Source organism: Kitasatospora xanthocidica (assembly GCF_014656195.1).
Lineage (GTDB): Bacteria > Actinomycetota > Actinomycetes > Streptomycetales > Streptomycetaceae > Kitasatospora > Kitasatospora xanthocidica.
In genome coordinates, this window is sequence record NZ_BNBY01000002.1 from 560,478 (window position 1) to 616,167 (window position 55,690).

53 protein-coding genes are annotated in these 55,690 nt (G+C 74.0%); 19 read left to right on the top strand and 34 right to left on the bottom strand.

Annotation, left to right across the window (positions count from 1 at the left end; all coding sequences use genetic code 11):
- The first annotated feature begins 392 nt into the window (after window positions 1–392).
- Complete coding sequence (locus tag IE332_RS05805) at window positions 393–1,883, top strand: FAD-dependent monooxygenase (RefSeq protein WP_189913981.1); 1,491 nt, start codon at window positions 393–395, stop codon at window positions 1,881–1,883.
- A gap of 161 nt (window positions 1,884–2,044) precedes the next feature.
- Here the strand turns inward: IE332_RS05805 and IE332_RS05810 are convergent, their stop codons facing one another.
- From IE332_RS05810 to IE332_RS05825, 4 genes are all read right to left on the bottom strand, one after another.
- Window positions 2,045–3,253 carry a cytochrome P450 gene (locus IE332_RS05810; RefSeq protein ID WP_189913982.1) on the bottom strand — a complete coding sequence of 403 codons (1,209 nt, stop codon included), beginning with the start codon at window positions 3,251–3,253 and terminating at the stop codon, window positions 2,045–2,047.
- Between the two features lie 130 nt (window positions 3,254–3,383).
- Entirely contained in the window at window positions 3,384–4,040 is a 657-nt protein-coding gene (locus tag IE332_RS05815; RefSeq protein WP_189913983.1) for an HAD family hydrolase, read from the bottom strand.
- Window positions 4,041–4,139: 99 nt separating this feature from the next.
- On the bottom strand, window positions 4,140–5,156 hold the full coding sequence (locus IE332_RS05820; protein ID WP_229928320.1) for a ScbA/BarX family gamma-butyrolactone biosynthesis protein: 1,017 nt from the start codon (window positions 5,154–5,156) through the stop codon (window positions 4,140–4,142).
- 343 nt (window positions 5,157–5,499) lie between these two features.
- Window positions 5,500–7,305, bottom strand: coding sequence for an alpha/beta fold hydrolase (locus tag IE332_RS05825; RefSeq protein ID WP_189913984.1), 1,806 nt, complete (start codon window positions 7,303–7,305; stop codon window positions 5,500–5,502).
- 280 nt (window positions 7,306–7,585) lie between these two features.
- Between IE332_RS05825 and IE332_RS05830 the strand changes: the two genes are divergently transcribed.
- Window positions 7,586–8,113 carry a peptidylprolyl isomerase gene (locus IE332_RS05830; RefSeq protein WP_189914126.1) on the top strand — a complete coding sequence of 176 codons (528 nt, stop codon included), beginning with the start codon at window positions 7,586–7,588 and terminating at the stop codon, window positions 8,111–8,113.
- An 88-nt stretch (window positions 8,114–8,201) separates the two neighbouring features.
- On the opposite strand, the gene IE332_RS05835 is transcribed toward IE332_RS05830, so the two are convergent.
- On the bottom strand, window positions 8,202–8,906 hold the full coding sequence (locus tag IE332_RS05835; protein WP_229928321.1) for a hypothetical protein: 705 nt from the start codon (window positions 8,904–8,906) through the stop codon (window positions 8,202–8,204).
- 204 nt (window positions 8,907–9,110) lie between these two features.
- Here IE332_RS05835 and IE332_RS05840 point away from each other — a divergent pair, with 204 nt between their 5' ends.
- Window positions 9,111–10,067: a phosphatidylinositol-specific phospholipase C gene (locus tag IE332_RS05840; protein ID WP_189913986.1), complete on the top strand. Its 957-nt coding sequence runs from the start codon at window positions 9,111–9,113 to the stop codon at window positions 10,065–10,067.
- Between the two features lie 289 nt (window positions 10,068–10,356).
- Entirely contained in the window at window positions 10,357–11,571 is a 1,215-nt protein-coding gene (locus IE332_RS05845; RefSeq protein ID WP_229928322.1) for an alpha/beta hydrolase family protein, read from the top strand.
- Between the two features lie 142 nt (window positions 11,572–11,713).
- Here the strand turns inward: IE332_RS05845 and IE332_RS05850 are convergent, their stop codons facing one another.
- Window positions 11,714–12,217 (bottom strand): MarR family transcriptional regulator, encoded by a 504-nt coding sequence (locus tag IE332_RS05850; protein ID WP_189913988.1) that lies wholly within the window; start codon window positions 12,215–12,217, stop codon window positions 11,714–11,716.
- Between the two features lie 95 nt (window positions 12,218–12,312).
- Here IE332_RS05850 and IE332_RS05855 point away from each other — a divergent pair, with 95 nt between their 5' ends.
- Window positions 12,313–12,702, top strand: a complete 390-nt coding sequence (locus tag IE332_RS05855; RefSeq protein ID WP_229928323.1) for an HGxxPAAW family protein — start codon at window positions 12,313–12,315, stop codon at window positions 12,700–12,702.
- A 6-nt stretch (window positions 12,703–12,708) separates the two neighbouring features.
- Here the strand turns inward: IE332_RS05855 and IE332_RS05860 are convergent, their stop codons facing one another.
- On the bottom strand, window positions 12,709–13,083 hold the full coding sequence (locus IE332_RS05860; RefSeq protein WP_268256530.1) for a winged helix-turn-helix transcriptional regulator: 375 nt from the start codon (window positions 13,081–13,083) through the stop codon (window positions 12,709–12,711).
- Between the two features lie 48 nt (window positions 13,084–13,131).
- On the opposite strand from IE332_RS05860, the gene IE332_RS05865 reads away from it, so the two are divergent.
- Window positions 13,132–13,530: a YybH family protein gene (locus tag IE332_RS05865; RefSeq protein ID WP_189913989.1), complete on the top strand. Its 399-nt coding sequence runs from the start codon at window positions 13,132–13,134 to the stop codon at window positions 13,528–13,530.
- A 34-nt stretch (window positions 13,531–13,564) separates the two neighbouring features.
- On the opposite strand, the gene IE332_RS05870 is transcribed toward IE332_RS05865, so the two are convergent.
- From IE332_RS05870 to IE332_RS05885, 4 genes are all read right to left on the bottom strand, one after another.
- Window positions 13,565–14,431: a hypothetical protein gene (locus IE332_RS05870; RefSeq protein WP_189913990.1), complete on the bottom strand. Its 867-nt coding sequence runs from the start codon at window positions 14,429–14,431 to the stop codon at window positions 13,565–13,567.
- 107 nt (window positions 14,432–14,538) lie between these two features.
- On the bottom strand, window positions 14,539–15,219 hold the full coding sequence (locus IE332_RS05875; protein WP_189913991.1) for a hypothetical protein: 681 nt from the start codon (window positions 15,217–15,219) through the stop codon (window positions 14,539–14,541).
- Between the two features lie 335 nt (window positions 15,220–15,554).
- A complete protein-coding gene (locus IE332_RS05880; protein WP_189913992.1) occupies window positions 15,555–16,112 on the bottom strand; it encodes a PadR family transcriptional regulator in 558 nt (185 codons plus the stop codon).
- 214 nt (window positions 16,113–16,326) lie between these two features.
- Window positions 16,327–18,369 (bottom strand): NADPH-dependent 2,4-dienoyl-CoA reductase, encoded by a 2,043-nt coding sequence (locus tag IE332_RS05885; RefSeq protein ID WP_189913993.1) that lies wholly within the window; start codon window positions 18,367–18,369, stop codon window positions 16,327–16,329.
- 341 nt (window positions 18,370–18,710) lie between these two features.
- Between IE332_RS05885 and IE332_RS05890 the strand changes: the two genes are divergently transcribed.
- Window positions 18,711–19,979: an FAD binding domain-containing protein gene (locus IE332_RS05890; RefSeq protein ID WP_189913994.1), complete on the top strand. Its 1,269-nt coding sequence runs from the start codon at window positions 18,711–18,713 to the stop codon at window positions 19,977–19,979.
- 98 nt (window positions 19,980–20,077) lie between these two features.
- Here IE332_RS05890 and IE332_RS05895 read toward each other — a convergent pair whose 3' ends face one another.
- Together IE332_RS05895 and IE332_RS05900 are read right to left on the bottom strand one after the other, a co-directional pair.
- The gene (locus IE332_RS05895; protein ID WP_189913995.1) at window positions 20,078–20,653 is read right to left on the bottom strand and encodes a TerD family protein; all 576 of its coding nucleotides are present in this window, start codon (window positions 20,651–20,653) and stop codon (window positions 20,078–20,080) included.
- A gap of 171 nt (window positions 20,654–20,824) precedes the next feature.
- Complete coding sequence (locus IE332_RS05900) at window positions 20,825–21,220, bottom strand: hypothetical protein (RefSeq protein WP_189913996.1); 396 nt, start codon at window positions 21,218–21,220, stop codon at window positions 20,825–20,827.
- Between the two features lie 277 nt (window positions 21,221–21,497).
- Between IE332_RS05900 and IE332_RS05905 the strand changes: the two genes are divergently transcribed.
- Together IE332_RS05905 and IE332_RS05910 are read left to right on the top strand one after the other, a co-directional pair.
- Window positions 21,498–21,791, top strand: a complete 294-nt coding sequence (locus tag IE332_RS05905; RefSeq protein WP_189913997.1) for a hypothetical protein — start codon at window positions 21,498–21,500, stop codon at window positions 21,789–21,791.
- A 116-nt stretch (window positions 21,792–21,907) separates the two neighbouring features.
- Entirely contained in the window at window positions 21,908–22,444 is a 537-nt protein-coding gene (locus IE332_RS05910; protein WP_229928324.1) for a hypothetical protein, read from the top strand.
- Here the strand turns inward: IE332_RS05910 and IE332_RS05915 are convergent.
- Both IE332_RS05915 and IE332_RS05920 read right to left on the bottom strand, forming a co-directional pair.
- A complete protein-coding gene (locus IE332_RS05915; RefSeq protein ID WP_189913998.1) occupies window positions 22,432–24,066 on the bottom strand; it encodes a glycerol-3-phosphate dehydrogenase/oxidase in 1,635 nt (544 codons plus the stop codon). The two genes, IE332_RS05910 and IE332_RS05915, sit on opposite strands and share 13 nt — an antisense overlap.
- The gene (locus IE332_RS05920) at window positions 24,063–24,680 is read right to left on the bottom strand and encodes a TetR/AcrR family transcriptional regulator (protein ID WP_189913999.1); all 618 of its coding nucleotides are present in this window, start codon (window positions 24,678–24,680) and stop codon (window positions 24,063–24,065) included. Before IE332_RS05920 ends, IE332_RS05915 begins: the two co-directional genes overlap by 4 nt.
- 74 nt (window positions 24,681–24,754) lie before the next feature.
- Between IE332_RS05920 and IE332_RS05925 the strand changes: the two genes are divergently transcribed.
- From IE332_RS05925 to IE332_RS05935, 3 genes are all read left to right on the top strand, one after another.
- Window positions 24,755–26,323: an FAD-binding oxidoreductase gene (locus IE332_RS05925; RefSeq protein ID WP_189914000.1), complete on the top strand. Its 1,569-nt coding sequence runs from the start codon at window positions 24,755–24,757 to the stop codon at window positions 26,321–26,323.
- Window positions 26,324–26,499: 176 nt separating this feature from the next.
- Window positions 26,500–27,426 carry a diacylglycerol kinase gene (locus IE332_RS05930; protein ID WP_189914001.1) on the top strand — a complete coding sequence of 309 codons (927 nt, stop codon included), beginning with the start codon at window positions 26,500–26,502 and terminating at the stop codon, window positions 27,424–27,426.
- Window positions 27,427–27,731: 305 nt separating this feature from the next.
- Window positions 27,732–28,241, top strand: coding sequence for a DUF3995 domain-containing protein (locus tag IE332_RS05935; RefSeq protein ID WP_189914002.1), 510 nt, complete (start codon window positions 27,732–27,734; stop codon window positions 28,239–28,241).
- 55 nt (window positions 28,242–28,296) lie between these two features.
- Here the strand turns inward: IE332_RS05935 and IE332_RS05940 are convergent, their stop codons facing one another.
- The 4 genes from IE332_RS05940 to IE332_RS05955 all read right to left on the bottom strand — a co-directional run bounded on the left by IE332_RS05940 (window position 28,297) and on the right by IE332_RS05955 (window position 30,966).
- Complete coding sequence (locus IE332_RS05940; RefSeq protein ID WP_189914003.1) at window positions 28,297–28,590, bottom strand: hypothetical protein; 294 nt, start codon at window positions 28,588–28,590, stop codon at window positions 28,297–28,299.
- A gap of 139 nt (window positions 28,591–28,729) precedes the next feature.
- A complete protein-coding gene (locus tag IE332_RS05945; protein ID WP_189914004.1) occupies window positions 28,730–29,650 on the bottom strand; it encodes a DUF6891 domain-containing protein in 921 nt (306 codons plus the stop codon).
- A 120-nt stretch (window positions 29,651–29,770) separates the two neighbouring features.
- Window positions 29,771–30,379 carry a hypothetical protein gene (locus IE332_RS05950; RefSeq protein ID WP_189914005.1) on the bottom strand — a complete coding sequence of 203 codons (609 nt, stop codon included), beginning with the start codon at window positions 30,377–30,379 and terminating at the stop codon, window positions 29,771–29,773.
- Between the two features lie 44 nt (window positions 30,380–30,423).
- A complete protein-coding gene (locus IE332_RS05955; RefSeq protein ID WP_189914129.1) occupies window positions 30,424–30,966 on the bottom strand; it encodes a GNAT family N-acetyltransferase in 543 nt (180 codons plus the stop codon).
- A gap of 425 nt (window positions 30,967–31,391) precedes the next feature.
- On the opposite strand from IE332_RS05955, the gene IE332_RS05960 reads away from it, so the two are divergent.
- Complete coding sequence (locus tag IE332_RS05960) at window positions 31,392–32,543, top strand: Cmx/CmrA family chloramphenicol efflux MFS transporter (RefSeq protein ID WP_189914006.1); 1,152 nt, start codon at window positions 31,392–31,394, stop codon at window positions 32,541–32,543.
- Between the two features lie 90 nt (window positions 32,544–32,633).
- Here the strand turns inward: IE332_RS05960 and IE332_RS05965 are convergent, their stop codons facing one another.
- Window positions 32,634–33,593, bottom strand: coding sequence for an NADP-dependent oxidoreductase (locus IE332_RS05965; protein WP_189914007.1), 960 nt, complete (start codon window positions 33,591–33,593; stop codon window positions 32,634–32,636).
- 167 nt (window positions 33,594–33,760) lie between these two features.
- Here IE332_RS05965 and IE332_RS05970 point away from each other — a divergent pair, with 167 nt between their 5' ends.
- Both IE332_RS05970 and IE332_RS05975 read left to right on the top strand, forming a co-directional pair.
- Entirely contained in the window at window positions 33,761–34,351 is a 591-nt protein-coding gene (locus tag IE332_RS05970; protein ID WP_189914008.1) for a TetR/AcrR family transcriptional regulator, read from the top strand.
- Between the two features lie 164 nt (window positions 34,352–34,515).
- Window positions 34,516–34,953, top strand: coding sequence for a hypothetical protein (locus tag IE332_RS05975; protein WP_189914009.1), 438 nt, complete (start codon window positions 34,516–34,518; stop codon window positions 34,951–34,953).
- Here the strand turns inward: IE332_RS05975 and IE332_RS05980 are convergent.
- Window positions 34,932–35,687, bottom strand: coding sequence for a helix-turn-helix domain-containing protein (locus IE332_RS05980; protein ID WP_189914010.1), 756 nt, complete (start codon window positions 35,685–35,687; stop codon window positions 34,932–34,934). The two genes, IE332_RS05975 and IE332_RS05980, sit on opposite strands and share 22 nt — an antisense overlap.
- Before the next feature lie 86 nt (window positions 35,688–35,773).
- Here IE332_RS05980 and IE332_RS05985 point away from each other — a divergent pair, with 86 nt between their 5' ends.
- Window positions 35,774–36,712, top strand: coding sequence for an LLM class flavin-dependent oxidoreductase (locus IE332_RS05985; protein WP_189914011.1), 939 nt, complete (start codon window positions 35,774–35,776; stop codon window positions 36,710–36,712).
- A 75-nt stretch (window positions 36,713–36,787) separates the two neighbouring features.
- Here the strand turns inward: IE332_RS05985 and IE332_RS05990 are convergent, their stop codons facing one another.
- The 8 genes from IE332_RS05990 to IE332_RS06020 all read right to left on the bottom strand — a co-directional run bounded on the left by IE332_RS05990 (window position 36,788) and on the right by IE332_RS06020 (window position 47,382).
- On the bottom strand, window positions 36,788–38,146 hold the full coding sequence (locus IE332_RS05990; RefSeq protein WP_189914012.1) for a DUF2252 domain-containing protein: 1,359 nt from the start codon (window positions 38,144–38,146) through the stop codon (window positions 36,788–36,790).
- A gap of 200 nt (window positions 38,147–38,346) precedes the next feature.
- Window positions 38,347–39,942 (bottom strand): multicopper oxidase family protein, encoded by a 1,596-nt coding sequence (locus tag IE332_RS05995; RefSeq protein ID WP_229928325.1) that lies wholly within the window; start codon window positions 39,940–39,942, stop codon window positions 38,347–38,349.
- On the bottom strand, window positions 39,939–40,412 hold the full coding sequence (locus tag IE332_RS40665) for a hypothetical protein (protein WP_229928326.1): 474 nt from the start codon (window positions 40,410–40,412) through the stop codon (window positions 39,939–39,941). The genes IE332_RS05995 and IE332_RS40665 overlap by 4 nt, the downstream gene beginning before the upstream one ends.
- Window positions 40,413–40,801: 389 nt before the next feature.
- On the bottom strand, window positions 40,802–43,384 hold the full coding sequence (locus IE332_RS06000) for an FtsX-like permease family protein (RefSeq protein WP_189914014.1): 2,583 nt from the start codon (window positions 43,382–43,384) through the stop codon (window positions 40,802–40,804).
- Window positions 43,381–44,298, bottom strand: coding sequence for an ABC transporter ATP-binding protein (locus IE332_RS06005; RefSeq protein WP_189914015.1), 918 nt, complete (start codon window positions 44,296–44,298; stop codon window positions 43,381–43,383). The genes IE332_RS06000 and IE332_RS06005 overlap by 4 nt, the downstream gene beginning before the upstream one ends.
- A gap of 111 nt (window positions 44,299–44,409) precedes the next feature.
- Window positions 44,410–45,198, bottom strand: a complete 789-nt coding sequence (locus tag IE332_RS06010; protein WP_189914016.1) for an aminotransferase class IV — start codon at window positions 45,196–45,198, stop codon at window positions 44,410–44,412.
- Window positions 45,191–46,261: a GNAT family N-acetyltransferase gene (locus IE332_RS06015; RefSeq protein ID WP_189914017.1), complete on the bottom strand. Its 1,071-nt coding sequence runs from the start codon at window positions 46,259–46,261 to the stop codon at window positions 45,191–45,193. Before IE332_RS06015 ends, IE332_RS06010 begins: the two co-directional genes overlap by 8 nt.
- Window positions 46,262–46,446: 185 nt before the next feature.
- The gene (locus IE332_RS06020) at window positions 46,447–47,382 is read right to left on the bottom strand and encodes a DMT family transporter (protein WP_229928327.1); all 936 of its coding nucleotides are present in this window, start codon (window positions 47,380–47,382) and stop codon (window positions 46,447–46,449) included.
- 132 nt (window positions 47,383–47,514) lie between these two features.
- On the opposite strand from IE332_RS06020, the gene IE332_RS06025 reads away from it, so the two are divergent.
- The 3 genes from IE332_RS06025 to IE332_RS06035 all read left to right on the top strand — a co-directional run bounded on the left by IE332_RS06025 (window position 47,515) and on the right by IE332_RS06035 (window position 51,169).
- Window positions 47,515–48,489 carry a LysR family transcriptional regulator gene (locus IE332_RS06025; RefSeq protein ID WP_189914019.1) on the top strand — a complete coding sequence of 325 codons (975 nt, stop codon included), beginning with the start codon at window positions 47,515–47,517 and terminating at the stop codon, window positions 48,487–48,489.
- A gap of 129 nt (window positions 48,490–48,618) precedes the next feature.
- On the top strand, window positions 48,619–50,166 hold the full coding sequence (locus IE332_RS06030) for an MFS transporter (RefSeq protein WP_229928328.1): 1,548 nt from the start codon (window positions 48,619–48,621) through the stop codon (window positions 50,164–50,166).
- On the top strand, window positions 50,156–51,169 hold the full coding sequence (locus tag IE332_RS06035; protein WP_189914020.1) for an Lrp/AsnC family transcriptional regulator: 1,014 nt from the start codon (window positions 50,156–50,158) through the stop codon (window positions 51,167–51,169). Before IE332_RS06030 ends, IE332_RS06035 begins: the two co-directional genes overlap by 11 nt.
- A 57-nt stretch (window positions 51,170–51,226) precedes the next feature.
- Here IE332_RS06035 and IE332_RS06040 read toward each other — a convergent pair whose 3' ends face one another.
- The 5 genes from IE332_RS06040 to IE332_RS06060 form a co-directional block, all read right to left on the bottom strand.
- Entirely contained in the window at window positions 51,227–51,727 is a 501-nt protein-coding gene (locus tag IE332_RS06040; protein WP_229928329.1) for a S26 family signal peptidase, read from the bottom strand.
- Between the two features lie 96 nt (window positions 51,728–51,823).
- Complete coding sequence (locus tag IE332_RS06045; protein ID WP_189914021.1) at window positions 51,824–53,860, bottom strand: ABC transporter ATP-binding protein; 2,037 nt, start codon at window positions 53,858–53,860, stop codon at window positions 51,824–51,826.
- Entirely contained in the window at window positions 53,857–54,426 is a 570-nt protein-coding gene (locus IE332_RS40670) for a TlpA family protein disulfide reductase (RefSeq protein WP_229928330.1), read from the bottom strand. The genes IE332_RS06045 and IE332_RS40670 overlap by 4 nt, the downstream gene beginning before the upstream one ends.
- A gap of 167 nt (window positions 54,427–54,593) precedes the next feature.
- The gene (locus IE332_RS06055; RefSeq protein ID WP_189914022.1) at window positions 54,594–55,118 is read right to left on the bottom strand and encodes a MauE/DoxX family redox-associated membrane protein; all 525 of its coding nucleotides are present in this window, start codon (window positions 55,116–55,118) and stop codon (window positions 54,594–54,596) included.
- 182 nt (window positions 55,119–55,300) lie between these two features.
- On the bottom strand, window positions 55,301–55,501 hold the full coding sequence (locus tag IE332_RS06060; RefSeq protein WP_229928331.1) for a hypothetical protein: 201 nt from the start codon (window positions 55,499–55,501) through the stop codon (window positions 55,301–55,303).
- Window positions 55,502–55,690 lie beyond the last annotated feature (189 nt).

Sequence of the window (55,690 nt, forward strand, 5' to 3'; positions counted from 1 at the left end):
CCCCCACCACCCCGCACCACCCGAAGCCGGGCCCGGCGCCGCGACCCCCGAGCGGCGCCGGGCCCTCACCCATGCGCCGCCCGCCATGAGCGCCGCTCATGGCGGGCCGGGGCCATGAGGGGAGCTCATGTGGCCCGGTTATGAGCCTCGCTCATGTGGCGGCAGGTATGAGCCTCACTCATGGGGACCGGCCATGAGCCCCGCTCATGGGAGCCACTCATGAGGGCCGCTCATGAGGCGCCAGGCATGAGGCGCCAGGCATGAGCCCCGCTCATGTCGTCGCCCTCCGATGAGCGTCGCTCATCCGGTCAGCCAATGAGCCCCGCTCATGCGACCGCCCATGAGCCCCGCTCATGGCCCCGCGATTCCCACCCGGAAAGGACCCCGCACCAATGGACCCCGCCACCACCACCCGAGCCCAAGTCCTCGTCGTCGGGGGCGGCCCCGTGGGCATGCTCGTCGCCGCCGAGCTGGGCCACCACGGCATCACGACCGTCGTCCTGGAGAGCAACCCGGAGACCGTCGACCAGCCCAAGGCCGGCACCCTGCACGCCCGTACCGTCCAGGGCCTGGCCCGCCGTGGTCACCTGCGCGCCCAGCAGGCCACCGGCAACGGCCTCGCCCGGCCGAACGCGGAGGCCTTCCACTTCGCGGGCCTGCCCGGCCTGGTCATCACCGCCCCCGGCACCGAGCCAACACCCATCTACGGCCGCTCCCAGGCGGACCTGGAGCGGGACTTCGAGGCCCGGGCCCGCGCCCGCGGCGTCACGGTCCTGCGCGGCCACACCGTCACCGACCTCGTCCAGGGCCCCGACACCGTCGAGGTGACCGCCGAGGGCCCGGACGGCGTACGGCGGTTCACGGCCGAGTACGTGGTCGGCGCGGACGGCGCCCGCAGCGCCGTCCGCGATCTGCTCGGCTTCGCGTCCGAGACCCACCCGGCGACCGTCTCCGCCCTGCTCGGCCTGGTCCGCCTCACCGACCCCTACCGGGTGCCCTCCGGCTGGAACCGCACTCCGCGCGGCTGGACCATCGCGGGCGTGAACCCGTACGGGCACAGCCGGTTCTTCACCATCGACTTCCGCGGCCCGCACCGCGACCGGCACGCCCCGCTCACCCTCGGCGAGTTGCGCGGCGAGGCCGAGCGCATCCTCGGCCACCCGGTGCCGATGACGGACCCGGTGTTCTTCTCCAAGTTCAACGACTTCTCCCGGGTGGTGTGCGACTACCGCAAGGGCCGGGTCTTCCTGGCCGGTGACGCCGCCCACGTGCACTTCCCGGTCGGCGGCCAGGGCCTCAACCTCGGCCTCCAGGACGCGCTCAACCTCACCTGGAAGCTCGCCCACACCCTGGCCGGCACGGCGGGCAAGGACCTGCTGGACACCTACGGCGAGGAGCGCCGCCCGGTCGCCCGCCGGGTGGTCGACAACACCCGAGCCCAACTCGCGCTGATGCGCCCCGATCCGGGTCTGGACCCGCTGCGCGACCTGGTCTCCGAACTGCTCGGCGTCGAGGGCGCCAACACCCACCTCGGCAACATGATCAGCGCCCAGGACACCGTCTACCCGGCCCGCACCTCGGACGGTTCGCCGTGGGAGGGGCACTTCCTGCCCAACCTCCCCCTCACCACCGCGGACGGTCCGACCGACGTGATCCGCCTGCTGCTGGACGGCCGCCCGGTGCTGCTCCTGCTCGGCGCCGACGAGGAGGCGCACCGCAAGCAGGCCGAGGGCTGGTCCCACCTGCTGCGCGTGGTCAGCGCCGAGGGCGACCGCAAGCTCCCGTGGGACGCCGTCCTGATCCGTCCGGACGGCTACGTCGCCTGGGCCTCGGACGGCGGACCGCTGGCGGGCACCCTGCGCGAGTGGTTCGGCGAGCCGTAACCGACCGCGCACTCCCGACCGCGCACTCAGCAACGCGTCTCCGAGTGGCGACGCGCGAAGGGCGGGTACGGCTCCCCGTACCCGCCCTTCGCGCGTTGCCCGTCCGGACCGGACCGGACCGAACCGAACCGGCGGCCGCTACCCGGCCGCCTCCGACTCCGCTACCACGTCACCGGCAGCGAGGTCGGCCGCCGCAGCACCGTCCCGATGTCCCACGGCACGTCGGCCGGCTCGACGGCCAGCGCCAGCGTCGGGAACTCCTGGGCCAGCCGGGTCAGCACGGTCACGATCTCCATCCGCGCGAGCGCCGCGCCCATGCAGTGGTGCATCCCGTACCCGAACTGCAGGTGCCGCTTGGCCGACTGGCGGTCGGGGTCGATCACCAGCGGGTCCGGGAACACCTCCGGGTCGCGGTTGGCCGCGAAGGCGTCCGGGTAGACGACGCTGCCCTCGGGCACCAGGCCGACGCTGGTCTCCAGGTCCCGGCCGGCGATCCGCGGGAAGGCGGAGATGGTGCCGAGCGGGATCAGCCGGATCAGCTCCTCGGCCAGCCGCGGCGCGATCTCCGGCTCATCGGCGAGCCGGCGCCACAGCGCCGGGGCGGCCAGCAGGGTGTAGAGCGACTTGGTGAGCACGGACACGATGTTCTGGTCCGCGCCGAGCAGCGAGCCGAAGAAGATGCCGGTCAGCTCGGCGTCGTCCAGGGCGGGTTCGGCCCGGTCCCGGTCGGCCCGGAACTGCTCGATCAGCCCGCCGGGCACCACCGGCCGGACACCGGTGATCAGGTCCTGGACGTAGCCGTAGACCCGGTAGAAGTGCTCGACGAGGTCGGGCACGTCCTCGTGCGAGGCGATCTGCACGATCCGCGAGGACGGCCGGAAGTGGTCCACGTCCTCCAGCGGCACGCCGAGGAAGTGGCAGTTGACGGTGATCGGCACCCGGTCGATCAAGTCGCTGAACAGGTCCGGGGATTCGGCCGCGCGCAGCCGTGCGATCCCCTCCTCGACGACCCGGTCGAGCACCGGGCGCAGCCGCTCCACGCCGTTGGCGCTGTAGTCGGCGGCGACGAAGCCGCGCACTCTGGCGTGGTGCGGGGCGTCCAGGTTGAGCAGCAGCTCCTTGGGCATCACCGTGGGCAGGAAGCTCGGGCCGCCGTCGACGTTGGTCTCGGTGCGCCCGGAGGCCGGGTCGGTGAGCAGCTTGTGGACGTCGGCGTAGCGGGTGAGGTGGACGGCGGGGTGTCCGCTGGGCAGTTCGATCAGCGGTACGCCGTTGGGACCGGGCTCGGCCAGCGGGAGGAAGGCCGGGACGGGGTCCAGGTGCGGAATGTCCGTGACGTTGACGGTCGCGGACGGGACAACGGTGGTCATGCGTTCTCCGGTTGGACGTCGTTGCGAGGGAGTGCGGCCGGGGAGGGCCGGGGCGCGGTGAGGCGAGCGGTCAGGTGAGCACTCGGGTGAGCGGTCACGCGAACGCTCAGGTGAGCGCGCAGGTGAGCGGTCAGGTGAGCGCGGGCAGCCCGATCAGACCGGTCAGCTCCCGTACGGCCTGGGCGCTGTTGCGGAAGTGCACCGCGCGCCAGCCGCAGCGCCGGGCGGCGACGCAGTTCTCGGGGAGGTCGTCGATCAGCACGCACTCCTCTGCCTCCACCCCCGCCTGCTGCTCGGCGAGCCGGAAGATCTCCGGGTCGGGCTTGCGGTAGCCGACCTTGCAGGAGTCGACCACGCAGTCGACCTCGCCGGCGGGGGCCACGATGGCCTGCCAGTACGGCTCCCACTCCACGACGTTGTTGCTGAGGATGCCGACCCGGAAGCCGTGCTCCTTGGCGTGCCGCACGGTCGCGGCCATCACCGGGTTGACGTGCACGCCCTCGAACCACTGAGCGCCGAAGTGCTCGAAGCGGGCGCGGGACAGGTCGATCCCCGGGTCCTTGTCCCGCAGGGCGCGGACCATGGCCTCGCCCCACTCGGCCTCGGTGAGCATGGCGAGTTCGATGGGCGCGAGCGGCTCGACGCCGAGCTCGCCGGCGACCGTCCCGAGGGCGGTCTTCAGCTGGCGCGGGGTGATGCCGGTGCGGGCGTGGTACGAGTCGAACAGGTCGTCCAGCGGCGGCGAGAGCACACCGCCGAAGTCGAACCAGATCATGGGCTTGGACATGGCGGTGTCTCCTTGCGGTGCCGTGGTGCGGTGCCGTGGTGCCTTGGTGCGGTGGCGCGATGACGTTGCGTGCGCTGTGACGCGGGTCGTCCGGGCAGCTCAGGCACTCGCCGCGGCATAGGCGAAACGATTCTCCAGAGCCCCGGTGATGGGGCTGGTGCGCGCCAGGTGCACCCGGGCCCGGGCGATCCGCTCGTCCTCCTGCACCATGGAGATCTCGAACGCGACGGTGTCCGCGGCCGGCGACTCCACCACCCGCACGACGCAGTCGGTCGGCAGCTCGAACTCGCCGAAGCGGGTGAAGTCCGTCTCCACCTTGGCGAGCAGCAGGCTGCGCGGCGACAGCCCGAACAGCTCCTGCGCCGCGTACATCGCGGACTGCCGGAAGCCCTCGAAGATCAGGGCGCCCGGGATGTGGTCCAGCGGGTGGTCGAACAGCGCCGGGTTGCCCTGGTCTACGACGACCTGGGTGCGCAGCTCGTGGTCCCCCACCTCGACCCCCGCCAGCACGACGTTCTGCCCCGAGGCGCGGCCGACGGAGAGCGCGGGCATCCGGCGGCCGGTGTGGTGCGGCCGGGCCGGGGTCAGGGCGAGCGCGGCGCGACCCTTGTCACGCATCCGGTCCCAGGCGGCGCCCGGCATCCACTGGCAGGTGGTGCGCATGGTGGCGGCCACGCTGCCGTCCACCGAGAGGACCAGGTCGAGCGTGCTGCCGGTGACGACGCCGTCCCGGTGCTTGAGGCCGGCCTGGTGGGCCCGGATCTCGGCCTGGCCGGGGCGGGCGCCGATCCGCAGCGCCTCCGGGTCGGTGATGTCGAGCTCTCCGCCGACGAAGATGAACTTGTTGTCCAGCGGGGCGTCGAGGAAGGTGTGCGCGGCGTAGATCGACGCCTGGCGGAAGACCTCGACCAGCAGCAGCGGGTCGTACGCGGCGGGCGCGGTGACGTTGTCGCTGTAGTAGCTGTGCACCCGCGGCAGCTGCGCGGCGATGAGGTACTCGTCCTCGGCGACCCGGACGGAGTCGGTCAGGAAGACCTCGCAGATCGCGGCCCGGTGGACGGTGGCACGCGCGACGGTGTTCGAGTAGGTCAGAGTACCGTCGTGGATTGCGGACATGACTGAGCTTCCCCCTCTGTGCTCCTGCATGTAGGTACCCCTCCGATCGGAGGTGCGAGCGTGATCGTACCTCTGTTCGGAGCGAGGTTACTGTGGCGTAGGCCACGTGGAAGCGAACATGTGTGTTAAATGCCCGTGAGGGCCCCGTTGCGCCGATCACCCTGCTCACCAGGCCCCGCACGGGCGGTCGGCAGACGAAGCGGACATGCCGACGGCCCGCCGCACCACTGCGACGGGCCGCCGACGAACGGACGCGGACTCGGGCTCGGGCCCTGGCTCCGGCTCGGACCCCGGCTCCGAATCAGGCTCGGACTCGGGCTCGGGCTCCGGTTCCGGCTCGGGCTCAGCCGAGCGGCAGCTCCAGGCGGGACTCGTTCCCGCCGGGCGAGCCGATGGTGGCGGTGCCCGCCTCCGCCGCGAAGGAGTACAGCTCGTCACGGCTGTTGACGACCAGCGCCAGCCGGTGGCCGACCGGCAGGTCGTACGCGGCGGGCTGGAGCTTCCACTCGACCGTGGCGTCCACGCCCGGGGTCAGGCCGAGCGCGGTGTACGGCTCGTGCGTGATGATGCGCGCGGTGCCGTCCGGGGCGACGTCGAACAGGTAGGCCACCAGGGTGACGTCCTCCCCCGTGCCGCGTACGGTCAGCCGGACCTCCGCGGCACCGCGGATCCGGCGGGCCACCTCACCCTGCCCGGTCAGCGGGTCGGTCGACCAGACCAGCAGCCTGGGACGCTCGAAGTCCGCCAGGACGTACGACTTGGGGTTGCCCGTCCACTCCTTCTGGCCCGTCCCCATCACCTCGTCCACCGCGGTGGCCGCCGTCAGCTCGCCGAGCTCGAAGCTCCGCTCCCAGCCGGCGGCCTGCTTGTCGGCCAGCGCGCCGTCCCCGTCACCGTTGGTGCCCGTCAGGTACCAGGTCTCGCCGCCGGTGGTGACGTCCGCCCACGACGCGTACGCCTCCCGGTGGGCGGGCTCGGTGATCCGCTTGCCGCCGCCCAGCACCGGCTTGGTCTTGTAGGTGAACATGACCTGGTTCTCCACCGCCTTCCAGTTCGGCACGTCGTTGTCGACGCCCAGCAGGTGGTGGTCCAGGAACTCGTAGGCCTCCTGCATCGGCACCCGCAGGCCGGGGAACGGCAGCGTGGTCAGCAGGCCCGACAGGCCCGGGCCCTCGGGCGCGCCGTGGTCGCCGATCCACAGGTTGAGGCGCTTCGGCACGTCGAGCTCGGTGAAGAGGTCGACCACGGGGGCCGCCGGGAAGAGGGTCTCGTGCCAGGTGTTCGAGATGAAGGTCGGGATGCCCCGGCGGTTGGTCTCGCGGACGTAGGTCTCCGGGGACCGCTCGGTGCCCCAGGCGACCACGTCGTCCAGGTCGCGGTTCTCCGCGAACTTGTCGAGGATCTCCCGGGTCTCCTGGTCGAACTTCTCCTCCTTCGGGCCGCCGGTGAAGCCGATCAGCAGCTCGACGGCCTTCGTGTGCCGGGTGTTGTTGGCGTAGAGGCTGGTGGCCAGGTTGCCCCAGGTGCTCAGCGCGACCACGGCGTCGACCCGGTCGTCCTCGTCGTGCGCGGCGACCAGCTGGCTGATCCCGGAGCCGTAGGACTCGCCCAGGAACCCGATCTTGCTCGGGTTGAACTCCCGCTGCACGTAGTCGATCACCACCGAGCCGTCGGACCAGTCGTTCGGCCCGGCGACGTCGACGTAGCCCTCCGAGGTGGACGGCCAGCCCGGGTAGCCCAGACCCCGGGGGGTGTAGGCCAGGACGTGGTACCCGCGAAGCGCCAGTGTGAGGTACGCGTACACGAAGGGCAGCCAGCCGACCGGACTCCAGCCGGCGGGCAGGATCACGACCGGGTGCTGCTCCTCGCCCTTCAGCTTGATGGAGAACGCCGACAGGCCGATGTCGTCCGCCGCGAGGATCGTCGGTGTGTCGATCGCGGCGATCCGCAGCACCCGGGCGACCAGATCGGCCAGCTCCGGCGGGAGTTGCACTCCCTCCCGCCCCTGGAGGGCCTCCGCCAGACCCCTGCCGAGATCGACGGCGGCCGGGTTGACGGTGGCGTCGGAACGCCATAGCCCGTTGTCGGCGATGTCGGCGAGTGTCGCTTCGGTGATCGAAGGGATCTGGCCCGGGTTCTGGTCGGTCATGTGGAACCACCCTCTCGTGAACGGATACCGAAGCCCTTCTTGGCAGGATGGGACGTAGCCAAACTGATGATCAATCAGCTTCGCTCGAACGGGTGGACCGGCGGACGACCCCGGCCGTCGGCCCCCGTGCCGTGTTAAGGACGCGCCCCCGCTGCCGCGTGTCACCCGTACATCACTCGTGCGGGTGAGATGCCGTGCGGTCTCCCCGGATTCGTCCACCCCGATCGGAAGACTGGCCGCGCCGACAGGACCGAGTGGAGGAAGTGCCATGGCAGAAGAGATCGCAGAAGAGCTCTACGCAACCCTGAAGACCGACCAGGGCGACATCGTGATCCGGCTGCTCCCGAATCACGCCCCGAAGACCGTCAAGAACTTCGTGGAACTCGCCACGGGCGAGCGCCAGTGGATCGACCCCAACACCGGGCAGCCGAGCGACGACAAGCTGTACGACGGCACGGTCTTCCACCGGGTCATCGAGGGCTTCATGATCCAGGGCGGCGACCCCCTGGGCAACGGCACCGGCGGCCCCGGCTACAAGTTCGCCGACGAGTTCCACCCGGACCTGGCCTTCACCAAGCCCTACCTGCTGGCCATGGCCAACTCCGGGCCGGGCACCAACGGCTCCCAGTTCTTCGTCACCGTCGGGCCGACCACCTGGCTCACCGGCAAGCACACCATCTTCGGCGAGGTCGCCGACGAGGCGAGCCGGCGGGTCGTCGACGCCATCGCCACGACCGAGACCAACCCGCGCACCGACCGCCCGGTGAAGGACGTGGTCATCGAGTCGGTCGTCATCGAGACCCGCTGACCGGGCCGGGAACCGCCGGTGGATCGGGGAGTGGGAGGTCGGCTCCGTCGACTTCCCACTCCCCAGCCCACTCCCCGGCCCACTCCCGCTACTCGACGACCGGCCGCGCGAGCGTCAGCCCCGTCCACCGCTCCAGCTCCGCCGCGTGGCTGCCGTCCGCCGTCGCCCGGGCCACCGCCGCGACGTCCTCCGGCGCCGGCCCGCCCCCACGGGCCAGCAGCACCAGCGGCCACACCGGCGCGCCCGGCCCCGCACCGTCGAACGCGTGCCAGTCCCAGGCCGCGTCGAACCGCCAGGCGCGCCCGTCCCGGTCGGCGACCTCGTCCCCCGGCTCCAGGAACGCGTACGGACGGAACACCAGCTCGATGCCGATCGGCTCACCGCCGGCCGGATCGAACGCGTAACACTGCTCCTCGAGTTCGGGATCGTACGTCTCTCCCTGCGGCAACACGTCGAGGTAGCACGCCGGCCGCGGCAGCATGCCGGTGACCAGCGGCGGGTCGTAGTACTCGACCGACTGGACGTGCACCACCGTCGGGGGGATCCCCACCCGACAGCTGTCCCCCGGCTTCAGCAGCGTCTCCGCCGGCTCCGTCCGGAAGGCCTCCCACTCACGGGCGCCAGGCAGCGGAAGCGCCCGGTCGCCGTCCCACCGGATGTGCGTGGCCTCCCGGTCCACCTCCAGCCACGGCCACGGCACGCAGACGTAGGAGCGGTACACCTCGTTGACCGTGGTCTCGGCGAACGGGCACTCCAGCCGCAGGACGTCGCCGGGGCGGTACTCATGACTCATGCCCGGCATTCTGCCCGCCCGCACCGACATGCCCGCCGCCCAGGCGACCACTGGCGTCCGCCCTCGACCGTGGACGAGCCCCGGTGGGACCCTGGCCGGAAGACGCCCCTCGCCCCTCACGCGGTGAACCCGCCGACCGCGAGGCGGCGTTCGCAGCAGAGACAGCGCACGTCCCGGTCCATCGAAGGCCTAAGGAGCCACGCCATGGGCATCGCACGTCGTGATCTTCTCAAGTGGGGCGCGGGGGTCGGCGGAGCAGCCGCCCTGGGCAGCGGACTCGTCCTGCCGTCCACCGCCTCGGCGGCCGCGCGGACCACCCCGCGCGGACTGCCGACCGACAACTGGATGCGCTACATCAAGGACGGCGTCCCCCTGCTCGACCTCACCATCCCCGGCACCCACGACTCGTGCTGCGAGAACCCCGACTACGGCACCGAGTGGTCGCACACCCAGAACTGGGGCATCACCCAGCAGTTGCAGGAAGGCGTCCGCTTCCTCGACATCCGCTGCAACGGCCTCCAGGGCGCGCCCGACGAACTCGGGATCTACCACTCCGACAACTACCAGCACATCCGGCTCCAGGACGTGCTCAACCAGTGCCGGTCCTTCCTCCAGGGGCACTCCGGCGAGACCATCGTGATGCGCCTCCGGAACGAGCGGGCGGGCGGACAGGCGCTCGGCGACGACGAGTTCATGCGGCGGGTCAACCACTACTTCAACGAGCTCGGCTTCCGGAGCCTCTTCCACTTCTACGGCTGGCCCACCATCACCGCCGCCCGCGGCAAGGTCGTCCTGCTCGCCGACTTCGCCAACCCGTGGGGCCTGATCAACTGGTCCAGCGGCCAGAACGAGTACATGGACACCCAGGACGTCTGGGAGATCGGCGGCAGCGACCCGCTGGGCAAGAAGGGCCAGTACATCGTCAGCCAGTTCGACAAGGCCTTCCTCAACCCGAGCTCCTCGAAGATGTTCGTCAACTTCCTCAGCTACGCCGGTGGTTACTGGCCCAAGCGCAGCTCGCAGGACCTGATGGACCACGCGATCTACCCGTACCTGAACGCCCGCACCCAGCAGCGCGCCCGGTTCGGCATCGTGCCGATGGACTTCCCGGACTTCCACGTCAACGTGCTGCAGATGCTGATCGACAAGAACTTCGTGTAACCGGCTCCGCTCCCGGTTCACGGTCTGCTCGTGCCACGCCTGCGTCCGCGTGCTCGGTCCCCTCCCCGGCGGAGGGGGCCGAGCCCTCGGCGCTCCCCGCGCATCAGCCCGTGGATGTAAACCCCTGGGCCAATGCGGGGCGACGGAGGATCAATCGGTGGGCCGATGCCGCCCGCCCGCGGCGCGTGACAGCGTTCCTCACATGGACACCACGCCGATCGCACGCCGCACCGGAAGCCCTGTCGGAACCCCCGCCCGAGGTCGCCGTTCCGATCCGACGCGTCGTCACATGCTGCGCGCCGCACTGGCGCTGGGCGCCGTCGCGCCGCTCGGACTCGCCGACACCGCCTGGGGCGCGCCCGCCCGCTCCGCCGCGCCCGCCCCGTCCTCCGCCCCCGGTTCCGCCGTCACCGGTTCCGCCGCGCCCGCCCGGCTCACCCTCCCCGCGCCCACCGGCCCGTACCCGGTCGGCATGGTGCCGCTCCACCTGCGCGACACCTCCCGCCCCGACCCGATCGCCGGGCCCGGACGATTCCGCGAACTGATGGCCACCGTCTGGTACCCGGCCCGGTGCGCCGACTCCGACGCGTACCCGCTCGCCCCCTGGATGACCGACGGCGCAATGCGCGCCTTCCTCGCCGACACCGGCTTCCCGCTCGACCCCTCCCTGGCCCCGCTCACCGCCGGCCACCAGGGCGCGCCCGTCCACCGGACCGGCCACCGGCTGCCCGTCATCGTCTTCTCGCACGGTTCGGGCAGCCACCGCGGCGACCACACGGTCATCTGCCAGGAACTCGCCTCTCACGGCTACGCCGTCGTCACCGTCGACCACACCCACGACTGCTTCACGCAGTTCCCCGACGGCACCGTCTCCACCCCGGACGACCGCGTCCCGATGTACCCCCGGGACTACGCCGCGGACCTCCGCTTCCTGCTCGACCTCGTCGACGACCTCGCCGCCGGCCGCAACCCCGACGTCGACCGGCGCGCCCTCCCGGCCGGCCTGCTCGGCGGCCTCGACCCGGACACCGTCGGCGCGTTCGGCTGGTCCAAGGGCGGCACCGCCACCGCCCTCGCCATGGGCGCCGACCCGCGCATCCGCGCCGGGCTCGCCATCGACGCGCCGCTGATCGCGAACCCCGCCCCCACCGCCGACCTCGACCGGCCGTTCATGCTGATGACCGCCAGGTGGGCCCGCGCCACCAACCCCGCCACCGAGACCTTCTGGACCCACCTGCGCGGCTGGCGGCTCGACGTCCAGGCCACCGGCGCCGTCCACCTCTCGTACGGCGACAACATGACGCTGATCCCGCAGGCCGGCAAGCTGCTCGGGATGACCGAGCAGCAGATCCAGTCCCAGGTCGGCACCCTCGACCCCGACCGCGGCATCCGCATCCAGCAGGCCTACCCGCTCGCCTTCTTCGACCTCCACCTGCGCCACCGCGGCCGCCACCTGCTCGACGGGCCGTCGGCGGGCTTCCCGGAGGTCGTCTTCCACCCGTAGCCCGCCCGCGGGCCACGTCGTTCGCGCGTCGGCGGCCCATGCCGTTCGGGCGTCGGCGGCCGCCAGGTGTTCGCCCCGGCGGCCGTCCCGTCCGCGCCCCGGGGCCGTACGGCGTCCCGGGGCGCTACGGCGTTCCGGGGCCTTACGACGCCCCGGAACCCTGCGGCGTCCCGGTCCGGACCTCCTCCAGCGACTCCGCCAGTACCTCCCTGGCGCGGGTGAACCAGTCGGTGATCACCGCGATCTCGTCCGGCGTGTAGTCGGCGAACAGCGCGCCGATCCGCTGGTAGAAGGGCCCGTAGACCTGGAGGACGCGCTCCTGCGCGCCGTCCGCCATGACCACGCGCACCCGCCGCCGGTCACCGGGGTCGGCCTCCCGGTGGGCGTACCCGGCCTTCTCCAGCCGGTTGAGCACCCCGGTCACCGCCCCGGTGGTCAGCTGGGCCCGCTCGGCGAGGTCGCCGGCGGCCAGCGGTTCGCCGGCCATCGCGGCCTCGATGACGAAGCCGAGGCAGGTCAGGTCGGTGACGTTGAGCCCGAGCCGGGCGGCGATGTCCTGCTGGCCGAACTGGGCCAGCGCGATCATGCGGTCCATCGAGTACTGCGCCTGCTCGGGCGTCGCCTGGGGGCGCGGCTTGCCCTTCACCCAACTTCTCCTTAGCATCCAAGTTACTTAGCTCGTGAGATAAACGACCTGGGTCGCCCACCGGCACCCACCCATCTCACACCACCGGAGGAGACATGCGCGCACACGGCGATCACGACATGGGGCACACCGTCGCCGGCTGGACCGGCTCCACCATCGCCGTCCTCGGCTTCGCCGTCGCCGGCGCGGCCCTCGTCCTCGGCTCGGCCGCCGGACTCTGGGCCGGCGGCGCCCTGACCGCCCTCGGCGCCGTCGCCGCCTGGCTGCTCCACCTCGCCGGCCGGGGCAAACCCACCGGCCCACGCCCGCCCCACCTCCGCCACTGGCGCACCCCGGACCCCGCCGGCCGCCACGGCCACCCCGACTGCCTCGGCTGCCGCCTCGCCGGACGCCGACCGGTGACCGCGGGGGTCGCGGGGGTCACAGGGGCCGGCGCGACCCCGGGCGCCGTGCCCGCCGGGCAGCGCGTCCGCGCCGACGCCTGACCGCGATCACGGCGCCGAGGACAGCGCCACACCCGTCCGGTACAGCTCCACCAACAACGGGCGGAGCGCCTCCCCGGCCGGCGTCAACCGGTACAGCGTCCGCACCGGAAAACCCGCGACCCGCTCGCGCGCCACCAACTCCCGCTCCCCCAGCGCCTGCAGACGCTCGGCGAGCACCTTCGAGCTGATCTCCGGCAGCCGCCCGCGCAACTCCCCGTACGAGGCGGAGCCGTGCATCAACTCCCGCAGCACCAACGTCGTCCACCGGCCCGCCACCGCCGCCAGCGCCACCTCCACCGGACAGCCCGCCTCCGGCCGCGCCGTACGGCCACGGCCGTCCGGCACCAACTCCGCGTCCCAGCGGCGGCCTTCGGCCCGCACGTCGCTTCCCGTTTGGTGACCTACGACGCGCCCGTCTTCACTGCTCGCATGACTCACCCCACCAGCCTCCCCGCGAGCACCGACCCGGCACAACACCCGGCCGTCTTCGCCGCCGCCTTCAACTCCGGCGACCCGGCGCTGCTCGCCCGGGTCTACGAACCCGGCGCCGTGTTCGTCCCCGCCCCCGGCACCACCACCTCCGGCCCCGACCTCCAGCGCGCCACCGCCGAGTTCCTCGCCCTCGGCCTGCCGATCACCGTCCGCCCCCGGCACACCTACGTCGCCGACGACATCGCCCTGCTCATCGTCGACTGGGAGATCAACGGCACCACCCCCGACGGCACCCCCGTCCACCTCACCGGCACCGCCACCGACGTCGCCCGCCGCGACCCGGCCGGCCACTGGCACTACGTCATCGACAACCCGTTCGGCACCGCCGGATCCTGACCCGGATCCTGACCCGGCGCCGACCGGCCGGCCGTCAGCCGGCCCGCTCCTTCGGGTTGACCGCGCAGAAGTAGACCCGGCTGGTCCGCCGGTCGAAGTAGAAGCTGCCCGTGTAGTGGTCCCAGGTGACCGACCGGTCGAACAGCTCGCTGTGCAGCCAGTTCGCGGGCTCCCCCAGTTCGGCGGCGAGCTCGTCGGGGACGGGGCAGGAGATGTGCTCCTCCTTCCAGGTGCCGGTCGATGTGACGGCCGCCAGCTTCGCCGGATCCACCGTGGCGAAGCCGTCCACCGTCACATCGGTCGGCCCGGGAACCGCCGGTCGGGGGTCCGGGCTCCCCAGGGCGGCACCGATCCACCGCGCCTTCGACAGCTCGCCCAGCTCCGGGAAGCGGCGCCGCAACAGGTCGACGTCCGTACGGACCTGCCGCTTCGGCGACGCGAACGCCGCCGGAAGTCCCGGGCCGACCCGGAGGAAGTGCGTGCCGCCGATCCCCAGATCGCCCAGCATCAGCGCCTCCACGCCGTCGTGCTTGCCGTACTGCAGGTACTTCTCACACGTCAGCGAGCCGTCCACGGAGGCGAGTCGGACGAACGCGCCGTACCCGGCATCGTCGACCCGGCCGTGCCGCCAGGTGCCGGTGAACCTCACCCCCGCCGCGGACTCGTCCCCGCGGCACGCGGCCGGGACCAGGGCCACCTCCCCCAGCCGGCCGTCCTCCAGGAACTCGATCGAGCCGGCCTGCTCCACCCGCCACACCCCGACCACCGGCGCCGTGACCTTCGCCACCGTGCAGGAGGTCAGCGCCGACAGGGCGACGGCCAGGGCAACGGCCAGGACGAGGAGCGGAACGGGCGCCCTGGTGCTGAGACTTGGGCGCGTGTTCGACCGCAGGAAGTCCATGAGCCGATCATCGCACCGGCTCCGGCGCCCTCCGCCTACCCCGTCTACCCGGCATCCGGGGGCGTCCTCCCGGATGCCCCGGGGTCGGGTAGACGGAGGGCCCCGGCTCAGACCCGCATGTCCTGGGTGGCGGCGACGGTGGGCGGGGCGGTGCTGCCGGCCTTGGCGCCGAGGGTGCGTTCGACCTTGGCGACGGCGGTGCGGTACTGCATCGAGGCCGCCTGCGCGGAGGCGCCCTCGCGCTGGAAGTAGCCGAAGGCCAGCGCGACGGTACCGAAGCGCTCGATGCCGAGGTAGGCGTTGAGCTGGACGCCGGCCAGGGTGCCGTCCAGCCGGACGGCGGGCGCGTCCTGTCGGTCGCCGAGGGCGACCGGGGTGACGGTGAAGGTCACGGTGTCCCCGATGCCGGCGTTGAAGGTGATGGTGTGACAGCTCCGGAGAGCGTCGGCGACGGCGTTGAAGTCGCTGGTGAGCCGGTCGGACGGCTCGGCGGTGAGGGCCTCCGTCACCATCGGGTTGCCGTCCGGGCCGTCGAACTCGGCCTCCGCCCGCGGGTTCGTGGGGCTCGGCTGGGTGGCGTGCATGTTGATCAGGGCGCTGAGCGCGTCACAGCCGCTGACCGGGCTCGGGTTCTGCTCCGGGCTGGGGCTCTGCGGGACGGGCACCTCGCTGTAGCCCGGGCCGAGGTCGGCTGCGGTCAGCAGGGCCGATCTCAGCTGGTCGGCGGAGGGGAGCTCCTGGGCGGGTGCGGCCGACGCCAGCTGGGCCGGGCCCAGAGCGACCGCCACGACGACGGCCGCGGCGGTGACAGCGTGGAAAGGCCTCGGAAGAGACATGCGGGCCCCCGGTCGAGAGTTCGGGCAGGGACAGGAGACCAGTGTCCCACCGGGTGCCGGTCAGGGCGCGCGGGGCGGCCATCGGCGCAGGTCACGACCGGTTCGGTGGTCATCAGCGGAGCTCATGGGGGGCGGTGTGAGCGGGGCTCATGGGGCGCTGATGAGCAGGTCTCATGGGGGCGTCATGAGCACGTCTCATGGGGGCGTCATGAGCAGGTCTCATGAGGGGTGCCATGCGTACGAGGGGTGCCATGAGGACGTCTCATGGCGGACGCGATGAGCAGGTCTCATACGGGATCCGATGAGCGGGGCTCATCGGACGCCAGCGTCTCGACGGTCTCGGCGAGCCACTCCACCCAGAACGTCTCCAGCCCGATGCCGGCCCGCAGCACCGCGTGCTGGAGCCGGTTCTCGCCGTCCGCCCGCTCGGCCGGGAAGTCCCGCCGCTCGATCTCCAGGTAGTCGGCCAGCTGCGCGCGGTGGAGCACCAGGTGCCGCTCCAGCTCGGCGGCCAGGCCGTCCGTACCGACCACCGCGGCCGCCCGCAGCCGCAGCAGCAGCGGCTCCCGGACGGCCCGCGGTCCCGCACCCTCGGCCGTCCAGCGGGCCAGTTCGGCGCGGCCGTCCGGCAGGACCTCGTACTCCTTCTTCTGCCCGCGCACCGGCCCGTCCGGCTGGAGGGCCCGGATCTGTCCGGAGGCCTCCAGCCGGCCCAGCTCGCGGTAGATCTGCTGGTGGGTGGCGGGCCAGAAGAAGCCGATCGACTTGTCGAACCGCCTGGTCAGCTCCAGCCCCGAGGACGGCTTCTCCAGCAGGGCGGTGAGGATGGCGTGCGGCAGCGACATGCCGACGATCCTAGAGGCGCCCGGACGGGCCACCCGGACGCGGCCATGAGCAGGTCTCATGCACCTCGCCATGAGGAAGTCTCATGCCCGCAGCCCACGAGCGGGCCTCATGAGCGGCGGGCATGAGCGGACCTCATGTACGGCACGCATGAAGAGGTCTCATGCGCGCCGCCCCCATGAGCGGGCCTCATGGCGGCCCCACCTCATGAGCGGGTCACATGGCCGCCGCCAGCTCGGTGCCCTGCTTGATGGCCCGCTTGGCGTCCAGCTCGGCGGCCACGTCGGCGCCACCGATCAGGTGCACCGCCAGTCCACGCTCGCGCAGCGCGTCGTACAGGTCGCGGCGCGGCTCCTGGCCGGTGCAGAGCACCACGGTGTCGACGGGCAGCAGCTGGCGCTCGCCGTCGACGGTGATGTGCAGGCCAGCGTCGTCGATCAGGTCGTACGTCACGCCGGGGACCATCACCACGCCGCGGTGCTTGAGCTCGGTGCGGTGGATCCACCCGGTGGTCTTGCCGAGCCCGGCGCCGACCTTGCCGGTCTTGCGCTGCAGCAGGTGGACGCTGCGCGGGGGCTTCGGTCGCTCCGGGACGCGCAGGCCGCCGCGCTCGCGGTACTCCGGGTCGATGCCCCACTTCGCCTGGAAGACCGACGGGTCGAGGCTCGCCTGGTCCCCCTGGTCGGTGAGGAACTCTGCCACGTCGAAGCCGATGCCGCCCGCGCCGAGGATGGCGACGCGTTCGCCGACGGGCGCGCCGTCGCGCAGCACGTCGAGGTAGCCGACCACACTCGGGTGGTCGATGCCCGGGATGTCGGCGGGGGTCCGCGGGCTGACGCCGGTGGCGAGGACGATCTCGTCGTAGCCCGCCCCGGCGAGCTGCTCGGCGGTGGCGGTGGCGCCGAGGCGCAGGGTGACGCCCAGTTCGGCGAGCCGGGTGCGGTAGTAGCGCAGCGTCTCGTCGAACTCCTCCTTGCCGGGGATGCGCCGGGCCACGTTCAGCTGTCCGCCGACGGTGTCGGCGGCGTCGTGCAGCGTGACGTCGTGGCCGCGTTCGGCGGCGGAGACGGCGAAGGCGAGGCCGGCCGGGCCCGCCCCGACGACGCCGACGCGCTTGCGCAGCTTGGTGGGCGCGAGGACGAGTTCGGTCTCGTGGCAGGCGCGCGGGTTGACCAGGCAGGAGGTGATCTGGAGGTTGAAGGTGTGGTCGAGGCAGGCCTGGTTGCAGCCGATGCAGGTGTTGATGGCGTCGGCGCGGTCGTCACGGGCCTTGGCGACGAAGTCGGCGTCGGCGAGCAGCGGGCGCGCCATCGAGACCAGGTCGGCGCTGCCGTCGGCGAGCAACCGCTCGGCGGTCTCGGGGGTGTTGATGCGGTTGGAGGTGACCAGCGGGATGCCGACCTTGCCCATGACCTTCTTGGTCACCCAGGCGAAGGCGCCGCGCGGCACCGAGGTGGCGATGGTCGGGATGCGGGCCTCGTGCCAGCCGATGCCGCTGTTGATGACGGTCGCACCGGCGGCCTCGACGGCCTGGGCCAGCAGGACCACCTCGTCGAGGGTGGAGCCGCCCGGCACCAGGTCCAGCATGGAGAGGCGGTAGACGATGATGAAGTCCTCGCCGACCCGCTCGCGGACCCGGCGGACGATCTCGACCGGGAAGCGCATCCGCCGCTCGTACGGTCCGCCCCACTCGTCGACCCGGTGGTTGGTCGCGGCGACGATGAACTCGTTGACGAGGTAGCCCTCGGAGCCCATGATCTCGACGCCGTCGTACCCGGCGCGGCGGGCGAGTTCGGCGCAGCGGGCGAAGTCCTCGATGGTCTGCTCGACCTGCTCGGCGGTGAGTTCGTTGGGCACGAAGGGGCTGATCGGCGCCTGGACGGCGCTGGGGGCGACCAGGTCGCGGTGGTAGGCGTAGCGGCCGAAGTGCAGGATCTGCAGGGCGATCTTGCCGCCGGCGGCGTGCACCGCGTCGGTGACCACGCGGTGCTTGTCGGCCTCCTCCTCGGTGGTCAGCATCGCGCCGCCCTCCCAGGGGCGCCCGGCCTCGTTGGGGGCGATGCCGCCGGTGACGATCAGGCCGACGCCGCCGCGGGCGCGCTCGGCGTAGAAGGCGGCCATCCGCTCGTAGCCGCCGGGGGCCTCCTCCAGGCCGACGTGCATCGAGCCCATGATCACGCGGTTGGGCAGGGTGGTGAAGCCGAGGTCGAGCGGGCTGAGCAGGTGCGGGTAGCGGCTGCTGCCGGGGGTGGCGCTCATCGACGTCTCCTGGGGCGCGGGCTGGGGGCGGGTCGGGTCCTGGTTACCGCAGGGTAGGGGACGGGTCGAGCCATATGCAACTAGTTGCATAAAGCCGGAACCGGCCTCCCCGCCACCCCCGTCCGCCCCGCCCCCGTCCGCCCCGCCCTCGTCCGCCCCGTTGTCCCGGAACACCCCGATGCCCCCGAACACCCCGCCACGGCCGGACGGGCCGCGTATCGTCGTGTCCCGGACAGCACCGGCCCGGAACCGCAGGCCCGGTCACGACCCGCACCCACGGGCCCGCGACCACCCGCCGCGACCACGGGCACGGAATGGCTCACGCGGGAGAGGGGGCAGCCGTGCGGGGTGGCTCGGTGGCCGTGGTCGGGGGCAGCATCGCCGGGAGCGCGTTCGCCGGGGCCGCCGCCCGGCTGGGCGCGGAACGGGTCGTGGTGCTGGAACGCAGCCCGGGCCGGCTGGAGGACCGCGGTGTGGGAATCTGCACCCACAACGACCGCTTCGACGAACTGGTCCGCGCCGGCCACCTCGCCGCGGACACCCGCCGGCACCGCCTCACCGTCCGCCGCTGGGTCACCCGGGGGCCGGCCGGCGAGGGCGACGGCCCGGACGGACGCGGACGGCTGCTCTGGGACCAGCCGTTCCCCTTCCACTCCCACCACTGGGCCGTCCTCTGGCAGGCCCTGCGCGAGCGGACGCCCGCCCGGGTCGAGTACCGGCTGGGCACCACCGTCACCGCGGTCGGGAACGACGGGGATGACGGGAACGACGGGGGTGCCTGGACCGAGGACGCCGACGGCGGCCGCGAGCCGTACGACCTGGTGATCGGCGCGGACGGCTACCGCTCGGTGGTGCGCGCCGCCGTCTGCCCGCAGGCCGCGCCCGAGTACGCCGGGTACGTGTGCTGGCGCGGCAGCTACGACACCGCGCTGCTGGACGAACTGCCCGGCGGGGCCGCAGCCTGGCCCGAGGAGGAGTGCATCACCGCCTGCTACCGCGGCGGACAGGTCGTGATCTACCGCATCCCCGGGCTCGAACCCGGCCGCACCCAGGTGAACTGGGTCTTCTACGCGCCCACCCCCGCCTGGCTCCACCCGGACGGCGCGACCAGCGTCCCGGCGGGCGCCCTCACCGAGGGGCGGCTGGACGAACTGCGGCAGCTCGCCGAACGGCACCTGCCGCCGTACTGGGCCGGGGTCGTCACCCTCACCCCGCGCGAACGGACCCTGCTGCAGCCCGTCTACGACCTGGTGGCCCCGCACCGCACGGCCGGACGGCTGCTCATCGGCGGGGACGCGGCCACCGTCGTGCGCCCGCACAACACCAGCGGCGCGGTGAAGGCCCTGCAGGACGCGCACGCCTTCGAGCGGGCGGGCACGGGAGCGGCCGGCTCCTGGTCGGCCCTGCTGGCCGCGTACGACCGCGAACGCAGCGCGGCCGGACGGGAGTTGGTGGACCTGGGCCGGACCCTCGGCCGGGCCCAGGTCACCGAGGCGCCGGACTGGTCCGCCATGGACGGGCCGGCGATGGCCGCCTGGTGGCAGCACCAGCTCACCGGCAGCGGGGGCTTCGGCGGCCACGCGCTCGGACGGACCGAGCCCTCCTCATGACCGCCGACAACCCCCGCCGGCTCGGCCGAACCAGCTGGCTCAGCCGGTTCGGCCGACTCGGCCGGGTCGACCCGACGGCGCGGACTCCGCCGTGACCGTCAGACGTTGACGCCGTAGTCGGTCGCGATGCCGCGCAGGCCGGAGGCGTAACCCTGGCCGATGGCACGGAACTTCCACTCGGCACCGTTGCGGTACAGCTCGCCGAAGACCATCGCGGTCTCGGTGGAGGCGTCCTCGCTCAGGTCGTAGCGCGCGACCTCCTGGCCGTTGGCCTGGTTGACGATCCGGATGAACGCGTTGCGGACCTGGCCGAAGTTCTGCAGCCGGGCGTCGGCGTCGTAGATCGACACCGGGAACACCACCTTGGCCACGTCGGCCGGCACCCGGTCCAGGTCGACCTTGATCTGCTCGTCGTCGCCGTCGCCGCCACCGGTCAGGTTGTCGCCACTGTGCTCGACCGAACCCTCGGGGCTGCGAAGGTTGTTGAAGAACACGAAGTGCTGGTCCGAGATCACCTTCCCGAGCGCGTTGCACAGCAGCGCGCTGGCGTCCAGGTCGTAGTCGGCCCCGGTGGTGGTACGCACGTCCCAGCCGAGACCGACGATCACGGCGCTCAGACCGGGCGCCTCCTTGCTCAGCGAGACGTTGCCGCCCTTGGCCAGCGAAACTCCCACAATGCCCTCCTCGGATCTCTCCCTACGGACGAATCTACAACACTGTAGAGATCACGAGAATCCGCCTGCGGTCGGGCTCCGCCCCGGGAATTTCTCGGGGCGGATTCAGGGGCTCCGCCGGGAACCGATCGTGATGCCCACCCAGCTGTCGATGCCCACGTGCCCGGCGGTTCACACCGGCCCGTCGATCGAGATCCGCAGCGCGCCGTTCTCGGCCGACGCGCGACGGCCCCAGTCCAGGAGCACCCGCAGCAGCGCGCGCTCGCCCTCCGGCAGCCGCGCGAGGTCCACCTGCTCGATCTCCCGGACCAGTGCGGCCACCGCCGAGCCCTTGATCCGCGTGGTGTCGTCGATGTCCGGCTCGTACCGGACCAATGTCGGCAGGCTCCGCGCGCCCAGGCGCCGCAGGACCGCCCGCATCGCGCCGCCGTCCGCGTACCGCTCCAGCGGTCCGGACCCGGCCGCCGGACCCGCCGAACGGCCGGTCCTGATCCGCACCGCCACCCGGTACAGCGCCAGGACGTACTCCTCGTCCGCCAGCTCGTCCCCGTACTCGTACGGTCGCATCCCGCACCCCTCCCTCCGTACACCGATGACCGTACCGGGCGGCCGTCCACGGCACGGCCGGTACGGAGCAGCCAGGAGGAAGGCCCAGTTACCGGCCCGGACCGGCCCGCACCGGTCGGGGCCGGCCGGGATCCGCCGGGATCGGCCGGGACGCCGGGGCGGGGCGGCCGACCTAGACTGGCGGTGGATCCGCCGATTCCCGGCCCCCTGATTCCGGTCCCCGACTCCCGGCCCCTCATCCCCGGCCCCGGTCGCGGCGCCCTCGCGGGAGGTTCCCATGCGCCAGCGGTACAGCTTCCACGTCGACCAGGGCGGACACTCCGTGACCGTCAACGTCCGCTCCGGCTGGATCACCGAGACCGAGCTGCTGGTGGACGGCAAGGAGTGCGGCTTCCACCGGGTCCACGGGCACGGCAAATACCCGCTGACCCTCGCCGCCCAGCTGGCCGAGGAACCGCCGCGGCCGCTCAAGGTCACCCTGGACCGGACCGGCACGACCGAGCACCCGCTCTCCTGCGTCCTGGACCTGGCCGGCGCCGAACACCCCATGCCGGAGAAGACGTCCCGCTGACGGCCCCGGGCCGGACGGTTCGCCCCTGAATGCCACGGAACGTTACGATTTCCCGTCCGCACGCCTCGGGTCCTTCCCGGGCCGCCCCCGCCCCGAACCCCGACGAGAGCCGCCGCATGACCACCCCCGCCGTCCCGGCCGCCCCCGCCGCCCCCGCCACGCCCGAGGCCTCCGAAGCCTTCGGCGCCCTGCTGCGCGAGGCGATGACCGGCGCCGAGCGCTTCGGCCACCGCCAGCACGTCCGCCTCACCTGGCTCGCCGTGCGCCGCCACGGTGCCGGCGCCGCCCTCGACCTGATCGCCGACGGCATCCTGCGCACCGCGACCGCGGCCGGGGCGCCCGGGAAGTTCCACGTCACCATGACCCGGGCCTGGGTCGAGCTGGTGGCCCACCACGTCGGCGACGCGCCGGACTCCGAGCGGCACGAGGGCCTTGAGGGCCGCGAGAACCACGAGGCCTCGACGTGCTTCAAGGACTTCAAGGAGTCCGAGGGGTTCGAGGAGTTCGCCGCCCGGCACCCCGAGCTGCTCGACAAGGAACTGCTCGCCCGCCACTACCGGCCCGGGACGCTCGCGGACGAGCGCGCCCGGACCACCTGGGTCGAACCGGACCTCGCGCCCTTCCCGCGGGCCGTTCCGGTTCAGCCCTCCTGACGCTCCGCCAGGATCTCCTCGACCGCCGACCGCGCCCGGTCGGCGTCCCGGGCGACCAGTCCGATCCGGGTGCGGCGGTCGAGCACGTCGGCGGCGTCCAGCGCGCCCTCGTGGGTGACGGCGTACGCGATCTCGGCGCGGGTCACGTCCAGGCCCTCCACCAGCGGCGCCGAGTCGCCCGCGGCCAGCACCTCGTGGGCGGCGCCGCCGTGCCGGGCGAGCAGCGAGGCGGGCGCCTCCCGTACGGGCAGGGGGCGGCTGTCCCGGTGCCCCGGGGCGCCGACCAGCGGCAGCCGGGCCGTCCAGCAGGCACGGGCGGGCAGGCCGCGCAGCCGGACGGCGGTGTCCACCGCGTCCTGGGCCATCCGACGGTAGGTGGTGAGCTTGCCGCCGACCACCGTGACCACCCCGGACGGGGACTCCAGCACCGCGTGCTCGCGCGAGATGTCGGCGGTGCTGCCGCCCCCGGTGTCGATCAGCGGACGCAGTCCGGCGTAGGCGCCGATGACGTCCGCCCTGGTCAGCGCGGTGGCGAGGGCGGCGTTGACGGTGTCGAGGAGGAAGGCCAGCTCGGCTTCGGTGGGCTGCGGCTCGTCCGGGACCGGGCCCGGGGCGTCCTCGTCGGTCAGCCCGATCGCGACCCGGCCGAGCTGCTGCGGCAGGGCGAAGACGAAGCGGCTGGTCGAGCCGGGCACCGGCACGGTGAGGGCGGCGGCCGGGTTCCCCAGCATCCCGGCGTCCACCAGGACATGGGTGCCGCGGCTCGGGCGCAGCGTGATCGAGGTGTCCACCTCGCCCGCCCAGACACCGGTGGCGTTGACCACCGCGCCCGCCCGGACGGTCAGTCCCTCGCCGGTGAGGGTGTCGACCAGCCGGGCGGAGGTGCCGGTGACCGCCTCGGCCCGCACCCTGGTCAGCACGCTCGCGCCGTACTGCGCGGCGGTCCGGGCCAGGGCGACCACCAGCCGGGCGTCGTCGACGAGTTGGCCGTCGTGCGCGACCAGCGCGCCGCGCAGGCCCGCGGTCCGGACGGCGGGCACCAGCCGCCGGGTGCGGGCGGCGTCGATCCGGCGCATCCGGGGCAGCAGCGCGCCCGGCGTGCCGGCGCTGACCCGCAGCGCGTCCCCGGCGTGGAAGCCCGCGCGGATCAGCGCGCCCTGCCCGGGGCGCAGCAGGTCCGGGAGCAGCGGCACCAGCTGGGGCAGCGCGCGGATCAGGTGCGGGGCGGTGCGGGTCATCAGCACACCGCGCTCGACCGCGCTCTCCCGGGCCACCTTGATCCGGCCGGAGGCGAGGTAGCGCAGGCCGCCGTGGACCAGCTTGGAACTCCACCGGCTGGTGCCGAAGGCCAGGTCGCGGGACTCGACCAGGACGGTGCGCAGGCCGCGCGAGGCGGCGTCCAGGGCCACCCCGGCGCCGGTGACGCCGCCGCCGATCACCAGCAGGTCGACGTGCGGGTCGTCGCCGAGCGCCCCGAGCTCCAGGGTGCGGCGGGCGGCGTTGAGCCGGCTCGTTCCCGCGAAGGGGCCGACGGCGGGCGTCGTCGCGGGCGTCGGGGTGGGCGTCGTCGGGGTGTGCGCCGTCGCGGGTGCCGGGGTGGGCGCCGGGGTGGGCGTCGTCATGGCGCGAGGTATCCGTTCAGTGCTCTGGCCAGTTCGCGCCGCCAGGCCGCCTCGGGCAGCAGGGAGGCGACCATGCGGTGCGACTGGACGGTGGACTGGGCGATCAGCAGGACCATGGCGGCCAGTTCGAGCGGCTCCCCGGCCCGGATCGAGCCCTGGGCCTGGCCCCGCTCGATGCCGGCGCGCAGCGCCTCCAGCAGGCCGCGCTGGCTCGCGCCGAGCCGCTCGACGACGTACTCGAGCAGCAGGTCGGAGTCGTCGGAGCGGAGCAGCGCGCCGAGCACCGGGTGGTCGCGCAGCCGTACGGAGACCTCGACGACCCGGTCCACGAAGGTCTCGCGGTCCTGGACGTCCAGCTCGGCGCCCTCCAGGGTGAGCAGGATCTCGCGGGTGAGCAGCGCGCCGATCACCGCCCGGACGTCCGGCCAGCGGCGGTAGACGGTCGGCCGACTGACCCCGGCGCGGCGCGCGATCTCGGCCAACTGGGTGCGGCGCACGCCGAGATGGACGATCAGGTCGGCGGCCGCGTCCAGGATCGCGTCGTCGGTGCTGCGGGTCCCGGTGGTGCCGGGCTGCTCTGCTGCGGTCGCCGGCTCGGCGTTACTACTTGACATGATGTGTGAAACTGTAACGCATGGCACCTGAGACGCAAGCGGGACCGGCGGGCGCCGCGCTTCCGCTCCCCCCGATGAAGTGGAACGCCTGGGGCGACCCGGCCCTGGCCAAGGAGCTGTCCGCCGACGTCAAGGGACTGCTCGCCGCCGCCCTCGGCGTCACCGGCGGCGCCGCCCCCGGGCCCGGCGCCGACGAGGTCCGGCTGCGCCCGTCCCGGATCGGCGCCGAAGCCCTCAAGGCGCTCACCGACGCCGTCGGCGAGACCCACGTCAGCACCGCCGACGCCGACCGGCTGCCCCGCGCCGGCGGCAAGTCCACCCCCGACCTGCTGCGCCGGCGCAGCCGCGACCCCCAGGACGCGCCCGACGCCGTCGTACTGCCCGGCAGCGAGGCGGAGATCACCGCCGTCCTCGCGGTCTGCGCCGAGCACCGCGTCGCCGTCGTCCCGTTCGGCGGCGGCACCAGCGTCGTCGGCGGCCTCGACCCCGACCGCGGCGGCCTCGACGCCGTCGTCTCCCTCGACCTGCGCCGCTTCGACGCGCTGCTCGACCTCGACGAGACCTCCGGCGAGGCCGTCCTCGGCGCCGGCCTCACCGGCCCGGCCGCCGAAGCCCTCCTCGCCGAACGCGGCTGGGAACTCGGCCACTACCCGCAGAGCTTCCGCTACGCCACCATCGGCGGCTTCGCGGCCACCCGCTCCTCCGGCCAGGACTCCGCCGGGTACGGGCGCTTCGACGAGATGGTGCGCGGCCTGCGGGTCGTCACCCCCGCCGGTGTGCTCGACCTCGGCCGCGCCCCCGCCTCCGCCGCCGGGCCCGACCTGCGCCAGCTCTTCCTCGGCTCCGAGGGCACCCTCGGCGTGATCACCGCCGTCCGGCTGCGCGTCCACCCGCTGCCCGCCGTCAAGGCGTACGAGGCGTGGAGCTTCCCCGACTTCGCCACCGGGACGGCAGCGCTGCGCGCCGTCGAGCAGCAGGGCACCGGCCCGACCGTGATCCGGCTCTCCGACGAGGCCGAGACCATGGTCAACCTCGCCATGACCGAGCAGATCGGCGGCGCCCCGGCGGTCAGCGGCTGCCTGGCCGTCACCGTCTTCGAGGGCGACGCCGAACAGGTCGCCGCCCGGCACCACGCCACCCGCGAGGTCCTGCTCGCCGCCGGCGCCACCTCGCTCGGCGAGGCCCCCGCCCGGGCCTGGGAGCACGGCCGGTACAACGCGCCCTACCTGCGCGACTCGCTGCTCAGCGCCGGCGCGCTGTGCGAGACCCTGGAGACGGCCGCGAACTGGAGCGGGCTGGCCGCCCTGCGCACCGCCGTCACCGAGGCGCTCACCGCCACCCTGCCCGGCGCGCTCGTGCTCTGCCACATCTCGCACGTCTACCCGACCGGCGCCTCGCTCTACTTCACCGTGGTCGCCGCCCTCGGCGAGGACCCGCTCACCACCTGGGGCGCCGCCAAGCGCGCCGCCGGGGACGCCATCACCGGCGCGGGCGGCACCATCACCCACCACCACGCCGTCGGCGCCGACCACCGCCCCTGGATGACCGACGAGATCGGCGACCTGGGCGTCCGCATCCTGCGTGCCGTCAAGGCCGAGCTCGACCCGGCGGGCATCCTCAACCCGGGCAAGCTGATCCCGTGAGCGGGCCTCATGGGATGAGCGAGTCTCATGAGGTGAGTGAGCCTCATGAGGCGAGCAGAGCGCATGAGGTGAGCGAGGCTCATGGCATGAGCAAGTCTCATGAAGCGAGCGAGTCCAGTGACATGAGCAAGTCTCATGGCACGGTCGGGTCCCGCGACATGAACAGGTCTCATGACATGAGCGGACCTCATGGCGAGGCCGGCCCGAGGGCCGTCCGCCGGGTCGCCGTCCTCACCAACCCGGCGGCGGGCGCCGGCCACGCCGGCCCCGCCGCCGGGCGGGCCGTCGCCCGTCTGCGTTCCCTCGGCCTCGACGTCGAGGAGCACGCGGGAAGCTCCGCCGAGGACGCCGTCCGCCTCGCCCGCGAGGCGGCGGCGGGCGGCGTGGACGCGGTGGCCGTGGTCGGCGGCGACGGCATGATCAACCTCGCCCTGCAGGCCCTCGCCGGCACCGCCGTCCCGCTCGGCGTCGTACCGGCCGGTACCGGCAACGACCACGCCCGCGCGTACGGCCTGCCGCTCGACGCCCCCGAGGCCGCGGCCGACGTCATCGCCGCCGGCCGGACCCGCACCGTCGACCTCGGCCGGGTCACCGGCCCCGACGGCGCCGTCCGCTGGTTCGGCTCCATCCTCGCCACCGGCTTCGACTCCCTGGTCAGCGACCGCACCAACCGCCTGCGCTGGCCGCGCGGCCGGATGCGCTACAACCTGGCGATCCTCATCGAGTTCGCCAACCTGCGCCCGCTGCCGTTCCGGATCACCCTCGCCGGCGGAACCGTCATCGAACGCGACCTCACCCTCGCCGCCGTCGGCAACACCCGCAGCTACGGCGGCGGCATGCTCATGTGCCCCGACGCCCTCCCGGACGACGGCCTGCTCGACGTCACCCTCGTCGACGCCATGCCCCGCCTGCGCATCGCCCGCTTCTTCCCCACCCTCTTCAAGGGCACCCACACCACCCGCCCCGAGGTCACCACCCTGCGCGCCGAGTCCCTGCGCATCGAGTCCCCGGGCATCACCGCCTACGCCGACGGCGAGTTCATCGCGTCGTTGCCGGTCGAGGTGACGGTGCGAAAGGACGCCCTGCACCTGCTGGTGCCGTGAGACGCTGAAGCCGCGGCCCGAACCCAACCGGACCGGACCGCGGCACAGCCACCGTCGTCACCCGATGCGCGCCGCTCATCCCCGCCGGTGCCGTCACGAGCCTTCGACGCGGGTTTCCCCACTCGACGCACCGCCTCGGACGGCCGGCGTCTCCCCTGCGCGGGGGAGGCAGGTTCGTCCCGACGGCTGAGTCGTCCGCAGGCCCGTTCCGGCAGAGTTCCTCAGGCAGCCGCACCGCGCCAGACGAGACTTCGGGGGAAACCATGACGACGGCAATGACGGCGGTGACGCCAATGACGACGTCGATGACAACGGTGACGCCGACGGCCCCGGCGTACCACGGACGTGGCCGGACCTGGCCGGGATATGCGGCCGCCGCAGCCGCACTCGCCTACGCGGCGCCGCACTTCTGGTGGGGTGCCGGGATCGCCGCCACGTTCCCCGGGGACTTCGCCTCCGCGCCGCACGGCACCTGGGAAGCCGCGATCGGCTACTGGGTGATGGGCGCCGTGGCGGTGGTGGGCGCGGTCGGCGCGCTCGCCCTGGTCCGGCCCTGGGGCCGCCGGCTCCCCCGCCGTACGCTCTGTGCCCTGTCCCTGACCGCCTCAGTCGGCATGACCCTGTGGGGTTTCACCTACTTCGCGATGCAGTACCTGCTCGCTGCCGGGCGGGTCGTCTCCGCTCCCGCCCTCGCCACCAAGGACGCCCACCCGCAGGCCGCCTGGGGGCTGTTCTGGTACGGCCTCTTCGTCCTGTGGGGCGTCATGCTCGGCGTGGCCGCTCGGACCAGGCTGCGCGAGGACCGCACCCGCTGAGAGCGCGCCCGAGCAGAGCGGAAGCGGGCCGTGGCCTCGACGCCGCCGTCGGGTCCTACCGCCCCTCGTCGGCCGTGTCCCGCACCGGGTTGGCCGCCTCGATCCGCCGGGCCCAGTGACGGACCAGCGGGTTGACGTCGTGGTCCGGGGAACCGTCCAGGACGTCCACGCCCGCCGTCGCACCGGGACCGGTGCGCATGACCGCGTCGAGCACGTAGCGCAGCGCCTCGTCGAGGCCCGGCCTCCGGCGGGCGCCCGGGGCGCCCAGCACCTGCCAGGCCCAGCCGACCGCCACCGCCGCCACCCGCCGGTCCGTCCAGCCCCGCCCGCTCCGCGCGGCCGTGACCACCTGTCGCCGAACACCTCTCGGCAACGCGCCCCACAGCTCCCGCGCGTTGCTCCGCGGCACCTGCCCCCGTTGCAGCACCCTGCCCCCCGGCCCGTCGAACGCCGTCATGGACCACGGAGCGTACGGCAGTTCGGCCCGGTCAGCTGCCCAGGCGGCGGCGCCAGAGCAGCGGGCGTATCTCGATCGCGTGCGAGGGGTCGCCGTTCCAGACCGCGGGCAGGCCGGCGGCGGTGAGCGCGGCGACCACCTCGTGGCCGACCGCGGTGGTGGTCGACGGCGAACCGTCGAAGCCTCCGTAGAGGAGGGAGAGACCGTGCCCGGCGGCCGCGGACTCGGTGCACTGGGAGTGGAAGTAGACGAAGCCGCGGGCGTCCGGGGCGCCGGCGGCACCGATCTCGGCCTCACCGCAGGAGCGGCAGCAGGTGAAGTCCTCCCGGGCCGTGATTCCGCTCGCGTCCAGAGCGGCGAAGGCTCGGGCGAGGCGCTCCGGGTCGGTCTCGCCGATCCAGCCGGTCTGCTCGCCGACGCGCTCCAGCCAGAGCCGGTCCGCGAGTTGCTCGGCCTGGGCCCGCGAGAGCGGCCGGCGGCCGTTCGACACCAGGTACTCCTCGGCCTCCTCGGCGAGCCGGGCCCGGTCGGTGTAGCCGCAGGCCAGGGTCAGCCGCAGCCGCTCCTCCAACTCCCGCCGCTCGCCCGCGTCCAGCTCCGGCGGCGGGACCGGCTCCGGTGCCGGGCCCATGTCGAGCGGCTGCCAGTCCAGGCCCGCTCCCCAGCCCGCCTCGCCGCGCGCCCAGGCCGTCATCGCCTCGACGACCGGCCCGGGCGCGTCCAGCCGCACCTCGAAGTGCCGCTGGGCGGAGCCGTCACGGTGCTCCAGCGTGTACTCCTCGCCCTCGGCGTGCCACACCTGGACGTACACGTCCGGCAGGTCCGGTATCCGCTCCACGACGAGGAAGCGGTCGTCCTCCGCGCCAATGCGCCGGACCAGCCCCGCCAGCTCGTCCGCGCTCAGCCGGGAGCGCCGTTCCCCGTCGTTCGTCTGCACCGTGATCGCCAGCATGGGGTCACCCTTGCACACGCCACTGACAATCACCCCGGCCGATCCCGCAGTTCAGGGACGGTGCGCCCGCGATCAGGCCGACTGGCCGGCCGGGTACGCGACGGCCCCGCGCCGGGCCCGCTAGGAGGCCTTGACCCGGCCGACGCTCTCGGTGAGGGTCGGCTCGCCCGTGTCGGGGTCGATGCCGAACACCCGGAAGCCGGTGTCGGTGGCGATCCGGATGTGGCCGGCGTCGGTCCAGCCCGCCGAGACGAACGCCCCCTCATCCGGGAACCGCTCCGGCAGGTCGAGCAGGTGCCAACGGCGGGCCGACAGACCGCTGCCGGACTCGACCGTGATCCGCCGTTCCTGCGCCTCCGTCTCCGCACCCGGACCACCGAGGTGGACGACCAACAGGACTTGGTCCGCCCGCGCCGGAGAGCTCGTCCGGGTCTGCGTGGAGGGCTCCACGAAGGCCGTGTGGAGGGCGAGGAGACCCAGCGCGCCCACCAGCACGATGCCCCCGACCCCCGCCGCCGTCCCGCCGACGAGGTCCCACCGCCGCCGAACGAGGGCCGCTACCAGCAGCAGGACGGCCGTCACGGCGATCAGTGGGACCGGCCGGTCCAGGGCGTCGGCCACCGCCGTCCGCCCACCGCTCCGGGACTCCCGGCGCCCCACCGCGCACACCAGCAACGGCAGCAGGGCGCTGCCGGCCAGGACGCCGCCGATCCTTCCCCGAAGCCTCATCGGTCCCCCACCCCGGGCGGCCCCCACCGCACGTCCCGGCCAGCCTAGGACAGCCCGTCCTCCCGGCGCAGCCGGAAGACGACGTTGCGGCGCAGCGGCCCCTGCGGGGCGTCGGGGTCGTCGAAGTCCTCGGCGGCGTCATGGGTCATGCCGAGGCGGCGCATCACCGCCTGGGACCGGTGGTTGGCGGCGGTGGTGATGGCCAGGACCTCCGGGAGGCCGAGGGTGTCGAAGCCGTACCCGAGGACGGCGCGGGCCGCCTCGGTGGCGTAGCCGTGGCCCCAGGCGGAGCGGGCCAGCCGCCAGCCGATCTCGACGCCGTCGACCGGGTCCGTCTCCTCGATGTCGTCCAGGCCCGCGAAGCCGACGAACTCGCCGCTCTCCCGCACCTCGACCGCCAGCCATCCGTACCCGCGCCGCTCGATCGCCGCCTCGAAGCGCGCCACCGAGGCGTCGCTCTGTTCCCGGGTGAGCGGACCGCCGAGGTGCTCCCGGATCTCCGGGTCGGCGTTCATCGCGGCCCACGGGGCGAGGTCCGACTCCCGCCAGCGGCGGAGCAGCAGGCGTTCGGTGCGCAGTTCGTTCAGCGGCGCGCTCGACGGCGCGCTCGATGGCGCGTTCGGCAGCTCGTTCGGCGGTTCGTTCAGCGGCGCGCTCGACGGTTCGTCCGACGCCGCGTTCAGAAGTGCGTTCAGTGGTGCGTTCATGCGGCCACCCAACGGCACCCCGCCCGCCGGGGCAAGCGGAAAATATCCTGGTGCCGGGCGGTGGACCCGTCGGGTAGTGTGCGGAGCATGTCGAGCCCTGAGGCATCCAGGGTGGGGGCTTTCGGTCACGCCGTCAGCCCCCTGCACCCCCGTACCCGTTGAGGCGCTGAGCCCTGCTCGCGCCCTGCGCCCGCGCGCTGGAAGAGCCGCGCGGGCGCCGCTTCGCGTGCGGGCCGGCCTTCGGGGGCTGAGCGCGGTGACGAGACGTCGTCCCTCGTTGCTTCTCCTCGCCCCGGAGCCCCTCGATGCCCCGTCCGCTCTACCTGCTCGCCCTGGCCGTGTTCGCCATGGGCACTTCGGAGTTCATGCTCGCCGGCCTGTTGCCGGACCTCGCCGCCGGCCTGGGCGTCAGCCTCGCCACGGCAGGCGGCCTCACCTCGGCCTTCGCGGCCGGGATGGCGGTCGGCGCCCCGCTGACGGCCGCGCTCGCCCGCAGGAGGCCGGGGCGCGGCAGCCTGCTCGGCCTGCTGCTGCTGTTCGCGGCCGCGCACGTGGTGGGCGCGCTGACCGCGAGTTCCCCGCTGCTGCTGTCGACCCGGGTGATCGCCGCGCTGGCCGCCGCCGGGTTCCTCGCCGTGGCACTGACCACGGCCGCCACGCTGGTCCCGGCGGACCGGAAGGGCCGGGCGCTGGCCGTGCTGCTGTCGGGAACGACGGTGGCCACGGTCGCCGGGGTACCGGGCGGTGCGGTCCTCGGCGCGCTGTTCGGGTGGCGCGCCGCGTTCTGGGCGGTCGCCGCACTCTGCCTGCCCGCCGCCGTCGGCCTCGCCCGGTGCCTCCCGGCCGGGCCCGCGTCCACGGACGGGTCCGACACCCCGGCCCTGCGCGCGGAGCTACGGCAGTTGCGCCGCCCGGCGCTGCTGCGCCCGATGCTGCTCGCCGCCCTCGTCAACGCGGCGACCTTCGGCGGCTTCACCTTCCTCGCCCCCGTGGTGACCGGCGCCGCCGGGCTCGGCGCGCTGTGGGTGCCCGTCGTCCTGGTGCTGTTCGGTACCGGATCGTTCGTCGGCGTCACGATCGTCGGGCGATCGGCGGACCGGCGCCCCGGGGCGGTCCTGGCGGTCGGCGGCCCGCTGCTGGTCGTGGGCTGGCCCGCGCTCGCCGTCCTCGCGGACCGACCGGTCGCCCTGCTGCCCCTGGTGTTCCTGCTGGGCACGCTGTCCTTCGCCGTCGGCGGCACGCTGATCACCCGGGTCCTGTACGAGGCGGCCGGAGCCCCCACCATGGCCGGCGCCTACGCGACCGCCGCCCTCAACCTCGGCGCGACCGCCGGCCCGCTGCTCGCCGCCGCCACACTCGGCACGGCGGCCGGCGACCTCGGCCCGTTCTACGCCGGTGGGCTCCTCGTCGCGGCCGCCCTGCTGATCGCCGCGCTCCGGGCACCCGACGCCGGGTGACGGCTGACGTCGGACGGCCGACGTCGGACGCCTGCCGCCTGCCGCCTGCCGCCTGCCGCCCGACGTCACCCCGCCGGGTGCCCCGGAACCCTACTCGACCACGCGGAGCACGATCTTGCCCTGGATGTGCCCCTGTTCGGCCCTGCGGTGGGCGGCCGCGGCCTCGCGCAGCGGGTACACGCCGTCGATGGCCACCCGGATCCGCCCGTCGGCGAGCAGCGCGGCGAGTTCGCTGAGGTCACTGCCGCTGGAGCGGACCTGCCACCTCCCCTCCGGGAGCACCACGCCGAGTTCGGCCGCCCGCTCGGGCCGGTAGTCGCCGAAGAAGACGGAGACCAGCCGGCCGCCGCGCCGCAGGGCGGGCAGCAGGCGGTGGGCTTCGGGTCCGCCGACGGTGTCGACCAGCAGGTCGGCGTCCGCGACCGCCTCGGCGACCGGTGTGCGGGTGTAGTCCACGAAACGGTCGGCGCCCAGCCCGCGCAGGAACTCCTCGTGCCGCCCGGAGGCGACCGCGATGACTTCCCGCGCCCCGGCGAGGCGCAGGAGCTGGAGCGCGAGGTGCCCGACCCCGCCGGCCGCTCCGACGACCACGGCCGGTCCGCCGCCTTCGTAGCCGAGGCGCTTGTGCAGGAACTGGAACGCGGTCAGCCCGGCCATCGGGACGGCGGCGGCCTCGATGTGGTCGAGGGCCGCCGGTTTGCGCGCCAGGTCGGCGGCGGGCGCGACGGTGTACTCGGCGTAGCCGGCGGCGAACCCGGGGAACCGGACGAGTCCGAAGACCTCGTCGCCGACGCTCCACCCGGTGTCGGGGCCGCCGACCGCCGCGACCACGCCGGAGACGTCGCTGCCGGGGATCACCGGCGGGCGCAGCGCCGGCCGCAGTTCGGCCGGGATGTTGTCGAAGCCGCGCCGCGTGTACCAGTCGGGCGGGTTGATGCCCGCGGCGTGGACCCGGACCAGGACCTCGCCGGGCCCCGGTGCCGGCCGCGGCACGTCCTCGTACTCCAGCACCTCTGGCTCGCCGAAGGCGTGCAGCCGAGCGGCCTTCATCGTGCCTTCGGTCGTCGTGCCTTCGGTCGTCGACTCTTCGGTCGTCGACTCCTCCGTACCCATGTGTCTCCCCAACGCAGGACGGACGGCCCCGGCTAGAATCCGGAGCAGTGCTCCGGAAGAGATTAACCGGAGCAGTGCTCCGATTGTCAACGGCGAGGAACCCCATGCCCCGTGAACCGCACGCCCCCGCCGAGCCGCGCGCGCCCCGCGCCGATGCCCAGCGCAACCGGGACCACCTCCTGGCCGCGGCGGCCACCCTGGTCACCGAGCAGGGCACCCAGGCCTCCCTGCGGGACGTCGCCCGCCGCGCGGGGGTCGGCCTCGGCACGCTCTACCGGCACTTCCCCACCCGCGAGGACCTGCTGGAGGCACTGCTCGGCCGGCGCTTCGAACACCTCGCCGCCCGGGCCGACACCCTCGCCGCCACCGAACCGGCCGAACGCGCGCTGACCGACTGGCTCCACGAGTTCACCCTCGACGCCGGCGCCTACCACGGCCTGCCCGCGACCCTGATGGCGACCCTCTCGGACCCGGAGTCCGCCCTGCACGCGCTCTGCCTGCGGATGCGCCAGGCGGGCGGGCGACTGCTCGCCGCCGCCCAGCAGGAGGGCGTGATCCGCCCGGACGTCACTGCCCTCGACCTCTTCGCCCTGGCCAACGCGCTGAGTTGGATCACCGACCAGGCCCCTACCCTCGCCGAACGCCGGGACCACCTCTTCCGGCTGGTGCTGGACGGACTCCGGCCCCGCCCCTGACCGAGCGACGAAGCGACCAGGCGACCAGACGACCAGACGACCAGACGACCAGACGACCGAGCCACCGACGCCAACCGGCCATTCCCCGGCGGGAATTGTCCGTCCTCCGCCCCGGTCCGAGGATGGGGAGCACCGCAACCGAGCGAACCTTCCGAGGAGCCCCCGTGACCACCGAGCTTTCCGCCGCCACCAGCGCCCAGCGACTCGCCGACCGCTACGCCGCCCTGTGGACCGAGCCCGACGCCGGCGCGCGCCGCGAGGCGATCGAGCGGCTGTGGGCCGAGGGCGGCGTGCACCTGCTGCACCCGCCCGTCGAGGCCCGCGAGGCGGCCGTCCGGGTCGGCTTCGCCGAGCCCGTCCTGGAGGCGCGCGGCTACGAGGAGTTGGAGTTCCGCGTCGCCCGCGCCCACGAGGAGTTCGTGGCGTCCGGCGAGTTCACCTTCCGTGCCCGGCCGGACGCCGTACGGCTGCGGGACGTCGTCCGCTTCGGCTGGGAGATGGTGACCGTGGCCGACGGCGAACCGGTCGGCGGCGGCGAGGAGTTCGTCGTCCTGGACGCCGACGGCCGGATCACCACCGACTACCAGTTCCCGGGGCTCTGAGCGACCGTTCCCCGCAGCGCCTCGGCGGTCGCCGCGTCCGCCGGGAGGAAGGCCTCCAGCTTCAGCTCGGCGAGCGTGACGTCCACGGCGGTGGCGAAGGTGGTGACCGTCGTCATCAGGTGCAGCTCGCCGAGCGAGGTGCGCAGCTCCAGCGGGACGGCGAAGCCCAAGTGCTGCTCCCCCACCTCGGCTTCGGGCACGTACGAGCTCAACTCCTCGTGCAGTTCGCCGAGATGCCTGGTCCGTTCGACGATGTGGCGGGCCCAGGCGGAGAAGTTGAGGATGCGCGGGGCAATGCCGTCCGGGTGCAGGGCGAGCCGGTAGGCGTTGGTGCCGGGGCCGACGAGTCGCGGGTCGGCGCCCTCGGTGATCACGTCCAGGGCCGAGTTGGCGGCGACCACGTCGCCCCGGCGGTCCACCACCAGCGCCGGGTACGGGAGGTGGCCGGCCAGGACGTGGCCGATCGCCTCCCGCACCGGCGCCAGCGACGGCCCGTCCAGCGGCGACTCCGGGTAGACGGGGGCGTAACCGGCGGCCAGCAGCAGCTCGTTGCGCTCCCGCAGCGGCAGGTCCAGCGATTCGGCGAGCCGGACGACCATGCCCCGGCCGGGCGCTGAACGGCCGGACTCGATGAAGCTCAGGTGCCGCTGGGTCGTGCCCGCCAGGGTGGCGAGGTCGAGCTGGCTGAGGCGGCGGCCGGTACGGCGCTCGCGCAGTGCTTGGGGGAAGTCCACGCCACCAGCCAACCCTCCCGTCACGCATCACGCCATTCCCCCGGGGGAATTGAGCCCAGGCACCGCCGCCCGCCAGCATCGGTGCCATGGACATCGGCGTATTCCTCCCCACCGGCCAGGACCAATGGGCCGCCCACGACCCCCGCGACCTGATCGGGTTCGCCCGGCGCAGCGAGGAGGCGGGCTTCTCCTCGCTGTTCGTCAACGACTCCCTGCTGAGCCCGCGGATCGAACCACTCACCATGCTGGCCGCCGTCGCCCCGGTGACGGAGCGCGTACGACTGGGCACCGGCGCCCTGCTGCCGGTCCTGCGCCGCCCGGTGCAGACCGCGCAGACGCTGGCCTCGGTGGACCTGCTCTCCGGCGGCCGGCTGACGGTGGCCGTCGGCGCCGGCTTCCCCGGGCGCTTCGGCCGTCCGCTGCACGAGCTGTCCCAGGTGCCGTGGGAGCGCCGCTTCGCCCGGCTGGACGAGACGGTCGCCCTGTGGCGGGCGGTCTGGTCCGGGGCCGAGGCGTTCCACGGCGAGTTCCACTCCTTCGCCGAACTCCCGCCCGCCACCAAGCCGTTCCGCGCCGGGGGCCCGCCGGTCTGGCTCGGCGGCGCGACCCCGGCGGCCCTGGCCCGCACCGGGCACCACTACGACGGCTGGCTGCCCTACCCTCCCGAACCGGCCGACTACGCCGCCGGGCTCGAAGCCGTCCGGACGGCGGCGCGGCAGGCCGGACGACCGACGGAGGCCGTCACCCCCGCCCTCTTCGTCAACGTCCGGATCGACCGCAGCGCCGGCGCCGCCCGCCGGACCATGGACGCCTACACCCGCGCCAACTACGGTCTGCCGCTGGCCGACACGGAACGAATCCAGGCCTTCGCCATCGGCACCCCCGACGAGGTCGCCGCCGCGCTCGCCCGTTACACGGCGGCCGGCGCCCGGCACGTCGTGGCCCGCCTCGGGGCACTCGAACTGTCCGACCAGCTGGACCAGTTGGAGCGCCTCGCCGCCCTCAGGGCCGGCGAGTCGTGGTGACCGGGCACCGGCACGCGAACCGCCTCGCCCTCACACGCGCCGGCCACACCCGGCCCGGCCGCAATCACCCCGGCCTCACACGCCCCGGGTCGCCGTGATCCGGCCGTCCGCGATCGCCGCCACCAACTCGCCGTGGTCCGCCCCCGTCCGGTCCGCGTAGCGCACCGCGAACTCGGCCACCGCCTCGGCGAATGTGTCCGCGCCGCCGAGGTAGCCGGCGATGGCGAGGCGGTCGCCGGTGCGGGCGTGGGCACGGGCGAGGGTGCGGCCGCAGAGGTCGGCGTAGGCGCGCAGGCCGGAGGGCCGCATGTCGCCGACCTCCACCGAGCCCTTCATGTCGCGCAGTTGGCGACCGTAGAAGTGGCGGCCGGCGACGCCGGTGGTCCAGCCTAGGAAGATGTCGCTGGCGGCCTGCATCAGGTGCTGGCCGGTGACCACCCGGCGGCCGCCGTGGTGGGTGGCGACCTCGGCGTCGACCAGGGCGGGCGGCAGGTGGTCCTCCAGCACCGAGCGTCCGGCCTCCTTGAGCTGCAGGAACAGCGGGTCGCGGGCGTCCCGGCCCTCCAGCAGGACGATGAAGCAGCGGGTGCCGACGCTGCCGACGCCGACCACCTTGGTGGCCGCGTCCACGAAGTGGTAGCGGTCCAGCAGGACCCGTCGGTCTTCGGCGAGGGTGGCCCGGTAGTCGCTGAACACCTTGCCGATGCCGTGCAGTTCGGTCTTCTTGAGCGGTTCGATCAGCGGTGGCGCGCTGATGATCCGCCGGCGCCCGTCCCGTTCCTCGGTGAGCTTGCCGAAGGCCTGCAGGCTGGTGCGGCGGCGGGCGTGGGCGAGCTCGGCCTCGGCGCGCTCGCGCTGCCGGGGTTTGGTGAGCAGCGGCACCAGGTGAGCGGTGTCCACCCGGGCGTACCAGACGGCGAGTTCGCCCATGCCGGCCAGTCGGCGCATCGCCGTCGCGTACCCCTCGACGGCGGCGCGGGCGGCCCGCCGTACCCGGCGCTCGTCCTGGCCGTTGTCGCGGGCGGCCACGGCCACACTGGCGGCGAGGCGCTTGACGTCCCACTCGAACGGACCGGGGTAGGTCTCGTCGAAGTCGTTGACGTCGAAGAGCAGGGCGCGTTCCGGCGAGGCGTACACCCCGAAGTTCACCAGGTGCGCGTCACCGCAGAGTTGGACGGTGAGGCCGGTGTCGGGGGCGGCGTCGAGATCGGCGGCCATCACCGCGGCGGCGCCGCGCAGGTAGCCGAACGGGTTCTCGGCCATCCGCCCGTACCGGATCGGCAGCAGCCGGGTGACCCGGTCCGCCCCCTGCTGTTCGAGGACGGCGAGCGGGTCGGGCCGGTCGGCGGCGGGGATCCACCGGCCGTGGTCGGAGCGGGAGACGCGGTCGCGGGCGGCCCGGCCGCGGCGGCGGCGCTCGGCGGGAGTGGTCATGCGGCGGCTCCGTCCGTCGGCGGTCCTCCCCGCGACGTCGGGGGTCCGCGGGTGCCCCTCCTCGCGACGCTAGGACACGAGTGCCGGAGGGCGCAGCGCACGCCCTCCGGCACTCAGCCGTCCGGGTGAAGCCGGTCGGTTCGCCGTGCGGCGGCCCGCGCCGCGACGGTTCTTGTCACGGCGGGTCTCCGCACGGCGGCTCACTGCGCGGTGAAGTCCGCCATCATCGCCATGTCCTCGTGCTCCAGGTTGTGGCAGTGCAGCATGTACGCCCCCGCGTAGTCGGTGAAGCGCACCAGCACCTCCACCGCCTCGGCCGGACGCAGGTCCACGGTGTCCTTCCAGCCCGCGTCGTACGGGCCCGGGTCCTTGCCGTCGCGGCCGATCACCTGGAAGTGGTCGAGGTGGACGTGCACCGGGTGGTGCAGGTCGGAGGAGAAGCGCCAGCGTTCGACCGTCCCGAGCGCGGGCGTGGCGATGCTCTGACCCGGCTGGTACGGCTCGCCGTTGATGATCCAGCCGTCGGTGCGGCTGCGGCGGAAGGTGAAGTCGCGGGTGGTGACGGCGTCGGAGGCGCTCAGGTCCTCGACCGTGGCGAGCTTGTCGGGCACCGACGAGTCGTCCTTCACCTGCTTCGCGGAGACGTCGAAGCACATCACCTCGGCGGTACGGCCGCTGCCGAACCGGTTGACCAGGCGCACCCGGGTGCCCGGCTCGTAGCGGGAGAAGTCGACGACGACGTCGAAGCGCTCGGCGGGGGCGATCTCGATGCCGTCGTGGGCGACCGGGGCCGCCAGCAGGCCTCCGTCGGAGCCGATCTGGACCAGGGCGTCGCCGCCGGCGGGCTGCGGGTCGAGTTCCAGCCGGTAGAGGCGGGCGTTGGAGGCGTTGAGCAGGCGCAGCCGGTAGCGGAGGCGGTCGACGTCCAGCCGGGGCCAGGGGGCGCCGTTGACCAGGATGACGTCGCCGAGCACGCCGTTGGCGTACGCGGCGGTGACGCCGGGCTCGCCGAGCGCGGGGTCGCTGGAGGGGTAGCTGAAGGAGCCGTCGGCGGCGAACGAGCGGTCGGCGATCATCAGCGGCAGGTCGCGCTCGCCGCGCGGCAGCGGCAGGGCGCCCTCCTCGTCGTCCTGGACGAGGTGGAAGCCGGCCAGGCCGCGCCAGACGCCGGGGCCGGTGTAGCCCATCCGGTGGTCGTGGTACCAGAGCGTGGCGGCGCGCTGCTTGCCCGGGTAGGTGTAGCTGCGCTCGCCGACGACGTTGCGACCGGCCGCGTGGTGCATCCCGGGCATGCCCGCCATGCCCGGCATCCCCGCCATGCCGGCCGCGCCCTGGGCGGCGTCCGCCGACGATCCGACGGGCAGCAGCAGGTCCACCGGGTAGCCGTCGCTGTCCGCCGGGGTGTGCCCGCCGTGCAGGTGGGTGACGGACGGCACCGGCAGCTCGTTGCGGTGCTTGACCACCGTCGTCCGCCCGGAGCGGGTGACCACGGTCGGGCCGGGGAAGCTGCCGCCGTACGTCCAGGCCTCGGTCTTCACGCCGGGCAGGATCTCCAGCTTGGCGACCTGCTGGGTGATCTCGTAGTAGTCGGTGGTGCCCTCCGTACGGACCGGCTTCAACACGGCCGGGACCGGCAGCGGGACCCGGAACGCCTCCGGCAGGTCGAGGCCGCTGCCCAGCAGCCGCCCGGGGCGGCCCTCGGCGAACAGCCGGGCGGCGGAGGGGACGGCGACGGCGACCAGCGCGCCCGCGCCGAGCACGGAGGCACCGATGCCCAGGAAGCGGCGGCGGTTCACTTGGACACCTCCACCGGCCCACCGGGGCGCGGCAGCCGGCCGCTGCCGTCCGGGGCCGCACCGGGCAGCGCCGCCCGGACGGGCAGCGGCAGCCGCCAGGCGCCGGCCAGGACGAACAGGATGCCGCTGACCAGCAGCACGCCGAGGGTGACGTGCAGGCCGAGCGAGCGGGCGTAGCCGGCCGCGATCTGGCCGGTGACCGCGACGGCGAGCAGGAGCGTGGTCCACAGCGGCCAGAGCGGACCCCGGCCGGGCCACCGCACCGCGACGGCCACCGCCAGCTGGAGCACCACCACGGTGGCCAGCGTCATCGCGTTGCCCTCGTGGTCCTTCAGGGACTCGTAGGTACCGTTGAGGAAGCTGCCGGCCAGCATGACCTGGAGCAGGGCCAACAGAGCCAGCGCGGTGGCGGTGGTCCGCAGCAGGACCAGCGGCCAGCGGGGTGCGGGGGCGACAGGGGGGCTGCTCATGTCGGGCTACTCTCTGCTTCGGCGGTCGGGCGGGGCGGGGCGGGCGAGAGCGTAGCTGATCTGACATCACGATCAGCCCCAATAAAGGCCTTTGGTCCTTCCGGTTACCCCATTGCGCCTGCTCGGACCGCCTTTGTCACCCGGACGAGGGATGCCCTTGAGCGGTCCTCAAGGGCATCCCTCATGAGCTTGTCTCATGTCCGGCGTCATGAGCTTGTCTCATGCTCATGCGCCATGAGCTCCTCTCATGCTCCGCGTCATGAGCTCGTCTCATGCTCCGCGTCATGAGCGTCACTCATGTCCCGCGTCATGAGAGAAGCTCATCACCCACCTCATGAGAGGAGCTCATGACCCACCCCCCCCATGAGCCCCTCTCATCTCCCGCCGTCCTACTGCCGTGCCGCCGCCAGCGCCACCGGCCGGGTCCGCAGCAGCGCCCGGACCGGCAGCCCGGTCGCGCCGAGGCAGAGCAGCACGGCTCCGGCGGCCAGCGGCAGGGCGAGCATCGGCGGCACGTACGGGGAGGCGTTGGCGACGCCCCGGGTGACCGGCACCAGGGTGATCCAGGCGATCGCCGCGCCGACCGTCAGCCCGGTCCCGGCCACCAGCAGCGCCTCCCAGCGCATCATGCCGCGCACCTGGCGCCGGGTGGTGCCGGCCAGTCGGAGCAAGGCGACCTCGCGCCGCCGGTCCAGCACCGTCATCACCAGGGTGTTGGCGGCGCTGACGGCGGCGAACCCGCCGAGCACACCCGCCATCACGGTGTTGGCCCAGCCGCTGAGCTCCATGTCCTTGTCGGCCTGGGCGACGAACCCGGCCCGGTCGGTCACGCCGGTCCCGGCGAGCGCGCCCAGCCCGGCGGCCACCGCCGTACGGTCGGCGCCCGGCGCGTCGGCGACCAGCACCTGACTGTCGTACCCGGTGGTGACGTGCGCGGCGACCGCCGCCCGGGGCAGCACGGCCTGGCCGACGCCGAGCCCCCGGTCGTACACGGCGACCACGGCGGGCCGTACGGCGGTGCCGTCGCCGAGCCGCAGCGGGACGCGGTCGCCGACCCCGGCGTCCAGGGCGTCGGCGAGGGTGGTGCTCAGGGCGATGGTGTCGGTGGCGCGACCGAGGTCGGCGAGCGAGCCGCCGCGCACGTCCAGGTCGAGCACCTCGGGCAGCCGGGCCGGGTCGCCGTCGACACCGAGCGCGGGGGCGGAGCTGAGCCGGCCGCCGCTCTCGACGACGAGGCCGGTGCGCAGCACGCCGACGGCGGTGTGCACGCCGGGCACCTTCGCCGCCCGTTCGGCGGTGCCGGCGGGCAGGCCCGGGCCGGTGGCGCCGATCACGTGGTCGGCGGTGACGCCGGCCCGGACGTTCGCGCCGCTGGTGTGGCTCAGGGTGCTCTGCAGGATCAGCAGGGTGCCGCAGAAGGCGGTGACCAGGACGATCGGGGTGATCGCGGAGGCCAGCCGACGGGCGTTGGCGCGGGTGTTGTCGGCGGCGAGCGAGCCGGGCGCGCCGCCGGCCCGCAGCGGGGCGCCGAGCACGGCGGCGGCGATCCGGGCCACCCAGGGGCCGAGCAGGGCGACGGCCAGCATGAGGCACATGACCACGCCGAGCGCGGTCTGGGCGGCCGCGGCACCGTCCAGGGAGGCGGCGACGGTCGCGACGGCGATGCCTCCGGCGGCGAAGAGCAGTCCGAGGACGGTGCGCACCTTGCCCGGGCGGGGCGCCTCGACGGCGGCCTCGCCGAGCGCCTCGGCGGCGCGCAGCCTGGACGGCCGGCGGGCGGCCAGGAAGCCCGCGGTCAGCGCGGCGAGGGTGCAGGTGAGGACGGCGGCGAGCATCGGCAGCGGGCCGACGTCCAGGCGGACGCCCTTCGGGACGGCGCCGCGATCGGCCAGTTGGCCGAACCACCAGCGGGCGAGGGCGAGGCCGGGCAGGATGCCGAGCGCCGCGGCGACGGGGGCCACCAGCACCGCCTCGGCCGCGATGGTGCGGCGGATCTGGCGCGGGGTGGCGCCGATGGCGCGCAGCAGGGCGAACTCGCGGGCGCGCTGGCCGGTGGCGAGGGCGACGGTGCTCATCACCACGAAGACCGCGGTCATGGTGGCGTAGCCGCCGAAACTGCCGCCGAGGCCGATCAGCAGGGTCCGGGCCTCGCCGAGGGCGGGGTGTTCGACGGCGCCGCGGCCGTCGCCGGAGTAGACCTTCGCGTCGCCGCCGACGGCCTGGCGCACCTGTGCGGCGAGCGCGGCGGCGCTCACCCCGTCGCGGGGCTGGACGGCGATGGCGTCGATCCGGCCGGGGTGGCCGGAGAGGCGGTCGGCGGTGGTGTCGGCGAACCAGGCGGTGGGGCCGGCAGCCTGGCTGGCGGCGAGGCCGGAGACCCGGTAGTTCGCGGTGCCGCCGGGCGCGGAGAGCGTGAGGTTCGCGCCGGGCGCGAGGTGGGCGGCGTGCGCGGTGTCGGCGTCCAGGACCACCTCGTTCGCGCCGGGTGAGCGGCCCTCGGTCAGCCGGTCGGCCGGACCGGCGATGCCGAGGGCGGCGTAGCCCCGACCGATCAGAGCCGGGGCACCGGCCGGGGCCGAGGTGCCGGTCAGCGCCGGAGCGCCGGCCGGGGCCTGGCTGCCGCCGGTCGTGGCGGTGAGCGGGAAGGCGGTGTCCGGCCGAGCGGCCGCGACGCCGGGCAGGGCGGTCAGCCGACCCACCAGCGCGGCGTCGGTGCGGGCCCGTTCCGGGGTGGCCTGCTCCTGGGTCTCGGTGTCCTCGCCGACCTTCTTCTGGATCTTGACGGTCTGCTCGGCCGCGACCACCACGGGCGCGGAGGCGTACCTGGTGGGCTGGAGGCCGGCGGTCAGTCCGGTCTGCAGCAGCACGCCGCAGGCCGTCACGACCGCGGCGCCGAGCAGCAGGGCGACCAGGGTGCCCACGAAGGAGGCGGGCCGGAAGCGCACCGAGGCGCGGGCGAGTCCGTTGGTCACGCCGCCGCTCCCACCGGGCGGGCGGTGAGCGCGACCATCCGGTCGGCGACGGCCTGCGGGCCGGGGTGCGGCAGGTCGTCCACGATCGCGCCGCCGGCCAGGAACAGCACCCGGTCGGCGAAGGAGGCGGCGACCGGGTCGTGGGTGACCATGACGACGGTCGCGCCCAGGGAGTCCACGGCCTGCCGCAGCAGGCCGAGCACCTCGTGCGCGGTACGGGTGTCCAGCGCGCCGGTCGGCTCGTCGGCGAAGACCACGTCCGGCCGGGTGATCAGCGCGCGGGCGATCGCGACCCGCTGCTGCTGGCCGCCGGAGAGCTGGCCGGGGCGCCGCCGGGCGTGCTGCCCGAGACCGACCCGCTCCAGCAACTCCCGGGCCCGGGCGCGGTCCTGGCGTTCCCCGGCGAGCCGCTGCGGGAGCAGCACGTTCTGCTCGACGCTCAGCGAGGGCAACAGGTTGAAGGACTGGAAGACGAAACCGATCCGGCTGCGGCGCAGCTTGGTGAGCCGGGTCTCGCTCAGTGCGGTGATCTCCTCGCCGCCGAGCCGGATCTCCCCGGCGTCCGGGCGGTCCAGGCCGGCCGCGCACTGCAGGAAGGTCGACTTGCCGGAGCCGGAGGGGCCCATCACGGCGGTGAAGCTGCCGGGTGCGAGCGCCAGGTCGATCCCGCGCAGCGCCTGCACCGCCGCCTCGCCGCGCCCGTAGCTGCGACGCACGCCGCGCAGTTCGATCGCGGGGACCGCCTGCGCCGCACCGTACCGGTCGGCGCGGTACGGGGCGCCGACGTTCGGAGCGGCAACGTTCGGAACGCCGACGTTCGGAACGCCGTCGTACGAAGCGTCGCCGTACGCGTCGGTGGCGTGCGGATCGGTCCCGCGCTCGTCGGTCCTGCGGCGGTCGTGGCGGCGTGCCATGGCGGGGCCTTCCTTCGGTTCTGCGTCGCTCGTCGTCATCACGCTCAACGCTAGGAAGGACGGGCTCCCCGAACCATGGAGGTCACCGGCGGACCGGGGGTGGGGTTATCCCTACACCGCTTCGGCGGCGACCCCGAGGTAGGCGGCCCGCAGCTCGGCGAGCAGCGGGTGGGCCGGGTCGAGGAGGTTGCCGTCGACGGCAGCCAGCGGACGGACGCCGACGCCCGCGTTCACCGCGAAGGCGGCCGAGAAGCGGGCGAGCCCGGCAGCGGACAGCGGCTCGCGGGACTGCGGGCCCCGGTACGCGCCGGACAGCAGGGCCTCGGTGACGCCGGGCAGGCTCGGCCCCTCCGGCCAGACCAGCCCGTCGTCGTCCAGGAAGCCGACGTTCCAGGTCGCGCCCTCGGTCACCCGGCCGTCCGGGTCGACCAGCAGCACGTCGTCGTAGCCCGCGAGTTGGGCCTGCCGGCGGTGGTGGACCAGGCCGAACAGGCCGACGTGCTTCACCTCCGGCAGCTCCCGCCGGTACACCGCGGTCCGTACCCGCAGCGGGGCGGGCCCGGCCGCCGCGGCCGGACGGGTGGTGACCAGCAGGGCGGGGGCCGCGGGGGCGGCGGGGCGCTCCAGACCGAGTGCCGGGTCGTACACGGTGACCCGGACGGTCACCGGCGCGCCGTCGGCCGGCAGCACCGCGCGGATCCGCTCCCGCGCCTCCTCCCGGTCGAGCTCGACGGCGAACAGCGCGCGGCAGTCCCGGACCAGCCGGTCCAGGTGCAGCGTCAGGCCCCGGACCCGGCCAGCCTCGGCGCGCAGGGTGGTGAAGTGCCCGTAGTTGAGCAGCCCCAGCGCGGCCAGCCGCGCCGGGTCGGCGGGGGCGCCGTCGATCTCGATCTCAGCCATCCCCGGAGTCTGCCAGCTGCGGCGCGGGCAGCGCGGCCGACGGCGGGGCCGGCACCGGGCCCTGCTCGGCCGTCCGCGACGGGGACCGCAGCGGAGACCGCGGCAGGGACTGTCCCGAGGACTGCGCCGAACACCGCGGCGGGGACTGCGGCAGAGGCTGCGGGGCGGGGACCGGCACCGGGCGGTGCGGGGAGGACGGCGGCCGGCGAGCGGCCCGCTCGAACTCCTCGATCCGGTACGCCAGCCCCTCCGGCTCGCCCGCGTCCGACCAGCGCCACGCCTCCGCCCACCACTGCGGCCCGCGCACCAGCGGGAAGCCCGCCAGTGCCAGGTGCAGGGCCAGCGTCGAGCGCGCGTACTCGTGCACCCAGCCGTCGACGCCCCGGTAGTCGGCCGTCTCGTCCAGGCGCAGCCAGCGGCCCTCCTGGCCGGCGGCCAGTATCGGCACCCAGCCGTGCAGCCGGTCGGCGACCAGCAGGAGCAGCCGCCCGTCCTCCTCGCGCACCCGGTAGGAGGGGAGTTGGGGCATCCGTGCCAGCGAGAGCGCGCGCTTCCAGCCGACCACCCACAGGCCCCGGCGCAGGTAGTAGTCGACCGCCGGCCGCCAGGTCCAGTGCGCCTCCAGCCGGAAGCCGGGCAGGCCCTCGGCGGCGGCCGCCGCGTACACCTCGTCCAGCGCGCCGGCGGCCAGTCCGCGCCCGCGCGCCGCCGGGCTCACGTAGAGGGAGGAGACGGCGAGTTGGCCGGGGCCCTTGGTCCAGTTGTCCACCGCGACGGTACCCACGACGGCGCCGCCACCGTCCTGGATCCAGTACCGGCGGCGGTACAGCTCGCCGCCAGGCCACTCGCGGCCGCTCTCCCCCAGCCGCTCGCGCCAGTCGCGCTCGGCGGGCGCCGTTAGCCCGTCCGGGTCCATCAGCTCGCCCAGTTCGCCCTCCACCAGGGACGCCAAGTCCCAGAGCGCGAACCGCCGTTCGTCCCCATCGCCGACCGCCCGCAGCCGCGGCCCCGCCGCCAGCCGGTCCTGCGCCCGCTCCACCGCCGCATCCCACGACCTCACCACGCCGCCACCATAGCGGGGCCCGACGACATTCCGTAATTCAGTGGACACCGAACGTCAGATCGGGTACGAATGCCGCTGTCCGATCAGCCCGGTTCCCACCGGCTTGTCCGGGAGGGGCCGTCAAGGGGAAGGAGATCCCCATGCGCGGCATCTTCGTACGTGCGGTCGTCGGGGCGGCGCATGCCCTAGCGGACGGGCTGGCGCGCCTTCGGAGCCTGGTCCGCCGCGCCGGTCGCGGCCCGGGGGCGCGGCCGGGCCAGCACCACGGCCGCGATCACCAGGGCACCGCCGGCCAGGGCGTTCCAGCCGACCGGCTCCGCGAGGAACAGCGCGCCGATCGCGGTGGACCACAGCGGCATCACGTAGGTGACAGCCGAGGCCACCGTGGTGCCCGCGGTCCGGACGAGACCGAGGTTGAGCAGGTACGCCAGGCCGGTACCGACGGCGCCGAACACCAGCAGGGCGACGGCCGGGCCGGCCCCCGGCCAGTGCGGGGCACCCGCGGCGAGCGGCGCGATGACGGCCAACTCGGCCGCGGCACAGCCGATCTGGAGCGCGGAGAGGGTGGTGACCGACTCCGGTCGCCCGGACAGGAACCGCCGCAGGTAGGCGAAGCCCGCCCCGTAGCAGCAGGCGGCGGCCAGGCAGGCGAGGCCCCCGGCGGCCTCACCGGAGCCGATGCCGCGCCAGACCCCGAACACGACGAGCACCCCGGCGAACCCCAGCGCGAGCCCGATGAGCCGGCGGGCGCCCGGGTGGCGCTCCTCGGGGACGGTGAGCACCGCGAACAGCAGGGTGAACAGGGGAGTGGTCGCGTTCATCACCCCGGCCAGCACCGAGCTGATCCTGGTCTCGCCGAACGGGAACAGGATGAACGGCACGGTGTTGAGCAGCACCGCGACCACCGCCGAGTGCCCCCACAGCGCACGGTCGCGCGGCACCCTCTCGCCGCGCAGCAGCAGAACGGCTCCCAGTGTGACCGCGCCCAGCAGGCACCGCCACAGCGCCACCCAGACCGGGGGCACCCCCGCGTCGACCGCCACCTTGATCAGGGCGAAGCTCGCACCCCAGATCGCCGACAGTGCCGCAAAACCCGGCAACCAGCGCCGCACCGCAACCACCCCCGCATTCCTCCCGTGTTCCCTGCACCTGGACAGAGGGTGCTCCGGCGCCCGAGCATGAGTCCAACAAGTGGCAGTCCGACGTGGATGAGGAAGTCTCATGTCCCCAGGTCACAGGTACCAGGACGTCCGATGACCACGGACGTCAACCTGGCACAGCTCAGGGCCCTCATCGCGGTCGCCGACACCGGCAGCTTCGGCGCGGCCGCCGACGAACTGGGCATCAGCCAGTCCGCCGTCTCGCACGCCGTAGCCGCCCTGGAGCGGGCCCTGGACGCGCCCGTCCTGCTGCGCGGCAACCCGAGCCGGCCGACCCCGCTCGGCCGGCAGGTCCTGCCGCACGCCCGTACTGCGGTCGCCGCGGCCGCCGCCGTGCGCACCGTCGCCACCCAGCACGCCGGCGGCCTGACCGGCACCGTCCGGCTGGCCGCGCCGGCCACCGTCTGCCAGGCGCTGCTGCCCGGGCTGCTCCGGGACTGGAAGGCGGCCTACCCGCAGCTCACCGTCCGGGTCTTCGAGGGCGAGGACGCCGAGCTCGCCACCTGGCTGGAGGCCGGCACGGTGGACGCCGCCGTCCTGGTCGACGCCGGGCCGCCGCAGCCCGGAGCGGTCCCGCTCGGCGCCGACTCGATGCACGCCCTGCTGCGCCGCGACCACCCGCTCGCCGGGCAGGAGACCATCCATGTGACTGAGCTGGAGGACGACGACTTCCTGCTCTCCGAGGGCGGCTGCGAGCGCCACATCCGGGAGGCCTATCGGCGGGCCGGCACCCGCTTCTCGCCGCGGCACCGGATCCGCGACCTCAACACCCTGATCGGCATGGTGAACGCGGGTGTCGGGGTGTCGGTGATGCCCGCACTGGCACTGACCATGCTCCCGGCCGACTGCGTACTGGTCCCGATCCGGCCCGCCGTCCACCGGAGGCTCACCCTCACCGGGCCGGCGGGCCGACCGTGGACCCCGGCGGTCAGCGGACTGCTGGCGGGGCTGGCCTCGATGAACAAGGGCGCGGGCGGAGTCGCGGGCAGGGTCGCGGGCGGAGCCACGGGCGACGGCGAGGGGAGCGACTCGAACACGAGCAAGGCCCTGGCGGTGGCGCCGAGCTGAATGGAGCTTTTCGGCGCCAGGGGCCGGGCCGGTGGAACTTTCCGCCGATCCGGGCTGCGGCGGCTGGTCGGCGCGGGCGTACGGCCGGAGGGTGACGGCATCCCAGCCGTACGCCCGAAGGAGGACCTGTTGTCCGCTCAGCCGCTGCCCCCACCGTCCGCCCGACCGGGCCACCCGCACCCGCGCCGCTGGTGGGCACTCGGTGCGCTGCTCACCGCCGAGGCGATGAACCTGCTGGACGCGACGATCGTGCAGGTCGCCGCGCCGCGCATGCGCGCCGACCTCGGCGGACCGGCCGCCGCCGTGCCCTGGCTCACCACCGCGTACACCCTGCCGTTCGCCGTCCTGCTGCTCACCGGCGGTCGGCTCGGCGACCGGGCCGGACGCCGGCGGATGTTCCGGATCGGCGTCATCGGCTTCCTGCTCTCCTCGCTGGCCTGCGCCTGTGCGCCCACGCTCGGCGCGCTGCTCGTCTTCCGGGCCGTCCAGGGTGCGGCGGCGGCCGTGATCGTGCCGCAGACCATCGGCCTGATCAAGGCGATGTTCCGCGGCCCCGAGACCGCCCGGGCCCTCGGCACGATCGGGCCCGTGATGGGAATCGCCGCGGTCGCCGGACCGGTGCTCGGCGGGGTGCTCACCCACGCCGACCTCTTCGGCTCCTCCTGGCGGGCGGTCTTCCTGGTCAACCTCCCGCTCTCGCTCGCCGTCCTGACCCTCGCCCCTCTGCTCATCGAGGACCGCGCCCCGCGCCGCCCCGGCCTCGACCCGGTCGGCAGCGCGCTCGCGGCACTCGCCACCGGACTGCTGGTCCTGCCGCTGCTGGCCACCGGACACACCCCGCCGGTGTGGCCGGCCGTCGGTGCGGCAGCCGCGGTCGCCTTCGTCGTCCACCAGCGGCGCGGGGCCCGGCGCGGTACCGACACCCTGGTCGAGCCGAGCCTGTTCACCTCCGTGCGGTTCCCGGCCGCGCTGGTCGCCCTGGCGCTCGCCTTCGCCGCCACCACGGGGCTCGGCCTGGTCGTCGTCCTGCAGCTCCAACTCGGCAGCGGTGCGGATGCCCTGGCCTCCGGCCTGACCCTGCTGCCGATGTCGGCCGGGCTCGCGGCCGGTTCCGTGTGGGCCGGCTCCTCGCTGGTCCCGCGGTACGGGGCGCGGGTGATGCCCGCCGGGGTGGCCGTCATGGCGATCGGGGTGACGGCCGCCATCGGCGCCTACCGGACGGGCGAACGGCCGGACGCGCTGCCGTACGCACTCGCCGTGGTCGGACTCGGGCAGGGGCTGTTCACCCCGGCCTTCTTCACCACCGCCCTGCGGCCGCTGCGACCGCAGGAGACCGGATCGGCCGCCGGCCTGCTCAACGCCGTCCAGCAGCTCGGCTCGACCCTGGGCGTCGCGGTGCTCGGACGGATCTACCTGGCCGCCCCGGACAGCGCCGGGGCCCAGCGCGCCTGCTGGGTCGCGGTCGGAGTGCTGGCGGCCGTCGTCGTCGCCGGGCGGGCCATGAGCGGCGCTCATACCTCCCCCGCCGCCGTCCCCACCGAACCACGCGCGACAGAACCGGACGCGGCAGAACCGGAGGCGACGGCACCGGAGGCGACGGAACGGAACACGGCAGGACCGGACACGGCAGAATCGGACGGTGCGTCCGACCCCCGGGAACCCACTCATGCTCGATGACCTCGACCGCGCGCTCGTCCACGCCCTGCGCGTCGACGGGCGCGCCCCGTTCAACCAAATCGCCGCCGTCCTCGACGTTTCCCCGCAGACCGTCGCCCGCCGCTACCGGCGGCTGCGGGCCGAGGCCGGACTCCGGGTCGTCGGGCTCGCCGACCCGCACCGGGCCGGACGCTCACAGTGGCTGCTGCGCCTGACCGCCGGCCCGCACACCGCCCAGAACCTCGCCCAGGCGCTGGTCCGCCGCGCCGACACCGCCTGGGTGAAGCTCGCCTCCGGCGGCACCGAGATCACCGCCATCGTCGACACCGGCCCCGGCCCCGAGGGCCACAGCCTGCTGCTGCGCGACATCCCCCGTACCGCCGCCGTCACCGACGTCGCCGCCCACTGCCTGCTGCACACCTACCGCGGCGGCCCGAGCGCCTGGCCGGCCAGCACCGAGGCACTCAGCGAGGACCAGCAGGCCCGGCTGCGCCCGGCCACCGCCGACCCCACCCCGTCCGGCCTCCCCCCGTCCGGCCTCCCCTCGTCCGGCCTCGCGTCCGGCGGCCTGGACGAGTCCGACCACACCCTGCTCGGCGCGCTCCACCGGGACGGCCGCACACCCCTCGGCGACCTCGCCGCCGCCACCGGCCGCACCCCGGCCACCGTCGCCCGCCGACTCACCGAACTCCGGTCGGACGGCACGGTGTTCCTCGACGTGGAGCTCGACCCCCGGCTGCTGGGCGCGGACATGCAGGCACTGCTCTGGCTGAGCGTCGCCCCCGCCCACCTCGACCGCGTAGGCCACGCCCTCGCCACCCACCGCGAACTCGCCTTCGTCGCCGCCACCACCGGGCCCAGCAACCTCGCGGCCCTCGCCCTGTGCACCGACCCGGCCGACCTCCACCGGTACCTGACCCAACGGCTGGGCGCCGTCCCGGAGATCACCGCCCTGGAGTCCGCCCCCGTCCTCCGCACCCTCAAGTCCGCCGGCCCGGTCCCGGCACCCTTGGCACGGCCCTGACCGGACGACGAGGGGACGACGACGAGACGAGAGGGCCGACGGAACCGACACCCCCGGTCAATCCCGCAGCCGGACGCCGTCGAGCACCACGCCCACCACGCTGCGCGCCGGAACGGCGCCCCACATCCGCGAGTCCGTGCTGAACTCCGGGTTGTCACCCAGCAGCAGCACATGACCGACCGGCACCGTACCGCCCGCCACGACCGGACGCACCGACGGCGGGACCGGATCACCGGGCAGCGCGGCCAGGCGCTTCACCAGCAGCCGGTCCGGCTGCCGCCTGGCCGGGCCGACCGGCGAGGCGCCGACCGTTGCGGCGCTGACCGGTGCGGCGCCGGCTGGTGCGGCACCGAGGCCGTCCGGGGAGACCACCACGATCCGGCCCGCACGCAACCGGGCCGGGCCCCGCCGCAGCACCAGGACCCGCTGACCAGGCCGCAGCGCCGGACTCATGCTCGGGCCGGAGACCACGACCACCGACATCACCACCCGCAACAGCCCCGCGAGGGCCACCGCGACCACCACCAGCCCGCCACCGACCACCACCAGCAGCCCCACCCCTGCACCTCCTCCGCTCAGCGAACCGACCGACTGGACACCCGGACCCGCATCACCACCGGCACGGCCCCGCCCGACACCTCACAGCCCGACACCTCACACCCCGCCCGCCCGGATCGACACGACCGCGTCCTGGTAGCCGGAGGCCTGGAGGGTGAAGAGTTCCGCGTAGCGTCCGCCGAGGGCCATCAGGGCGTCATGGGTGCCGTCCTCGATCACCTGGCCGGCGCCGAGGACGACGATCCGGTCGGCGTCCCGGACGGTGCTGAGCCGGTGGGAGATCACCAGGCTGGTGGCGCCCCGGCGCAACTCGCGGAGGTTCTCGTGGAGTTCCTGTTCGGCGGCGGCGTCAAGGCCCGCACTGGGTTCGTCGAGGATCATCAGGTCGGCGTCACCGCGCATGAACGCCCGTGCCACCGCGAGGCGTTGCCATTCACCGCCGGACAGGGAGTGGCCCCAGCCCGCCTCCGTCACTCCTTCGGGCAGGAAGATCCGGCTGAGCAGGGCGCCGTATCCGCCGTCCAGTCGTCGCACCCGGTCGTGGATGCCCGCCGCGCGGGCGGCGTCGGCGATGCGGGCCTGGTCGTCGAGGTGGGCGAGGCGGCCGAGGCCGATGTTCTCGCCGGCGGTCAGGTCGTAGCGGCAGTAGTCCTGGAAGACGACGCCGATCCGCTGCCGGTACTCGTCGGGCGGGAACTCCCGGATGTCGACGCCGTCCCAGAGCACCCGGCCGCGGTCGGGGTCGTAGAGCCGGCAGAGCAGTTTGACGAGGGTGCTCTTGCCCGCGCCGTTGAGGCCGACCAGGGCGGTGACGGTGTCGGCCCGCAGGGTGACGGAGACGCCGCGCAGGATCCACGGCGCGTCGGGGTGGTAGCGGAACCAGACGTCCTGGAACTCGATGGTGCCGCGCAGCGCCGCGGGCGGGCGCGGGTCGGTGGCGGGGGCGAGGTCGGGCGGGGCCTCGCCGAGCGTGCGGTAGTGGTCGAAGGTGAGCGCGGCCTGGTAGGCGGAGGCGCCGCCGGCCGCGAGCTGGCCGACACCGGTCTGGATGCCGGCGACCGCCGCGAGGCACACCGAGACCTGGCCGAGGGAGAGTTCGCCGTGCCGGGCGGCCCGTACCGCCCACAGCAGGCCGAGCGCGTAGACGGCCACGCCGAGGAGTGAGGCGGGCAGCCGACGGGCGAGGTTCTGCCGGTCGGTGCGTTCCTCGGCGCCGCTGACCGCCCGCAGTTCGTGCCGGGCGCGCCCGCGCAGGAAGTCCTGCAGGCCGAAGAGGCGGATCTCCTTCACGGCGTCGACGTCGGACACCAGGCTGCTGTAGAAGGACTGGCGCCGGTTGCGGGACATGGTCTCGCTCAGGACGGCGGCCCGGCGGCGGCCGGCCGCCAGCTGGGCCCGCACCAGGGGCAGCGTCAGCACCAGGGTGAGCACGCCGAGCAGCGGGTTGACGACGAAGACCGTGACGAGGAAGCCTCCAACGGTGAGGAGCGCCTGGAGGCTGCCGAAGGCCGCGCCGACCAGGATGTCCGGGGCGACGCCGCCGGCCTGTTGGGCGAGGCGGAGCCGGTCCTGGAAGCGCGGGTCCTCGAAGGGCCGCAGGCCCGGCAGCCGGTTGACCGCGTCGAACAGTTCCTCCTGCACCCGCAGTCGGATCGCCCGACTGGAGCGCGCCCGGGTGTACTCGCCGAGCGCGGGGAACAGCGCCATGCCGAGGCTGGCCGCGACCAGCAGGACGCAGGTGCCGGTGGTCGGGCCGTCCGCGGCGCCGGTGAGCGCGTCGAACAGCCGGCTCACCAGCAGCGCGGTGGCGGCGGGCAGCAGGCCGGCGACCAGCCCGCAGAGCAGCGACAGCAGCAGGGTGGTCCGGCCGGACCGCCAGGCGAGCGCGCAGGCGGCACCCGCCGAGCGGAACGCCCGCCAGGCTCCCGCCCCTGATCCGGCCCCGGTCCCGGCCCCCGATCCGATCCCCGCTCCGGCCGGACCCAGGCCGACCGGACGGCGGCCGGTCGAGCCACCGCTGTTCGACCCACCACCGACCTGGCCACCCTCGGTCGGGCCACCACCGACCGGGCCACCACCGACCGCACCACCACCGACCGGGCCGGCGGAGCCACCGGTATGAGTCCCGCTCATCGCGCGGCGGTCGGGATGACGAGCTCGCCCGGGACCAGGTGGTTGGTGAGCCGGCCGTCCGCGTCGACGGAGACGTAGCTGGGCCAGCGCACGATCCCGAACGCCTCGGCCGTGGACTCGGGGCCGGCACCGGAGGTCTCGACCGACACCCGGGCGACCGGCTCCAGCAGCGTGCGCAGCTCGGCGACCACCGGCCCGCTGCCCTTGACGACGGCGAGGACCCGCTCGCGCCCGCCCGGGTAGCCGGTGACGGCCTTGACGAAGTCGGGCGCCTGCTCCAGGCACGGCCCGCAGGTCCCGGAGAAGAAGCCGACCACGGCGGGTGCGCCGACCAGGTCGGCCCTGGTGACGTCGCCCTCCGCTCCGGTGGATGCCCGGAATTCCGGTACGGGAGCACCATCCGGAATCCGGTTGTCGGGCACCGAGACGCCCGTCCTGATATTTCCGAAGGAGGTCGGCGAACCGTGCGCGGAACCATGCGTGTTGATTTTCCGGGCGAGCGCGAGCGTCAACATCAGATTGAACAGCGAAAGACAGCCGATAATGACGACGAAAAGCATGGTCATGACGATTCCGTGCCTCGTTCCTGGTTCGGTCGGGTACAGGGAGGAATTCCGGTACGAATCCCCGGTGGAATCCGGGAGGAAAGGGGCACCGCGCCGCCCGGGAGGGCACCCCCGGACCGGGTCGGGCGGCCCGAACGGCGAGAGGCGGGGGCGGGGGCGGGCGCGGCTCAGCGTGCCGCCGAGAAGAGCTCGACGAGCGTGTCGGTGGCGATGATCAGCGCGCTCGCGAAGCCCGCCACGAGCAGTACGACGGCCACCCCGGCCGGCCCGAGGCCACCGGGGCCGGGCGCGGTGCTCGCCGCCAGGCCGGCCGCGGCGACGGCGATCAGCACCAGGTTGCGCACCACATGAGCCTTGCTCACGGGCACGCCGGAGGCGCCGAAGCAGGAGCAGGAGACGTCGGCGCCCTGCCGCAGCAGCCGGACCAGGACGGCGGAGAACAGCGCGATCAACCCGCCGGTCGCGGCGAAAGCCCAGGTCGAGACGGGTTCGGGCACCCAGACCAGGAGGGCCAGGGCAGCCTCGGCGACCGGGACCCCGACCGTCGCCGCACCGGTCAGCCGGGGCGGCAGGACCGCCATCACGCGCAGCGCGGAGGCGAAGTCGCGGCGCGCGCGGAACTTGGTGAGGGCGGATCCGGCGAACACCACCGCGATCACGGCGCGGCAGCCGAGCAACAGGTATGCGGTCATGACTCCCCCTCCGCCGGTGCCCCCGCCGACGCAGGACGGGGGCACCGGCGGCCGTGTGTCAGCCGACCGGCTCGACCGGCTCGACCGGCTCGACCGGCGAACCGGAACGGGCCGGCAGACAGGTCGACAGACGGGCTGGCAGACGGGCCGGCAGACGGATCAACGGACGGATCAGCGGACGATCAGCAGCCGCCGACGATGACGTACGTGACACAGGACGGCTTGACCGCACAGTTCCAGGAGCAGCACTCCGTGACGTACAGGTTTTCACCGCTGCAGTGCGTGGTGGTGCCGGCCGGGCAGGCGCAGTACGCGTCCGCGACATCGGCCTTGCGGCCACCGGAAACCACGCGGTCGACCAGGTTGAGAACTGCCTGAACCATTTGTTCCTCCACTCGGGAAGATGGATTGGAGAGGCTGTGCACTTACTGACGAGATCTCGCGGTTCGAAAAGCTAACCGACCGCTCGAGAGCTTGTCTAGACCAACTTCGAAAGCGGTCAACGGACGGAAATCCGGAACGAGAGGCTCCTGTTCCCGGCGGTTCACACTCCCCCGTCCACCGGGTCTTGA

What these genes read in the sequence shown, in the direction of transcription:
- IE332_RS05805 (WP_189913981.1), top strand. Translation starts at nt 393, where the DNA reads ATGGACCCCGCCACCACCACCCGAGCCCAAGTCCTCGTCGTCGGGGGC.
- IE332_RS05810 (WP_189913982.1), bottom strand. Translation starts at nt 3,253, where the DNA reads ATGACCACCGTTGTCCCGTCCGCGACCGTCAACGTCACGGACATTCCG.
- IE332_RS05815 (WP_189913983.1), bottom strand. Translation starts at nt 4,040, where the DNA reads ATGTCCAAGCCCATGATCTGGTTCGACTTCGGCGGTGTGCTCTCGCCG.
- IE332_RS05820 (WP_229928320.1), bottom strand. Translation starts at nt 5,156, where the DNA reads ATGTCCGCAATCCACGACGGTACTCTGACCTACTCGAACACCGTCGCG.
- IE332_RS05825 (WP_189913984.1), bottom strand. Translation starts at nt 7,305, where the DNA reads ATGACCGACCAGAACCCGGGCCAGATCCCTTCGATCACCGAAGCGACA.
- IE332_RS05835 (WP_229928321.1), bottom strand. Translation starts at nt 8,906, where the DNA reads ATGAGTCATGAGTACCGCCCCGGCGACGTCCTGCGGCTGGAGTGCCCG.
- IE332_RS05840 (WP_189913986.1), top strand. Translation starts at nt 9,111, where the DNA reads ATGGGCATCGCACGTCGTGATCTTCTCAAGTGGGGCGCGGGGGTCGGC.
- IE332_RS05845 (WP_229928322.1), top strand. Translation starts at nt 10,357, where the DNA reads ATGCTGCGCGCCGCACTGGCGCTGGGCGCCGTCGCGCCGCTCGGACTC.
- IE332_RS05855 (WP_229928323.1), top strand. Translation starts at nt 12,313, where the DNA reads ATGCGCGCACACGGCGATCACGACATGGGGCACACCGTCGCCGGCTGG.
- IE332_RS05865 (WP_189913989.1), top strand. Translation starts at nt 13,132, where the DNA reads ATGACTCACCCCACCAGCCTCCCCGCGAGCACCGACCCGGCACAACAC.
- IE332_RS05870 (WP_189913990.1), bottom strand. Translation starts at nt 14,431, where the DNA reads ATGGACTTCCTGCGGTCGAACACGCGCCCAAGTCTCAGCACCAGGGCG.
- IE332_RS05880 (WP_189913992.1), bottom strand. Translation starts at nt 16,112, where the DNA reads ATGTCGCTGCCGCACGCCATCCTCACCGCCCTGCTGGAGAAGCCGTCC.
- IE332_RS05885 (WP_189913993.1), bottom strand. Translation starts at nt 18,369, where the DNA reads ATGAGCGCCACCCCCGGCAGCAGCCGCTACCCGCACCTGCTCAGCCCG.
- IE332_RS05900 (WP_189913996.1), bottom strand. Translation starts at nt 21,220, where the DNA reads ATGCGACCGTACGAGTACGGGGACGAGCTGGCGGACGAGGAGTACGTC.
- IE332_RS05905 (WP_189913997.1), top strand. Translation starts at nt 21,498, where the DNA reads ATGCGCCAGCGGTACAGCTTCCACGTCGACCAGGGCGGACACTCCGTG.
- IE332_RS05910 (WP_229928324.1), top strand. Translation starts at nt 21,908, where the DNA reads ATGACCACCCCCGCCGTCCCGGCCGCCCCCGCCGCCCCCGCCACGCCC.
- IE332_RS05915 (WP_189913998.1), bottom strand. Translation starts at nt 24,066, where the DNA reads ATGACGACGCCCACCCCGGCGCCCACCCCGGCACCCGCGACGGCGCAC.
- IE332_RS05920 (WP_189913999.1), bottom strand. Translation starts at nt 24,680, where the DNA reads ATGTCAAGTAGTAACGCCGAGCCGGCGACCGCAGCAGAGCAGCCCGGC.
- IE332_RS05925 (WP_189914000.1), top strand. Translation starts at nt 24,755, where the DNA reads ATGAAGTGGAACGCCTGGGGCGACCCGGCCCTGGCCAAGGAGCTGTCC.
- IE332_RS05930 (WP_189914001.1), top strand. Translation starts at nt 26,500, where the DNA reads ATGAGCGGACCTCATGGCGAGGCCGGCCCGAGGGCCGTCCGCCGGGTC.
- IE332_RS05935 (WP_189914002.1), top strand. Translation starts at nt 27,732, where the DNA reads ATGACAACGGTGACGCCGACGGCCCCGGCGTACCACGGACGTGGCCGG.
- IE332_RS05945 (WP_189914004.1), bottom strand. Translation starts at nt 29,650, where the DNA reads ATGCTGGCGATCACGGTGCAGACGAACGACGGGGAACGGCGCTCCCGG.
- IE332_RS05950 (WP_189914005.1), bottom strand. Translation starts at nt 30,379, where the DNA reads ATGAGGCTTCGGGGAAGGATCGGCGGCGTCCTGGCCGGCAGCGCCCTG.
- IE332_RS05960 (WP_189914006.1), top strand. Translation starts at nt 31,392, where the DNA reads ATGCCCCGTCCGCTCTACCTGCTCGCCCTGGCCGTGTTCGCCATGGGC.
- IE332_RS05965 (WP_189914007.1), bottom strand. Translation starts at nt 33,593, where the DNA reads ATGAAGGCCGCTCGGCTGCACGCCTTCGGCGAGCCAGAGGTGCTGGAG.
- IE332_RS05970 (WP_189914008.1), top strand. Translation starts at nt 33,761, where the DNA reads ATGCCCCGTGAACCGCACGCCCCCGCCGAGCCGCGCGCGCCCCGCGCC.
- IE332_RS05985 (WP_189914011.1), top strand. Translation starts at nt 35,774, where the DNA reads ATGGACATCGGCGTATTCCTCCCCACCGGCCAGGACCAATGGGCCGCC.
- IE332_RS05990 (WP_189914012.1), bottom strand. Translation starts at nt 38,146, where the DNA reads ATGACCACTCCCGCCGAGCGCCGCCGCCGCGGCCGGGCCGCCCGCGAC.
- IE332_RS40665 (WP_229928326.1), bottom strand. Translation starts at nt 40,412, where the DNA reads ATGAGCAGCCCCCCTGTCGCCCCCGCACCCCGCTGGCCGCTGGTCCTG.
- IE332_RS06005 (WP_189914015.1), bottom strand. Translation starts at nt 44,298, where the DNA reads ATGGCACGCCGCCACGACCGCCGCAGGACCGACGAGCGCGGGACCGAT.
- IE332_RS06010 (WP_189914016.1), bottom strand. Translation starts at nt 45,198, where the DNA reads ATGGCTGAGATCGAGATCGACGGCGCCCCCGCCGACCCGGCGCGGCTG.
- IE332_RS06025 (WP_189914019.1), top strand. Translation starts at nt 47,515, where the DNA reads ATGACCACGGACGTCAACCTGGCACAGCTCAGGGCCCTCATCGCGGTC.
- IE332_RS06035 (WP_189914020.1), top strand. Translation starts at nt 50,156, where the DNA reads ATGCTCGATGACCTCGACCGCGCGCTCGTCCACGCCCTGCGCGTCGAC.
- IE332_RS06045 (WP_189914021.1), bottom strand. Translation starts at nt 53,860, where the DNA reads ATGAGCGGGACTCATACCGGTGGCTCCGCCGGCCCGGTCGGTGGTGGT.
- IE332_RS40670 (WP_229928330.1), bottom strand. Translation starts at nt 54,426, where the DNA reads ATGACCATGCTTTTCGTCGTCATTATCGGCTGTCTTTCGCTGTTCAAT.
- IE332_RS06055 (WP_189914022.1), bottom strand. Translation starts at nt 55,118, where the DNA reads ATGACCGCATACCTGTTGCTCGGCTGCCGCGCCGTGATCGCGGTGGTG.
- IE332_RS06060 (WP_229928331.1), bottom strand. Translation starts at nt 55,501, where the DNA reads ATGGTTCAGGCAGTTCTCAACCTGGTCGACCGCGTGGTTTCCGGTGGC.